General features: G+C 42.1%; 52 protein-coding genes (2 of these 52 running past the window's edge). 20 read left to right on the top strand and 32 right to left on the bottom strand.

Features of this window, described 5'->3' with window-relative positions; genetic code table 11:
• Nucleotides 1-654, top strand: partial view of an NADP-dependent oxidoreductase gene (locus tag NST09_RS03720; RefSeq protein WP_035391385.1) — the 3' portion only. The gene continues 351 nt to the left of window position 1, outside the view; the window shows 654 of its 1,005 coding nt (coding positions 352-1,005); its start codon lies off the left edge, out of view; its stop codon occupies nucleotides 652-654.
• Between the two features lie 37 nt (nucleotides 655-691).
• Here NST09_RS03720 and NST09_RS03715 read toward each other — a convergent pair whose 3' ends face one another.
• Entirely contained in the window at nucleotides 692-1,834 is a 1,143-nt protein-coding gene (locus tag NST09_RS03715; RefSeq protein WP_035391387.1) for a DEAD/DEAH box helicase, read from the bottom strand.
• Nucleotides 1,835-1,986: 152 nt separating this feature from the next.
• Here NST09_RS03715 and NST09_RS03710 point away from each other — a divergent pair, with 152 nt between their 5' ends.
• The gene (locus tag NST09_RS03710) at nucleotides 1,987-3,540 is read left to right on the top strand and encodes an ABC-F family ATP-binding cassette domain-containing protein (RefSeq protein ID WP_008343192.1); all 1,554 of its coding nucleotides are present in this window, start codon (nucleotides 1,987-1,989) and stop codon (nucleotides 3,538-3,540) included.
• 50 nt (nucleotides 3,541-3,590) lie between these two features.
• Here NST09_RS03710 and NST09_RS03705 read toward each other — a convergent pair whose 3' ends face one another.
• The gene (locus tag NST09_RS03705) at nucleotides 3,591-4,781 is read right to left on the bottom strand and encodes an MFS transporter (RefSeq protein ID WP_144610641.1); all 1,191 of its coding nucleotides are present in this window, start codon (nucleotides 4,779-4,781) and stop codon (nucleotides 3,591-3,593) included.
• Between the two features lie 57 nt (nucleotides 4,782-4,838).
• Entirely contained in the window at nucleotides 4,839-5,264 is a 426-nt protein-coding gene (locus NST09_RS03700) for a MerR family transcriptional regulator (protein ID WP_019743924.1), read from the bottom strand.
• A gap of 143 nt (nucleotides 5,265-5,407) precedes the next feature.
• On the opposite strand from NST09_RS03700, the gene folE2 reads away from it, so the two are divergent.
• On the top strand, nucleotides 5,408-6,304 hold the full coding sequence (gene folE2 / locus NST09_RS03695) for a GTP cyclohydrolase FolE2 (protein ID WP_331833185.1): 897 nt from the start codon (nucleotides 5,408-5,410) through the stop codon (nucleotides 6,302-6,304).
• Nucleotides 6,305-6,331: 27 nt separating this feature from the next.
• On the opposite strand, the gene NST09_RS03690 is transcribed toward folE2, so the two are convergent.
• Complete coding sequence (locus tag NST09_RS03690; RefSeq protein ID WP_041506629.1) at nucleotides 6,332-8,224, bottom strand: ABC-F family ATP-binding cassette domain-containing protein; 1,893 nt, start codon at nucleotides 8,222-8,224, stop codon at nucleotides 6,332-6,334.
• Between the two features lie 133 nt (nucleotides 8,225-8,357).
• On the opposite strand from NST09_RS03690, the gene NST09_RS03685 reads away from it, so the two are divergent.
• Both NST09_RS03685 and NST09_RS03680 read left to right on the top strand, forming a co-directional pair.
• A complete protein-coding gene (locus tag NST09_RS03685) occupies nucleotides 8,358-9,431 on the top strand; it encodes a glycosyltransferase family 2 protein (RefSeq protein ID WP_017366794.1) in 1,074 nt (357 codons plus the stop codon).
• Between the two features lie 178 nt (nucleotides 9,432-9,609).
• Nucleotides 9,610-11,001 (top strand): amino acid permease, encoded by a 1,392-nt coding sequence (locus tag NST09_RS03680; RefSeq protein ID WP_008344176.1) that lies wholly within the window; start codon nucleotides 9,610-9,612, stop codon nucleotides 10,999-11,001.
• Nucleotides 11,002-11,036: 35 nt separating this feature from the next.
• Here the strand turns inward: NST09_RS03680 and NST09_RS03675 are convergent, their stop codons facing one another.
• Both NST09_RS03675 and NST09_RS03670 read right to left on the bottom strand, forming a co-directional pair.
• Nucleotides 11,037-11,270: a hypothetical protein gene (locus NST09_RS03675; protein ID WP_008344178.1), complete on the bottom strand. Its 234-nt coding sequence runs from the start codon at nucleotides 11,268-11,270 to the stop codon at nucleotides 11,037-11,039.
• Between the two features lie 6 nt (nucleotides 11,271-11,276).
• Nucleotides 11,277-11,534, bottom strand: a complete 258-nt coding sequence (locus NST09_RS03670; RefSeq protein ID WP_008344180.1) for a hypothetical protein — start codon at nucleotides 11,532-11,534, stop codon at nucleotides 11,277-11,279.
• 65 nt (nucleotides 11,535-11,599) lie between these two features.
• Between NST09_RS03670 and NST09_RS03665 the strand changes: the two genes are divergently transcribed.
• A complete protein-coding gene (locus NST09_RS03665; protein ID WP_008344182.1) occupies nucleotides 11,600-12,079 on the top strand; it encodes an Hsp20/alpha crystallin family protein in 480 nt (159 codons plus the stop codon).
• Here the strand turns inward: NST09_RS03665 and NST09_RS03660 are convergent.
• Nucleotides 12,060-12,287: a hypothetical protein gene (locus tag NST09_RS03660; protein ID WP_017360415.1), complete on the bottom strand. Its 228-nt coding sequence runs from the start codon at nucleotides 12,285-12,287 to the stop codon at nucleotides 12,060-12,062. The genes NST09_RS03665 and NST09_RS03660 overlap by 20 nt on opposite strands.
• Before the next feature lie 91 nt (nucleotides 12,288-12,378).
• On the opposite strand from NST09_RS03660, the gene NST09_RS03655 reads away from it, so the two are divergent.
• A complete protein-coding gene (locus tag NST09_RS03655; protein WP_057078346.1) occupies nucleotides 12,379-12,783 on the top strand; it encodes a hypothetical protein in 405 nt (134 codons plus the stop codon).
• Here the strand turns inward: NST09_RS03655 and NST09_RS03650 are convergent.
• Nucleotides 12,715-14,145, bottom strand: coding sequence for a DASS family sodium-coupled anion symporter (locus NST09_RS03650; RefSeq protein ID WP_035391394.1), 1,431 nt, complete (start codon nucleotides 14,143-14,145; stop codon nucleotides 12,715-12,717). The genes NST09_RS03655 and NST09_RS03650 overlap by 69 nt on opposite strands.
• A 231-nt stretch (nucleotides 14,146-14,376) precedes the next feature.
• Here NST09_RS03650 and NST09_RS03645 point away from each other — a divergent pair, with 231 nt between their 5' ends.
• Both NST09_RS03645 and NST09_RS03640 read left to right on the top strand, forming a co-directional pair.
• Nucleotides 14,377-16,416, top strand: coding sequence for a penicillin-binding transpeptidase domain-containing protein (locus NST09_RS03645; protein WP_342493360.1), 2,040 nt, complete (start codon nucleotides 14,377-14,379; stop codon nucleotides 16,414-16,416).
• Nucleotides 16,417-16,560: 144 nt separating this feature from the next.
• Nucleotides 16,561-17,799, top strand: coding sequence for an MFS transporter (locus NST09_RS03640; protein ID WP_342493359.1), 1,239 nt, complete (start codon nucleotides 16,561-16,563; stop codon nucleotides 17,797-17,799).
• Between the two features lie 35 nt (nucleotides 17,800-17,834).
• On the opposite strand, the gene NST09_RS03635 is transcribed toward NST09_RS03640, so the two are convergent.
• The 5 genes from NST09_RS03635 to rfbF are packed head-to-tail and all read right to left on the bottom strand — an operon-like array spanning nucleotide 17,835 to nucleotide 22,616.
• Nucleotides 17,835-18,764 carry a putative nucleotide-diphospho-sugar transferase gene (locus NST09_RS03635; RefSeq protein WP_019743932.1) on the bottom strand — a complete coding sequence of 310 codons (930 nt, stop codon included), beginning with the start codon at nucleotides 18,762-18,764 and terminating at the stop codon, nucleotides 17,835-17,837.
• A complete protein-coding gene (locus NST09_RS03630) occupies nucleotides 18,765-19,955 on the bottom strand; it encodes a glycosyltransferase family 2 protein (RefSeq protein WP_236810277.1) in 1,191 nt (396 codons plus the stop codon).
• Complete coding sequence (locus tag NST09_RS03625; protein WP_076822813.1) at nucleotides 19,952-20,863, bottom strand: putative nucleotide-diphospho-sugar transferase; 912 nt, start codon at nucleotides 20,861-20,863, stop codon at nucleotides 19,952-19,954. The genes NST09_RS03630 and NST09_RS03625 overlap by 4 nt, the downstream gene beginning before the upstream one ends.
• Before the next feature lie 12 nt (nucleotides 20,864-20,875).
• Nucleotides 20,876-21,847: a GDP-mannose 4,6-dehydratase gene (locus tag NST09_RS03620; protein WP_025092661.1), complete on the bottom strand. Its 972-nt coding sequence runs from the start codon at nucleotides 21,845-21,847 to the stop codon at nucleotides 20,876-20,878.
• A 4-nt stretch (nucleotides 21,848-21,851) separates the two neighbouring features.
• Nucleotides 21,852-22,616, bottom strand: coding sequence for a glucose-1-phosphate cytidylyltransferase (gene rfbF, locus NST09_RS03615; RefSeq protein ID WP_017360424.1), 765 nt, complete (start codon nucleotides 22,614-22,616; stop codon nucleotides 21,852-21,854).
• 354 nt (nucleotides 22,617-22,970) lie between these two features.
• Between rfbF and NST09_RS03610 the strand changes: the two genes are divergently transcribed.
• Nucleotides 22,971-23,120: a DUF1540 domain-containing protein gene (locus NST09_RS03610; RefSeq protein WP_008344201.1), complete on the top strand. Its 150-nt coding sequence runs from the start codon at nucleotides 22,971-22,973 to the stop codon at nucleotides 23,118-23,120.
• Between the two features lie 200 nt (nucleotides 23,121-23,320).
• Nucleotides 23,321-24,400, top strand: coding sequence for a DUF3900 domain-containing protein (locus NST09_RS03605; protein WP_342493358.1), 1,080 nt, complete (start codon nucleotides 23,321-23,323; stop codon nucleotides 24,398-24,400).
• A 61-nt stretch (nucleotides 24,401-24,461) separates the two neighbouring features.
• On the opposite strand, the gene NST09_RS03600 is transcribed toward NST09_RS03605, so the two are convergent.
• Nucleotides 24,462-25,661 (bottom strand): MFS transporter, encoded by a 1,200-nt coding sequence (locus NST09_RS03600; RefSeq protein ID WP_268439770.1) that lies wholly within the window; start codon nucleotides 25,659-25,661, stop codon nucleotides 24,462-24,464.
• A 103-nt stretch (nucleotides 25,662-25,764) separates the two neighbouring features.
• Here NST09_RS03600 and NST09_RS03595 point away from each other — a divergent pair, with 103 nt between their 5' ends.
• Nucleotides 25,765-26,673, top strand: a complete 909-nt coding sequence (locus NST09_RS03595) for a LysR family transcriptional regulator (RefSeq protein WP_342493357.1) — start codon at nucleotides 25,765-25,767, stop codon at nucleotides 26,671-26,673.
• 32 nt (nucleotides 26,674-26,705) lie between these two features.
• On the opposite strand, the gene NST09_RS03590 is transcribed toward NST09_RS03595, so the two are convergent.
• A complete protein-coding gene (locus NST09_RS03590) occupies nucleotides 26,706-27,185 on the bottom strand; it encodes a YbaK/EbsC family protein (RefSeq protein WP_282917046.1) in 480 nt (159 codons plus the stop codon).
• Between the two features lie 146 nt (nucleotides 27,186-27,331).
• Between NST09_RS03590 and NST09_RS03585 the strand changes: the two genes are divergently transcribed.
• Complete coding sequence (locus NST09_RS03585; RefSeq protein ID WP_144626162.1) at nucleotides 27,332-28,534, top strand: MFS transporter; 1,203 nt, start codon at nucleotides 27,332-27,334, stop codon at nucleotides 28,532-28,534.
• Nucleotides 28,535-28,547: 13 nt separating this feature from the next.
• On the opposite strand, the gene NST09_RS03580 is transcribed toward NST09_RS03585, so the two are convergent.
• On the bottom strand, nucleotides 28,548-29,279 hold the full coding sequence (locus tag NST09_RS03580; RefSeq protein WP_017366780.1) for a MurR/RpiR family transcriptional regulator: 732 nt from the start codon (nucleotides 29,277-29,279) through the stop codon (nucleotides 28,548-28,550).
• 204 nt (nucleotides 29,280-29,483) lie between these two features.
• Here NST09_RS03580 and NST09_RS03575 point away from each other — a divergent pair, with 204 nt between their 5' ends.
• Nucleotides 29,484-30,812, top strand: a complete 1,329-nt coding sequence (locus tag NST09_RS03575; RefSeq protein WP_108611398.1) for a 6-phospho-beta-glucosidase — start codon at nucleotides 29,484-29,486, stop codon at nucleotides 30,810-30,812.
• A 34-nt stretch (nucleotides 30,813-30,846) separates the two neighbouring features.
• On the opposite strand, the gene NST09_RS03570 is transcribed toward NST09_RS03575, so the two are convergent.
• Nucleotides 30,847-31,494, bottom strand: coding sequence for a DUF3885 domain-containing protein (locus tag NST09_RS03570; protein WP_108611444.1), 648 nt, complete (start codon nucleotides 31,492-31,494; stop codon nucleotides 30,847-30,849).
• A 113-nt stretch (nucleotides 31,495-31,607) separates the two neighbouring features.
• Between NST09_RS03570 and NST09_RS03565 the strand changes: the two genes are divergently transcribed.
• Nucleotides 31,608-31,808, top strand: a complete 201-nt coding sequence (locus NST09_RS03565; RefSeq protein WP_025206887.1) for a hypothetical protein — start codon at nucleotides 31,608-31,610, stop codon at nucleotides 31,806-31,808.
• A 10-nt stretch (nucleotides 31,809-31,818) separates the two neighbouring features.
• Here NST09_RS03565 and NST09_RS03560 read toward each other — a convergent pair whose 3' ends face one another.
• On the bottom strand, nucleotides 31,819-32,733 hold the full coding sequence (locus NST09_RS03560; RefSeq protein WP_342493356.1) for an NAD(P)/FAD-dependent oxidoreductase: 915 nt from the start codon (nucleotides 32,731-32,733) through the stop codon (nucleotides 31,819-31,821).
• 64 nt (nucleotides 32,734-32,797) lie between these two features.
• Nucleotides 32,798-33,235 (bottom strand): Rrf2 family transcriptional regulator, encoded by a 438-nt coding sequence (locus NST09_RS03555; RefSeq protein ID WP_342493355.1) that lies wholly within the window; start codon nucleotides 33,233-33,235, stop codon nucleotides 32,798-32,800.
• A 180-nt stretch (nucleotides 33,236-33,415) separates the two neighbouring features.
• On the opposite strand from NST09_RS03555, the gene NST09_RS03550 reads away from it, so the two are divergent.
• Nucleotides 33,416-33,787 (top strand): hypothetical protein, encoded by a 372-nt coding sequence (locus NST09_RS03550; protein WP_024718616.1) that lies wholly within the window; start codon nucleotides 33,416-33,418, stop codon nucleotides 33,785-33,787.
• Nucleotides 33,788-33,863: 76 nt separating this feature from the next.
• Here the strand turns inward: NST09_RS03550 and NST09_RS03545 are convergent, their stop codons facing one another.
• From NST09_RS03545 to NST09_RS03530, 4 genes are all read right to left on the bottom strand, one after another.
• Nucleotides 33,864-34,721: an SMI1/KNR4 family protein gene (locus NST09_RS03545; RefSeq protein WP_046527051.1), complete on the bottom strand. Its 858-nt coding sequence runs from the start codon at nucleotides 34,719-34,721 to the stop codon at nucleotides 33,864-33,866.
• Between the two features lie 106 nt (nucleotides 34,722-34,827).
• Complete coding sequence (locus tag NST09_RS03540; RefSeq protein WP_017366774.1) at nucleotides 34,828-35,802, bottom strand: tRNA-dihydrouridine synthase; 975 nt, start codon at nucleotides 35,800-35,802, stop codon at nucleotides 34,828-34,830.
• A 252-nt stretch (nucleotides 35,803-36,054) separates the two neighbouring features.
• Nucleotides 36,055-37,437, bottom strand: a complete 1,383-nt coding sequence (gene rlmD, locus NST09_RS03535; protein ID WP_342493354.1) for a 23S rRNA (uracil(1939)-C(5))-methyltransferase RlmD — start codon at nucleotides 37,435-37,437, stop codon at nucleotides 36,055-36,057.
• Nucleotides 37,438-37,498: 61 nt separating this feature from the next.
• Entirely contained in the window at nucleotides 37,499-38,407 is a 909-nt protein-coding gene (locus NST09_RS03530; protein WP_007496845.1) for a diacylglycerol kinase, read from the bottom strand.
• Between the two features lie 181 nt (nucleotides 38,408-38,588).
• On the opposite strand from NST09_RS03530, the gene NST09_RS03525 reads away from it, so the two are divergent.
• Nucleotides 38,589-39,542, top strand: a complete 954-nt coding sequence (locus NST09_RS03525) for a nucleoside hydrolase (protein WP_108611396.1) — start codon at nucleotides 38,589-38,591, stop codon at nucleotides 39,540-39,542.
• A 227-nt stretch (nucleotides 39,543-39,769) separates the two neighbouring features.
• On the opposite strand, the gene NST09_RS03520 is transcribed toward NST09_RS03525, so the two are convergent.
• Nucleotides 39,770-42,982: an efflux RND transporter permease subunit gene (locus NST09_RS03520; protein WP_035703570.1), complete on the bottom strand. Its 3,213-nt coding sequence runs from the start codon at nucleotides 42,980-42,982 to the stop codon at nucleotides 39,770-39,772.
• Between the two features lie 131 nt (nucleotides 42,983-43,113).
• Here NST09_RS03520 and NST09_RS03515 point away from each other — a divergent pair, with 131 nt between their 5' ends.
• Entirely contained in the window at nucleotides 43,114-43,959 is an 846-nt protein-coding gene (locus NST09_RS03515; protein WP_017359798.1) for a TetR/AcrR family transcriptional regulator, read from the top strand.
• A gap of 183 nt (nucleotides 43,960-44,142) precedes the next feature.
• On the opposite strand, the gene gatB is transcribed toward NST09_RS03515, so the two are convergent.
• Genes gatB through gatC form a run of 3 tightly spaced genes read right to left on the bottom strand, consistent with a single transcriptional unit; the run spans nucleotide 44,143 to nucleotide 47,349 of the window.
• Nucleotides 44,143-45,573, bottom strand: coding sequence for an Asp-tRNA(Asn)/Glu-tRNA(Gln) amidotransferase subunit GatB (gene gatB / locus NST09_RS03510; RefSeq protein WP_007496855.1), 1,431 nt, complete (start codon nucleotides 45,571-45,573; stop codon nucleotides 44,143-44,145).
• A gap of 13 nt (nucleotides 45,574-45,586) precedes the next feature.
• The gene (gene gatA / locus NST09_RS03505) at nucleotides 45,587-47,044 is read right to left on the bottom strand and encodes an Asp-tRNA(Asn)/Glu-tRNA(Gln) amidotransferase subunit GatA (RefSeq protein ID WP_035703563.1); all 1,458 of its coding nucleotides are present in this window, start codon (nucleotides 47,042-47,044) and stop codon (nucleotides 45,587-45,589) included.
• A gap of 14 nt (nucleotides 47,045-47,058) precedes the next feature.
• On the bottom strand, nucleotides 47,059-47,349 hold the full coding sequence (gatC, locus tag NST09_RS03500; RefSeq protein ID WP_003213898.1) for an Asp-tRNA(Asn)/Glu-tRNA(Gln) amidotransferase subunit GatC: 291 nt from the start codon (nucleotides 47,347-47,349) through the stop codon (nucleotides 47,059-47,061).
• A 423-nt stretch (nucleotides 47,350-47,772) separates the two neighbouring features.
• Here gatC and putP point away from each other — a divergent pair, with 423 nt between their 5' ends.
• Nucleotides 47,773-49,254, top strand: coding sequence for a sodium/proline symporter PutP (putP, locus tag NST09_RS03495; RefSeq protein ID WP_017359800.1), 1,482 nt, complete (start codon nucleotides 47,773-47,775; stop codon nucleotides 49,252-49,254).
• A gap of 162 nt (nucleotides 49,255-49,416) precedes the next feature.
• A complete protein-coding gene (locus NST09_RS03490; protein ID WP_169476135.1) occupies nucleotides 49,417-50,115 on the top strand; it encodes an MgtC/SapB family protein in 699 nt (232 codons plus the stop codon).
• 44 nt (nucleotides 50,116-50,159) lie between these two features.
• Here the strand turns inward: NST09_RS03490 and NST09_RS03485 are convergent, their stop codons facing one another.
• From NST09_RS03485 to NST09_RS03465, 5 genes are all read right to left on the bottom strand, one after another.
• Nucleotides 50,160-51,167: a phosphotransferase gene (locus NST09_RS03485; protein ID WP_250026855.1), complete on the bottom strand. Its 1,008-nt coding sequence runs from the start codon at nucleotides 51,165-51,167 to the stop codon at nucleotides 50,160-50,162.
• 359 nt (nucleotides 51,168-51,526) lie between these two features.
• Complete coding sequence (locus NST09_RS03480) at nucleotides 51,527-52,687, bottom strand: CamS family sex pheromone protein (RefSeq protein WP_235184544.1); 1,161 nt, start codon at nucleotides 52,685-52,687, stop codon at nucleotides 51,527-51,529.
• Between the two features lie 42 nt (nucleotides 52,688-52,729).
• On the bottom strand, nucleotides 52,730-54,736 hold the full coding sequence (ligA, locus tag NST09_RS03475) for an NAD-dependent DNA ligase LigA (protein ID WP_146271553.1): 2,007 nt from the start codon (nucleotides 54,734-54,736) through the stop codon (nucleotides 52,730-52,732).
• A gap of 44 nt (nucleotides 54,737-54,780) precedes the next feature.
• Nucleotides 54,781-57,003, bottom strand: coding sequence for a DNA helicase PcrA (gene pcrA / locus NST09_RS03470; protein WP_056705666.1), 2,223 nt, complete (start codon nucleotides 57,001-57,003; stop codon nucleotides 54,781-54,783).
• Between the two features lie 57 nt (nucleotides 57,004-57,060).
• Nucleotides 57,061-57,671, bottom strand: the 3' portion of a protein-coding gene (locus NST09_RS03465; protein ID WP_008344257.1) for a heptaprenylglyceryl phosphate synthase. 82 nt of this gene lie beyond the right edge of the window; 611 of the gene's 693 nt are visible here — the last part of the coding sequence; its start codon lies off the right edge, out of view — the gene reads right to left on this strand; its stop codon occupies nucleotides 57,061-57,063.

Genomic DNA, 57,671 nt, shown 5'->3' with positions numbered 1-57,671 from the left:
CCGTTATCTTATTACTTAGGGATTTTGGGCATGCCAGGACAAACCGCCTATTTTGGACTTCTTGCGATTGGTCAGCCAAAAGAAGGCGAAACGGTTGTCATTTCTGGAGCCGCAGGTGCCGTTGGTTCTGTTGTCGGACAGATCGCTAAAATCAAAGGTGCCCACGTTGTTGGAATTGCCGGATCTGATGATAAGCTGGCTTATTTAAAAGAACTGGGCTTTGATGAAACCATTAATTATAAAACAACAAATGATTTAGATGACGCCATTGCAAAAGCCTGCCCAAACGGTGTCGATGTGTATTTTGACAATGTGGGCGGCGACATCTCTGATGCTGTAATGAATCATTTGAACCGTTTTGCACGTATTCCAGTCTGCGGCGCCATTTCTTCTTATAACATTAGTGCAAGCGAAGACATTGGCCCTCGTGTGCAAACAAAACTCATTAAAACAAGCGCATTGATGCAGGGCTTCATTGTTGCCAACTACTCTGATCGTTTTGAAGAGGCGGCAAAAGATCTCGCACAATGGGTAAAAGAAGAAAAACTCACATATAAAGAAACAATCATTGAAGGCTTTGACAACATTCCAGATGCATTCCTTGGACTATTCAAAGGGGAAAATGTCGGAAAACAACTTGTCAAAATTTCATAACAAAAAAGGACCCTGCCAATTATGGAGGGTCCTTTTCTTATGCCTGCTTGGGTGCAAGGTGCAGCTGGCCTTGCTTATACACGATTTCTTCAAGCGAAAGATTCAGCTTTTTCGCCATTTTTTTCAGCATTGATTGCTCTTGAGGTGTGACAAGACTGATGACTGCGCCTTCTTTTCCTGCGCGTCCGGTTCTGCCTGAACGGTGAATGTAGCCTTCTTCATTTGGCAGATCTGCATGAATCACATATGGCAGATCATCAATATCGATTCCTCTTGCTGCAATATCTGTTGCAAGGAGGAGCGGGAATTCACGCTGTTCAAAAGCCTTTAAGATGACAGCACGCTCTGCTTTTTTCGCTTCACTGTGAAGCACACCAAGGTCGACATGGTGATACGCTAATTTTTCTGCATAAATGCTCAAATTCGTAATATCTCGCACAAAGACAAGCGCCTGCATGTCCTCAAGCCGTGATAGCTTTTGCAGCAGTTTCACTTTGTCACGCTGATCACATAACAGATAATAGTGACCCACTTTCTGTGCTTCTTCCTCGCTTCTAGCAATTTTCAATACTTCTGGTTCAGATGTCATTTCTTTGATCAGCTGAACGGTTTCTTCTTTCAATGTTGCAGAAAAACAAAGGATTTGTCTTTCTTTTAATGTGGACTTAATGATCCCTTGGATCGTTTTCATATGCTCTGGCACAAGAAGCTGATCTGCTTCGTCTAATACAATCGTTTTGACTTCGTGCATTTTCAGTTTCTTGATTTTGATTAACTCTTGTACGCGACCCGGTGTCGCCACCACGATATTCGGGTGTTTTTTTAGCTTTTCCTGCTGCTTCTTGATATTTGCCCCGCCTATTAAGGAAATAGCTTTGATGTCTGAACCTTGTTTGAACTCTTGCACGACATCAAAAATTTGCATCACAAGCTCTCTTGAAGGTGCCAAGATTAAGACTTGCGGGTGTTTGATACTCACATCAATTTTATTTAAAAGCGGCAGAACATACGCAAGGGTCTTCCCTGTTCCAGTCGGTGATTCTGCGATCACATCGCGTTTTTCCGTAATCCACTCTGCTGTTTGTTCTTGTATCGCTGTTGGCTTCTCAAAGCCAGCCGCTTCAAAGTTCTTTTGAATAAATGGCTTTGCTTCTTTCAAAAATGCCCAATTTTCCGTCATGTTGATCTCCTTTATCCTCATTCAATCTATCCTTTAGTATCTCAAAATCAGCTTTGAAACGCAATTTTTCTTTTGATGCTTTTATCGAGCCGGACAGTTCGATATAATCATGAGAGGCACTAGCCGTTTTGAATCTATTTGAGGTGTAAAAAATGATATTATCTGTTAAAGATTTAAGTCATGGCTTTGGCGACAGAGCCATTTTCCACGAAGTCTCCTTCCGGTTATTAAAAGGCGAGCATGTCGGCTTGATTGGCGCCAACGGTGAAGGAAAGTCAACGTTTATGAATATTATTACTGGAAAGCTTGAGCCAGATGCAGGAAAAGTCGAATGGGCAAAAAATGTCCGTGTCGGCTACCTCGATCAGCATACCGTGCTTGAAAAAGGAAGAACTATTCGTGAAGTCCTTCAAGATGCATTCCATTATTTATTCTCAATGGAAGCCGCAATGAATGACATTTACGAAAAAATGGGTGAAGCAGATCCTGATGAGCTAGAAAAGCTTTTAGAAGAAGTAGGCGTCATTCAGGATGCCCTGACGAACAATGATTTTTATATCATTGATTCCAAGGTAGAGGAAATTGCAAGAGGTCTTGGGTTAACAGATCTCGGGCTCGATCGTGATGTGACAGAGCTGAGCGGCGGACAGCGGACAAAAGTACTGCTTGCGAAATTGCTGTTAGAGAAGCCTGAAATTCTTCTTCTTGACGAGCCGACCAACTATTTAGATGAACAGCATATTGAGTGGCTGAAGCGCTATTTGCAGGAATATGAAAATGCGTTTATCCTCATTTCACATGATATTCCGTTCCTAAACAGTGTCATTAACTTGATTTATCATGTCGAAAATCAAGAACTCACGCGCTACGTTGGTGATTATGATCAATTTAAACAAGTGTACGAAGTGAAAAAGCAGCAACTAGAGGCAGCGTATAAAAGGCAGCAGCAAGAAGTGGCTGAATTAAAGGATTTTGTCGCGAGAAATAAAGCACGTGTCAGCACTCGAAATATGGCGATGTCTCGTCAAAAGAAACTCGATAAAATGGACATGATTGAATTAGCAGCGGAAAAACCAAAACCAGAATTCCACTTTAAACCTGCACGTACATCAGGGAAATTGATTTTTGAAACGAAGGATTTAGTCATTGGGTATGACGAACCACTTTCTCGTCCATTGAATTTAAAAATGGAACGCGGGCAGAAAATTGCGTTATACGGTGCCAACGGTATCGGAAAAACGACACTGCTCCGAAGCCTGCTTGGAGAAATTTCCCCCATTTCTGGTGAGGTGGAACGCGGAGAATTCCTGCATATTGGCTACTTTGAGCAAGAAGTAAAAGAGCAAAACAGCAACACTTGTATCGAAGAGGTGTGGAGCACCTTCCCATCGTACACACAATATGAAGTCAGAGCTGCCCTTGCCAAATGCGGTTTAACGACAAAACATATTGAAAGCCGTGTGTCTGTTTTAAGTGGTGGTGAAAAAGCGAAGGTCCGCCTTTGCAAGCTCATTAACGAAGAAACCAATTTGCTTGTTCTCGATGAGCCGACAAACCACTTGGATGTCGATGCAAAAGAAGAATTAAAGCGCGCGTTAAAAGAATATAAAGGCAGCGTCCTATTGATTTCCCACGAACCTGAATTTTATCAAGATGTGGCTACTGAAACTTGGAATTGCGAATCCTGGACAACCAAAGTATTATAACGACAAAAAAAAGCCTCATATCTTTTCAAAAGATATGAGGCTTTTTTCTATTAATGACCTGGTTGGATATTCACCAGATGCTTACGGCCAAGAAGCAGGATGACCATTCCTAAGAGAACAACTGCCGCCCCTACATAATAAGGGGTGCTTGCTGTGTAAGTTTCAGCGAGAACTCCCGCAATCCAAGGCGCAATCGCACCACCAATAAATCGTACAGCACTGTATGAAGATGATGCAATTGAACGCTCAACAGGAGCTGATCCCATCACAGCCGTCGTAAGCACCGTATTGATCATGCCGAGGATTCCCCCAGCAATGACAATACCGCAAATGACCACGACCACATGTGATGTCCATATTCCAATGCCGAATAAAATCACAGCAAACGAAGCAAAGAGAACAACAAGAGCTGTTAATGTACCCAATTTGCGATGAATGACCGGCGCTGAGAAGACAGATGTCACAGCCAAAAATAATCCCCATCCAAAAAAGACGTAGCCAAGACCATGCTCATCAAGATGAAGCACAAATGGCGAATAAGCTAGAAGAACAAAGAATCCAAAGTTATATAAGAAAGCAGCAGATGCCATCGTTAAAAGCCCCTTATATTTCAAGGCTCCAACAGCTTCAAATAACTTCACCTTTTTCTGCGGCTTTTGCATAGGTGGAAGCATAAAGGTAATGGCTAAAAGAGCAACGAGCATTAACACTGCCACACCAAAGAATGGCCCGCGCCAAGAGATCGTTCCAAGCTCACCGCCAAGGAGCGGCCCAACAGAAATCCCAAGACCTAGTGCCGCCTCATATAAGATGATGGCTTTCGCACTTCCTCCAACAGACACACCGACAATTACTGATAATGCCGTTGAAATAAATAAGGCATTCCCAATGCCCCATCCGCCTCTAAAACCAATTAATTCATTAATGGTTGAAGAAGTACCGCCTAAAGCAGAAAAGACAATAATAAAGATGAGTCCTAATAATAACGTCCATTTGGCACCAATACGACTAGAAATAAAACCGGTAAAAAACATCACAAAGCCGGTGACAAGCAAATAGCTCGTAAATAAAAGAGACACCTGACTTGGAGATGCATGTAATTGCGATGCAATGGCTGGCAAAATCGGGTCTACAAGCCCTATTCCCATAAATGAAATCACACAAGCAAAGGCCACCGCCCAGACGGCTTTTGGCTGTCTAAGCAGACTCGTACGCTGTTTTAATACTTCTTCTTCCTGCATTCCATCAGAACCTTTCCTACAGTTGTTTAACAAAATAAAATAAACACGCTGAGGTGTTTATTTTTGTAATTGCTCAATGGCATGAGCCGCTCTTTCTTTCATCATTTCAAGATCCTTTTTAAAGGATTGAATCGTTTCTAGCTTTTTTGTAATCAATTGATGCTGCACAGTTAACTGCGTCTCAATATCTAACAGCTTTTCTAATCGTTCCTTCGGATCAAGCGACAGCAAGTAGCCTTCTTTATTCAGCTCAAGCTGTTTTCCTATTTCCATAAACGACTGAAGCTCTTGTAAAGAAAAGCCAAGTACTTCTTTGGCCTGCATCACTTTCTCCAGTTCTTCCATGTCGTCCTCTGAGTAAAGTCTGACACCGCCCTCTGTCCGCTTTGGTGCTGATAATAAACCAATCTCTTCATAGAAACGAATGGTCCGTTTCGTCAGACCGCTTCTTTTCGCCACTTGATCAATTTTCATCCATTCCATCACCAGTGCCTCCTGCTCATCAATTCATGTTTTATTATACACCTTTGTGACCTTAACGTAAACGTTAATTTTTGATCACTTGATTTCTATTGTGGTTTGATGCAGAATAAATAGGAATAATTACGTTTTAAAGGAGGTACCCTATGCGTTCATTTCCATCCAAAAAAGAACGACACGCACAATTCGGTTCTGTCCCGCCAAGCGCTAGAACAAAACCTTGTCAAAAAGAGGACATGATAGACATCCAACAAACCGAACAGGACTTTTATTTTAATCTGGAACAGGTCGGAATTTGCCGTGTGTCGTACCCTGTACATATTTTGTCTAAAACGGCTCCACAGCACCAAACCTCTTCCGCTGATTTTACGCTGAGTACATATTTGCCAGCTCATCAAAAAGGCATTCATATGAGCCGTCTCACCGAGCAGCTTCACTCATTTTATGAGAGCGGAAAGCCGGTTGATGTGGATTCCTTAAAAGAATTGACGGCACAGCTTGCCAAGCATATGAATCAGCCATCTGCCTCGATTCAAGTTTCCTTTCCGTGGTACATGGAAAAAAAGAGTCCCATCAGCGGAAAGTCCGGTTTGATGCATGCAGACGTGCAATATGACATCCACTTTCATGAAGAAAACGGATGGATTTGTCATATTGGTTGCACTGCTCAAGTGACAACGTTATGTCCTTGTTCAAAAGAAATCAGTGAATACGGCGCACATAATCAGCGTGGCACTGTATCGATTCAGGTAGAGCTGTTTGAACAAGGTCAACTCCCTGACGACATGAAAGCAGATCTACTGCAGATCATCGAGTCTAATGCGAGTGCGCCCCTTTACCCTGTACTCAAAAGACCAGATGAAAAACAAGTGACAGAAGAGGCCTATGAAAATCCACGTTTTGTAGAGGATGTTGCGAGATTAATTGCGGCAGAGTTGTACGAACAAAACTGGATCAAAGGCTTTCAAATTGAGTGCCGAAATGAAGAATCCATTCATCAGCACGATGCTTATGCCAAATGTTCTTATCAAAAAAAACTGTAGATCGTCTCTACAGTTTTTTGATAACCTTTATTTTTCATTACTTTCTAATTCTTCAATCATCATCGACAGTTCTGTCCAACGATCCATCGCTTGTTCTAATTCTTCAGCGACGGCTTTTTGCTTGTCCATCAGCTCTTGAATTTTCCCAAAATCACTGCCAGCCTCTGCAATGCTGGCTTCGAGCTGTTGGTGTTTGTCCTCTAAAGCTTGTATCCGATCTTCAATCCCATCCCATTCAAGCTGGTCCTTATAGGATAGTTTTTTCCTCTTTTTCGGTGCAGCTTCTACTTGTTTTTCAGCTGGTTTTGTCTCTGTCCGCTTCTGTTCTTTTTCTTGCTCCATGTAATCGCTGTAAGCACCTTGGAAGTGTGAAATACGTCCATTTCCTTCAAACACAAGCAGACGATGGACGACTCGGTCTAAGAAATAACGATCATGCGACACGGTGATGACTACGCCTGGGAACTGCTCCAAATAATCCTCTAAAATGCTCAGTGTCTCTGTATCCAAGTCGTTCGTCGGCTCATCTAAAAAGAGAACATTCGGCTCTTCCATCAAAACCTTCAATAAATACAATCTGCGGCGCTCTCCCCCTGACAGCTTGCGGATAAACGTGCGCTGCATGGATCTAGGGAATAAAAATCGCTCCAACATCTGCTCTGCTGTCACAATGACGCCATCTGCCGTTTTGACAATTTCAGCTGTTTCTTTAATGTAATCAATGATATTCAGCTCTTCATTCATTTCGTTATGGTCCTGCGTGTAATAGCCAATGCGGACTGTTTGTCCAATGGTCAATTGTCCGTTCGTCGGTTCTATTTTACCCGCTAGGCAATTGAGTAAAGTTGTTTTGCCCACTCCATTCGGTCCGATAAATCCGATGCGATCACCTGGCACGACTAAATCGCTGAACTGATCCACAAGGGTTTGACCAGCAAATGTGATGCTGATCTCTTCTGCCTCAATCACTTGTTTTCCAAGCCGGTGAGAACCGATCGCAAAATCAAGCTCTCCCTTTGCATCAGGTCCCTTTTGATCCTTCAGCTCTTCCACTCTGCCGATACGTGCTTTTTGCTTTGTCGTTCGAGCCTTTGCCCCTCTTCTCAACCATGCAAGCTCACGTCTAAGCAAATTTTGACGTTTCGTTTCTTTTACTTGAGCTTCTGCTTCTCGTTCCGCTCTTTTTTCTAAAAAGACTTCATAATTTCCTTTATATGTGTAAAGCTGCCCCTGATTTAATTCATAAATCCGATTGGCGACACGGTTTAAGAAATAACGATCATGGGTGACAAGAATGACAGCCCCACTGTATTGACTCAAATATCCTTCAAGCCATTCAATGGTTGCGTTGTCTAGATGGTTTGTCGGCTCATCTAAAATCAGCAAACCTGCAGGCTGAATTAAATTTTTGGCGATCGCCACACGCTTTTTCTGTCCGCCTGATAACGCATGAACAGATCGGCTCACATCTTTGACGCCAAGCTTTGTCAAAATCGTTTTCGCCGAAAGGTTCGCATCCCATGCGTCGTCCTGATCCATTTTATTTTGCATACGCATAAGCGCTTCTTGTTTTGCCTCGTTTTGTGGATCATGCTCTAAATCAGCCAGCGCCTTTTCATAGGCTTTCATTGTTTGAATCATTGGTGCTGTTCCTGAAAAAATATAGTCGAGAATCGTTTCATCCCCGCTCATTTCAGGATCTTGCTCGAGAAATTCGATATCAAGTGTCCCTGCCTTTGTGATGTCGCCTTCCTCAAATGATTCAAGTCCTGCAATGACTTTTAAAAGCGTTGACTTCCCTGTTCCATTCGGTCCAATTAACCCGATGCGTTCCTTTGGTTCTATATGAAAAGAGATATGATCAAACAGCGTTTTTTCGCCATAGGTTTTATATAATCCTTCTACATTCAATAAACTCATTTTATCAGCCCTTACATAGATTCTTCCTTTATTTTAAATCAGCCAGTAGCAGAAAACTAGTTTTAAAAAAAACCGCTGCTGAAAAGAATGTTTCCTTTTGATGCTCGATACACTATGAAGAGGTGATCTAAAGATGATAACCATTAGTTTATGTATGATTGTGAAAAATGAAGAGGAGGTTTTGGCTGACTGCCTGTCTTCTGTTCAAGACATTGTAGATGAGATGATCATTGTTGATACAGGATCAACGGATCAAACAAAGGACATTGCTCACTCCTTTTCAGCGAAGGTGCTCGACTTTGAATGGGTCCAGCATTTTGCAAAAGCACGCAATTTCGCTTTTTCCCATGCGACAAAAGAGTATATCTTATGGCTGGATGCCGACGATGTCCTACTTGAAGAGGACCGGCAAAAACTGCTTCAGCTCAAACAGACGCTAGATCCCGCAGTAGATGCCGTCTCGATGTTTTACCACGTTGGATTTAGTGAGGACGGTCAGGTGAATTTTAAATATAGAAGAAATCGGCTCGTCAAGCGTGCCTTGAACTTTCAGTGGTATGGGGCCGTTCATGAATTCCTTCAAGTGTATGGCAACATTTTTCCCGCTGATATCGCCGTCACCCATCAAAAGCGTAAGAAAACAACCGCCGGAGAGCCCGGACGCAATCTGCGCATTTATGAAAACATGCTTGCAAAAGGCGAAGAGATGACACCTCGTGATCTCTTTTACTTCGCCAATGAATTACGAGATAACAAGCAGCATGTGAAGGCGATTCGCTTTTATCACAAATTTTTAGCCACAAAACAATGCTGGATTGAGGATGAAATTCGCACATGCCAAAATTTAGCTGACTGCTATTATGCAGTCGGATTTGAGGAAGCCGCCTTATCCTCCTTACTGCGATCCTTCTTATATGATCAGCCCCGTCCAGAATTTTGCTGCCGGATTGGGGATCATTTCAAAGCACAAAATAAACACAAAGCAGCGATCTATTGGTATGAGCAGGCACTGAAAGCGCCTGAAATCGAAACAGCCTTTACACTGACACAATATAAAACATGGTATCCTCACCTTCAGCTTTGCTATTGTTATTATCAGCTCGGTGATTTGGCTCAAGCGAAAACCCATCATCTTGCATCCTCAGCCCATTACCCAACACATCCGAGTGTGCTGTACAATGAAAAAATATTTGCTGAAGAAACGTAAATCTCCTGTTATCACATCCGCCTGTCAATGACGGCGGATGTCTTTTAATACACATTAGACTTTTGTGACATTTAATACTTTAGTGATTTAAAGCGTTTTTCAACCAATTGACTAAATTGTCATTTACGCATATACTAACATTCGTCTTACGAAAAGATTTATCCATTAGGAGGTCAACATGAGTTCTTTATTTAGAAAAAAGTCTCTCGATCAGCTCATGCTTGAAAGTCAAACGAAGCGGCTGAGCCGTTCTTTGAATACATTTGATTTAATCTTGCTTGGCATTGGCTGTGTGGTCGGGACTGGAATTTTTGTGATAACGGGGGTTGCGGCTGCGAAAGATGCGGGACCTGCGATTATTATATCTTTTATTTTGGCTGCGATCGCATGCGCCCTTGCTGCTTTTTGCTACGCTGAATTTTCCTCGTCCATTCCAGTGTCAGGAAGTGTCTATACGTATTCTTACGCAACACTTGGAGAATTCCTCGCCTTTTTAATGGGCTGGGATTTAATGCTTGAATATGTTGTTGCGCTCTCTGCTGTGGCAAGCGGATGGTCATCCTATTTTCAATCACTGCTCAGTGGATTTGGTCTGCACATACCGAAGGCTTTATCGGCTGCACCCGGAGCCGCTGATGGGGCCATCTTTAACCTGCCAGGCGCACTCATTATTTTACTCATTACCTTTATTGTCTCAAGAGGCGTAAAAGAGAGCACGAAGCTGAATAACATCATTGTGCTCATCAAAATTGCCATTGTCCTCCTCTTTATCATTTCAGGCTTTGCTTACGTTAAACCTGAAAATTGGACACCTTTTATGCCAATGGGCTTCCATGGCGTGATTGCAGGAGCGGCAACTGTCTTTTTTGCTTACCTTGGATTTGATGCAATCGCTAATGCATCAGAAGAAGTCAAAAACCCGCAAAAAGCGATGCCAATCGGAATTATTGGCGCGCTCGGTGTTTGTACAATTTTATACATCGGGGTGTCCTTTGTCTTAACCGGCATGGTTCACTATACGAAACTGAATGTCAGTGACCCTGTCGCTTTTGCTTTACAAGTGGTTGGACTGAATAGTGTCGCTGGTATTATATCGGCAGGTGCTATTATTGGGATTACGACCGTGTTAATTGCACTTGTCTACGCTCAGGTTCGTTTAACCTTTGCCATGAGCCGAGATGGACTCATGCCAAAAATCTTTTCAAACGTTCATCCAAAATCGAAGACACCGGTTGCCAACACTTGGCTGACAGGCGCTGTTGCGGCATGTATCGTTGGTTTCGTCAACTTATCAACACTTGCTAATTTAGTCAGCATCGGTACACTTGCGGCCTTTACGGTGATCTCGATCGCTGTGATCATACTCCGGAAAAAACATCCGAATATGAAAACAGCGTTTAAAGTACCCTTTGTTCCTGTTCTTCCCATCATTAGTGCGGTCATTTGTATGATCTTGGCTGCCACACTGAAATGGGAGACATGGCGAGCCTTCCTCATCTGGGTAGCCATTGGTGTCGTTGTGTATTTTACCTACGCAAGACGCAAAAGCCATCTGAATCAAACACAATAGAAAAGAGACACGGGGAATCCCGGTCTCTTTTTTGTTTAAATCACACTGTTTTTCACTGAATTCGAGTCCACCATATCTGGATCGAGTACGCTTGAAATCGGAATGACAAGCGGTGAACAATCTCCATTGTCCTCACCAAAACCTTGGTTCAATTTCATCGAGAGAAAATAATCGATCTGCTGATAAGGTCCTAGCGTCAGTGATGCCCCCCGATCCATTGCATTGATTTTAAAAGCACCGACATTGACGACTGAGGGTGAGAATAACATCACACATCACTTCCTTGGAATAGGTTTAGCTGCTGGCGAAAAAGAGGCAGGTGAGTCCACTTGATCTCGATCATCTACATGGCTCTTTGTTCCGACAAAACCGCTAGCATCTCCAAAATTCTGTCCGTACCCCTGATTTTTTTTATCTGAGTTTTGCCACTCTGCTAACAAATTTTGTCCGACATTCACCGCCGACGCATTTTCAAAGGAATTAATTTTTAACATGAAAATATTAATATTGATATACGGAGTTGGTTGAACCACAGATAAACCTCCTTTTTATAGGTATATGCGAGCACCCATCAAGTATGTTAACAGGAGGTCTTCACATGGACTTCGAAAAAATGAAGCAGTGGATGGACATTGCCCAGCAAATGCATGGAGATGATTTTTGGAAAATGATATTCGATGATGAGCAAAGATCTCCCTTTATGGCAAATGGTCCGTCTCCATTTACATTCTCGCAGCAAGATCAGCGAGGAACAGATGCATCGTTTCCACCAGTCGACATTGTGGAAACCCCTACTGAATTTCAGTACTTAATTTATCTGCCTGGCTACCGGAAGGAAGATGTTCAGGTGCTGTCATATGGTGAATATTTAGTTGTAAAAGGACAGCGTTTTTCCTTTTTTAACGAACAGGATTTTCGCCAAAAACAAGGAAAGTATGGTCCGTTTGAAAGAAAAATTCGGCTCCCAGATATGATTCTTGGTCAAATGAATGCGGCCTTTAAAGACGGCGTACTATACATTCGCTTGCAAAAGGATGAAGGAAAAGCAACTGCGATAATCATAGATGACGAATATTGATACTGACTGCGTCTATTAGATCACGATCATCAATCGTTTCAATCGGCAAGATCGTGATCACGCCATCGGCATTTTGTTCACCAAAACCATTGTTTCTTTTGATCGTCGAGCAGTGATTTCGTACGATCGTCGAACCGAATGTCATCGAGGACCCTGTACCAATCGTATTCGTCTTCATATGGGTAATCTGAATGCGTGTAGGCAGCATGCACTTCTCCCCTTTCATGTATCTCTATAAGTATATACTTGGTAGCTTTTCCATAGACTAGAGCAAGGCGAAAGAAAAGGTTGTGGTCCACTTGAAACATTTCATTCAATCACTCTTTAAAAAAACTGAATCCAGTCCATCCCCATCTGTCGTCGAGCTGGAAAAAAGACTCACCGCTCTTGAGCAGAAAATGTCTGCACCTGCTCCGCCTGTCTCGGAGGATACGCACATTCACATTGAATCACTGCATGTGGACAAAATTGACTACCATTTAGAGTTTGGTGAGCTTTCCATTGATCAGCTTAAAGGCAGACTCAACATTGGAGCCACCTATTACACGCCAAAGGACCCGCACCTCAAAAAGGCAGCTTCAGTACCGAAGCCAAAAGAAACAAAAACACCAAAAGTCTCCATTCGATCAAAGTCTTCATCTCAGCACGACCGGCAGCCAGAAATAAACCGCAAGCACAATCGCTACAATACTGATCACATTTAGCCAAAAACCAGCCTTGACCATATCAGATATTTTCAGCACATCTGCACTAAAGACAGCCGCATTTGGCGGTGTGGAAATTGGCAACATAAACGCACATGAGGAAGCTAACGCAGCCGCAGCCATTAAGCCGTACGGCTCCATGCCAATTGCAAGTCCAAGCCCTACTGTAATTGGAATGATCATGTTCGCAACTGCTGTATTAGACATAATTTCGGTCATAAATAAAATTGAAGCCGTTAAAATAATCAGCAGCATGAGGTAAGACAGCCCATTTAAATGCTGTAAATTTTCCCCGATCCATCCTGTTAGATTCGTTTCCGCAAATCCTGTAGCGAGCGAAAGCCCGCCTCCAAACAAAAGCAAAAGCCCCCATGGCAACTGCTTCATATCCTGCCATTCTAGTATTCTCTCTCCATTTGTCGCTGGAATGAGAAATAACAGCATCGCCCCAAAAATTGCGATCGACGTATCCGAGACAGGAAGCCCGCCAAACAAAAAGATCTTAAAGATCCATAAAAAAGCCGTCATAAGAAAAATAGCAAAAACCCATTTTTCTTCTTGTTTCATTTTGCCTAAATCCTCTAAACCCTTCCGTATAAACGCTGCTCCCATTTCCCCTGTGTGCTCTACCTTGAACTGTATCTTGGTCAAATACAGAAATAAGAGAATAAGCAGAACAGCCGCCACCGGAAAACCAAACAAAAACCATTCAAAAAACATAATTTCTCGATCTAACAGCTTTTTTGACATCGCCGCAAAAACAGCATTTGGTACAGACCCAACGAGTGTCGCCAGTCCGCCAATAGAGGCTGAATAAGCGACCGATAATAGGATGCTTTTACTGAATCGGTCAAGAGATGCACCTGACAAAATATCGTTCGCCTTCACCTCTTTAATCACAGCCAGTGCCACAGGCAGCATCATCAGTGCTGTGGCTGCATTTGAAATCCACATAGATAAAAAGGCCGTTGCTATCATAACCCCTAATACAATGCGGTCACTTCTTGTGCCAATGATGTTTAAAATATGTAAAGCCATTCTTCTATGTAAATTCCATTTTTCAATAGCAATGGCAATCATAAATCCGCCCATGTACATAAAAACAATCGGGTCTCCATAAGCTCTTGATGTTTGCTCCATCGATAGCCCGCCAAGTGTTGGCAAAAGGATGATGGGCAATAAAGAGGTCGCCGGTATAGGCAAAGCTTCTGTGACCCACCATGTCGCAGTCCATGCTGTAATGCCAAGTACCACTCTCGCTGCATAGGTCAATTCACTTTCTGGAATGAGCAAAAAAATAAGCAAAAAGAAGATTGGTCCAAGAACAAGTCCAGTTAGATTCACTTTTTTATAAACGATCACAATTCCTCCTTCATGAAAACGCTTTTAATTTTTTCTAATTTTTCACATTCGATGATCACATAAAAAATCCTTTAAATCATAAGAAAAAATGAAGATATCCTTAAACAGCAGTTGTGTCTTAATTCATATTTCCACTTCATGTCTTGGTCTATTTTCATAGGAGAAACTATACAAATCCTACACAGTAACTGTAAACTATAGAGGATCTAATCAAAAATTGAGGTGTTTTCATTGTATACAGATCAACGAAAATCATTTTGGAAACAGAAAAAAGTCATCATTCCCTTTCTTAGCATCATCGCGATTGCTGCTGCTCTCTTTTTCTTAAAAGATTCGCTTTTCTCAAAAGAAAAAGAGGCGCTGAAAGCCGCTGAATCCTTTACGAAATATCTGGAGAAAAAAGAATTCACGAAACTGGCAGATGAGGTCACAAGTGGCTCTCTGAAAGCCAATGACTTTTCTAAAAAACAACTTGCCGAAAAATACGATAAGATCTTTAGCGGCATTGGTGCAAGTGATCTAAACGTCTCAAACGTCAACGTAGAAAAACAGGACAAAGGAAATGGGTATCAATTCACCTATGAAGTCACGATGAAAACGTCACTTGGAAAGCTGAACAAACTCTCTTACAAGGGCGTTCTCTCCGAAGAGGATAACGAGTGGAAAGTAGACTGGAAACCAAATCTCATCTTCCCGCAAATGGAAAAGGGTGACACCATCAAAGTGACGACGGATCCTGCGGTACGCGGAAATATTGTAGATCGAAAAGGGCGCACGTTAGCCGAAACAACTGGTGGACACGCACTTGGCATCATCCCTGGAAAGCTCGGGACAGGTACGGAAAAAGAAAGCAACATCAAAAAAATCAGTAGCGCTTTTGATATAGATGAAGAGCTGATTCAAAATCAGCTGAAACAAGCATGGGTCACAGATGACACATTTGTCCCGCTAAAGTCTATGTTAGAGCAAAAGCCGATTCCAAAAGACATAAATGGCGTCACCTATCAAACGAAGGAAATGCGCTACTATCCATATAACGAAGCCGCTGCTCATCTGACAGGCTATGTGGGAAAAGCAAATGCGGATGATATCAAAAGAAATCCAGCTTTAAAGGCGGATCAAATCATCGGCAAAACCGGCCTTGAATTCACATTTGATAAGAACTTAAGAGGACAAGATGGCGGAAGCATCCTCATTATCCATGATGAAACAGGTATTGAAGAAACATTACAAAAAACAGACCGAAAAGACGGAAAAACAGTCAAGCTGACCATTGATGCATCTTTACAGAAAAAAGCCTATCAACAGCTGAAAGGTGAAAAAGGGGCTGTCACCATTATGAACCCATCATCAGGTGATTTATTAGCGCTTGTTAGCACCCCTTCTTACGATGTCAATTTAATGACCAACGGGATCACGCCTAAACAATATCAAGCATACAGTGAAAATCCTGATCTCCCATTCCAAGCTCGATATGCGAGCAGATATGCACCAGGATCTACATTCAAAACCATTACAGCAGCGATTGGACTGGAAACAGGTGTCACAAAACCTAATAAAGTGCGCACCATTCATGGACTGAAATGGCAGAAGGATCAATCTTGGGGAAATTATCGCATTACACGGGTACATGACAAAGAACAAGTCAATATGGTCGATGCCCTCGTGTACTCAGATAATATTTATTTTGGACAGGAAGCCCTTGAAATCGGCAAAGATACTTACGAGAAAAAAGTGAAAACATTTGGATTTGGTGATGATTTAAACATGCCGTTTACAATGAAACCGGCACAAGTGTCTAACGACGGAATCAAATCAGACATCTTACTTGCCGACTCAGCATATGGCCAAGGAGAATTACTCATGTCACCAATTGAACAAGTACATGCCTATTCTCCATTTGCAACAGGAGGAAAGCTTGTGTACCCTCGAGTCATTCAGGATGAAAAAACAGCATCACCAAAACAGATCATCAAAGAAGATACAGCAAATACGGTGAAGGACGCACTCACTCAAGTCGTCACTAATTCAAACGGAACCGCTCACTCGTTGCAAATAAAAGGGGCTGATATAGCCGCTAAAACGGGAACAGCGGAACTAAAGAGCAAACAAGGTGCGACAGACGGTACTGAAAATGGATTTTTACTTGCGTTTAATCCTAAAAAAGAAGATTACGTCCTCGTCGGCATGATTGAAGGTGTGAAAAACCGTGGAGGCAGTGGACTTGTCATTCAAAAAATGAAGCCTGTCATCGCTTCTTTCTATAAATAACCCTTTAGAGACACACGCTCCATCAAGCGCATGTGTCTCTTTTTTTCTAAATCATGACAATTTGCTATTGTTTTATAGTTCACCTTATGAATAAAATGAGGAGAATGAAAAAAGAAACAAGTTGAATGAAAGGAGGAAGTCTCATTGGCTCTTGCTGCTCAAACAAAGAATAAACCTCAAAAAGCGGTCACCGGTTCAACGGTTTATCCTATTTTATTGATTATTGGTATTTGCCATATGCTCAACGACACATTGCAAGCCGTGATTCCTGCCATGTTCCCTATTTTAGAACGCTCAATGGGGCTGACCTTTACTCAATTAGGGCTGATCGCCTTTACATTAAATATGGTCTCCTCTGTCATGCAGCCTGCGATCGGGTGGTACACAGATAAACGGCCGATGCCCTATGCACTGCCTATCGCATTATTTTCAAGTGCTGTCGGCATTCTCGGCCTTGCGTTTGCGCCGTCATTTGCGACCATCCTACTGTGCGTCGTCTTTATTGGACTCGGCTCTGCGATTTTCCATCCAGAGGGCTCACGGGTTGCCAACATGGCAGCTGGTCCTAGACGCGGTCTTGCTCAATCCATCTATCAAGTCGGTGGAAATACAGGTCAAGCCTTTGCACCATTAATTGCTGCATTCATGCTCGTCCCGCTCGGTCAGCCTGGAGTCGCTTGGTTTACGATCGTTGGAATGGTGGCTGTCGGTTTCCTTCTCTATATTTCGAGATGGTACGCAAGAAAGCTTCAAACCATTCGAGCACAAGCGAAAAAAGCGCCTGCAAAAGCGGCAAGATCTGAACTTCACCGCAAGTCAGCGCTCACAGCACTTGGCATTATCGTCTTTCTTATTTTCGCGCGTTCTTGGTATGGAAATGCGATCTCGAATTTCTATGCGTTTTATGCGATTGAACAATATGGTCTGACGATTAAAGAATCACAAACTTATATTTTCTTATTTCTTATATTAGGTGCGATTGGGACATTTTTAGGCGGACCGCTTGCAGACCGCTTTGGCAAGAAAACCGTGATTTTAATTTCCTTATTGGCATCCTTTCCGCTTGCCCTACTTCTCCCATTTGCCGGACCGGTTGTTGCTTATGTTTTACTTGGACTTATTGGGATCATTCTGACTTCAAGCTTCTCTGTCACAGTAGTCTATGCCCAAGAACTATTTCCCGGGAAAATTGGCACAATGTCTGGTTTAACTGTTGGGCTTGCGTTTGGTATGGGAGCGATCGGCTCCGTTGCCCTCGGCTCATTAATTGATGCAGTCGGTTTAACGTCTACCATGATCGGTGTCGCCTTTTTACCGATATTAGGTATCCTAGCCTTCTTACTGCCAAGCGATCAGACCATAGCGAAATGGAATGAATCATAAAAGGTAAAAACCGCTCATTTACTGAGCGGTTTTTTTCATATCTCATAAAAATGTGTGTCGGGAACATGTTTCTTCGCAATAAATCCTTGCTGAAAATCAGGAAAGATTTCCTGCACCTGTTTGATTTTTTTGTGAACCAAATCCGCATACGGAATATACAAGTGATTCACCAGCTTTTGTTCTGTCATATAGTAATACCAATTCAGATTAAAGTTCTTTTCATCAATGATCGTAAAGGCAGAAAAATGATAGAACAGCAGTGGACATTCGTCGAGATACATATCTCCTTTCACAACGGAGAGCTTATAGTTTTCAATATTCCAAATCGCTGCATTGGCACCTTTAGATGCCACCACATGGACACCCTCAAAATCATCGACCCATCTTTCAACATACCGCTGATCACCATATGTCTTTTTTTCCGTATCCATTTCTACTGTACAGTGCGCAATGCAGTTCTCTTTCCACTGCGTCACAGCCCGTTTGGCCACATCTGTGTTTCGACAGCCTACAAAGCCAGTATTAAAACGTCCGGATAATTCATAAAAGTGATAGAATCGCTTGGAATTCATATGATCTGTCAAAAATACATGAGCGAGTGGATTTTCTGCAAATATCGCCTCTGGATCATGATAAAAATACAAATCCGTATCCAAATGAGCGAGATAATCTGCATCAGAGGACTCAAGAATTTTGAGTAGAAACGCAGGCTTAAGCGTCCAGCAATACTCGTGGAACGTACGATCCGCCTTTGCTTTTCGCAGCGAATCATCTTCCACATCTTCAAGCTGTTCATATTGGACATGTGGATGAGGAAACTGACTTAACACCTTGTAAGCCAAAGGATCAGCACATAAGACAGAAAGTTTGTATGATTGAGCCGTCTGCTCAAGTGAATGAATCAGCGCCAGTAGCTTAAATACATGGGTATTGGACACAATGGTTGTGAAATGATAGGATGCCATCTACAACACATCCACTTGGAACAAGTCAACATGCAGCAGCTCTTTTGTGAGCCCTTGAATAGCTTCTGCCAGCACCGTGCATCCATGTTCCTGCTTGGCACGTTGGACCGCCTCTGACAGCTTTTTCAAAGGGAAATGCTTTGCCGTCAGCACGTCCTTTTGATCACGTTTAATGCCCACATTCCGCTCTGTGATCATATGAAGCAGCTCCAAAAAATAAGCGAGCAGATCATCATATGCTTCATTCTTACGCAGCTGGCGAATGTCTTTCACGATATCATTTGTCACGGTATGAGAAAATGGTCCAGAGAAAGCCAGATGAACATCAATCGAATCAATATTGTTGTACTTCTCGCACATATACAAAATGTTATATTTGATGTCATCGAATGACGTTAAATTACTTGGATGTTCCTGATGCACACTTAAAATATCCTCACGCAGCTCAAATGAGAGGCCAAGCTGATGCAGACGAATGCCTAAATCATAATCCTCAAACCCGTATCGAACGATTTTTTCATCAAACATCCCTAGTTCCATGACATGCTTTCGCTTGACGGAAGAGTTATTTGTGATAAAAAATCGCCACGGCAATTGATAAGAACTTAAATCATAGTCGTACGTGTTTAAAATGTCTTTCAGAATATCAATAAATTCGGACTGCAAGTCGAAGCTTCTCTCTAGAAATGCTCCGTTTTTTATTTCCTCCATCGACACAAGAGACGTTTTGTCTTTCATTTTCCGCTGATACAGCCCTTGTTTTTTTAATCGCTTCACATGATCTTTATCAAAACCGGTGTAAAAATAACGGTAGATTCGCTTCCAGCATACACCGCAAATGACACGGTCCTCATGATCAGCATGTGCCTCTGCGTGCTTTTGAATAAATTGGGGCTCTGCCAGCATATCGCTGTCATGGAATATTAAGAGGTCTCCCTCTGCCTCACGAATGGCATGATTGCGCCCCTTGGCAATTCCTTGATTGACAGGAATACGCACCTTTTTGAATGGAAAGTTCACCTCAATGTTTTCGAGCATTTCCATCGTGCCGTCCGTTGACCCATTATCAGCAACAATGACCTCAAATGGAATATCGGTTTCCTGAAGCGTTAAGGAAAAGAGGCTCCCTTCTAAACGCTCTTTCGCATTATAACTCGGAATAATGACGCTGACCTTCGGCTTTTCATTCATGCGCCATCCTCCTCCAGTTTGGCATAGCCGTTAAACATCGGATTGACTTGTTCTACCGATTCAATCACATGACGCAGCACTTCCCGATAGGCCTCTTGGAAAAATGGCAAATCATCTCTTCCTTTTTCATGGATTTGCTGCATGTCATCTTTGCTTAAGATCCGAAAACCACTGAAATGATAGCAAATGAGTGGGCTTCCATCCTCAAGCAAAATACGTCCATTCTCTTCCTGATAAGAATGCTGGCCATAATTCCAGTGACCAATATTCACACCCTTTGTTTGAATATCTTCTACTTTTTCAAACAGCACCGGCATATGATCCAAATACCCTTGATCCCCAAATTTCCCTTCTCCAGGCGCATTTTTGCATTCTTTTAGACATTCTTCTTTCCACCAGCTCAGGCACTTCCGGCCGGCTTCATCTCCTTTAAAATGCAGGAATCCTGAATTATAGCGCCCTAAAAGTTTCTGAAGCATCTTCACTTCCTCTGGATCAAAGCTTGGAATGACAATATCCCCTCTTGATAGAAGCACAGAGGCATCAGGCTGGTTTTGAAAAATCACTTGTGGACGCTCATAAAAGAACAAATCCGCATCTAGATACGTCACTTCCTCCGCCTGGTCCTGCTTAAATAGCCACTCAATCCAAATCGGTTTTAATGTCCAGCAATATTCCGAATCATTTCGTTCCTTTTTGATCTCTAGAAGCTCAGGCGTTTCAAGCTCACGCACATGAACAAGATCGACATGTGGGAAATTCATTTGATGAAGCAAATCAAATGCAGCATCATCCATACATAACGTCTTGATGACAGCATCATCTTCTACTTGCTTCAACGATAAGAAAAACGCAATGGCTTGATAAAGTCTTCCACTTGATAGAACCGTACAATATATGCTGTTCATCTGTATACACCTCTATTTTTGAAAGAATTCGCGATACCATTCAATTGTCTTTTCTAACCCTTCATCAATGGAGTAATCAGGCTTCCAATCAAGCAGCTTTCTCGCCTTTTCTGCTGATAAATATTGATGCTTAATCTCATGCGTTCCTTGATTCAAAATACGAGGTTTTAGTTCACTGCCCATCGCCTTTAAGATTTTATCAACGAGCTCAAGCACGGTCAGCTGAATTTCATTACTAAAGTTAAATGCTTCTCCTGCAAGCCCTTTTTCCTCCATTTTTTCAGCTAGCAGTAAATAAGCCTTGACCGCATCTTCAATATAGAAATAATCACGGATAAAGGTTCCGTCACTTCTAATTTCTGGCGCCTTTCCCTCTAACACAAGCTGGATGGTTTGCGGAATGATTCGGTTAAAATTCAAATCCCCGCCTCCATATAAATTACCGCAGCGCGTAATACAAACCGGAAGACCATATGTGTTGTAGTACGTGTGAGAAATTAAATCTGCACAGCTTTTTGACACATCATATGGATGCTTGCCGTTAAGCGGCATGTCTTCATCATAAGGAAGCTGCTCTTGATCCCCGTATGCTTTATCACTCGATGCCACAATCACTCGTTTGATAAGCGGCTGCCTTCTGCATGCCTCCAGCACATTCCATGTTCCTAAAATATTGGCTTCAAATGTAGAGACCGGGTGACGATTTGCGACCCCAACAATCGCTTGGGCGGCCAAATGAAAGACCGTATCAATCTCATATTCTCCTAACGCACGTTCTATCGTTTGCATGTCCTCAAGTGCGCCTTGGACGACATTCATCTTTTCAAATTGACTGCCTTGATATAAGTTCGATCTTGGCACCTGATCACGTACAAGCCCTGTTACGTTTGCTCCTTGATCTATCAATTCCTTGACGAGGTAACTCCCTAACAATCCCGTACACCCAGTCACAAATACGTTTTTCCCATTCCAAAATCCGCTCATGCTGTCACCAAACCTTCCATGGTTGTTTTCCTTCAGTCCACATGCCGTTGATTTCTTTCAAGTTTTTATACGTATCAATTGCTGTCCAAAATCCGTGGTGCTCATAAACTGCTAGCTCTCCATCATTCGCCAAGTTCTGAAGAGGCTCTGCTTCAAAGACGCACTGATCATCATCTGTTAAATAATCAAAAACCTTTGGAGACAACACAAAAAATCCTCCATTGATCATCCCGATACTGTCTGTCTTCTCAGAGAAGGATTGTGCCATCCCGTTATACACCTTCAGCGTGCCGTACTGTGATGTCTTTTCAATTCCTGTGACAGTGGCAGCTGCTCCAAGCTCTTGATGGCGCTTGAGCAAATGAAACATATTGATATTGGCAAGTCCGTCACCGTACGTCATCATAAATGTCTCATCACCAATATAATCCTGTACCTGCTTTAGCCGCCCGCCTGTCATCGTATTCTCACCTGTATCTAAAAAGGTGATTTTCCAATTCTCCGAATTCCCTAAAAGCTTCATTTCCCCTGTCGACATATCCAGCTGCATGCTGTGATGCCGCCAGTCGTAGTTGAGAAAATACTCTTTGATTTTCTCTCCTTTATATCCAAGCAATAAGATAAACTCGTCTACACCGTAATACTGATAGATTTTCATAATATGCCATAGAATAGGCCGGTCTCCGATCATAGCAAGTGGTTTAGGAAGCGCTTGTGTGACCTCACTCATTCTCGTTCCCTTTCCTCCGCAGAGAATGACTGCTTTCATCTTCTCCCCTCATCTCTCTATGAAAATTTTTGATTGAAAACCCTATCTTCATGCGGAAAATCAGTACATGTACCCTTATACTTTGTCCGACATCAGGTTTTGAATCTACTCTATTCATATGTCGGAATAAGAGAGGGTGCCACCTAGCATTTAACTATTTTTACAAACAAAAAAGAGCGAGATTTGCATTCTCGCTCTTTCAAAGTTTAAATTGTATATTTTCAGGGTAGATGGTATGATAAACATGTGCATATACAGCACAAACAGCCTCTTTCGATAAAGAGACTACTAGATTGAATGAACTCAAGTGGCAGCTTGCTTCATTCTTAATATGAATCACGGAGGTGAATTCCCATGGCACAAAATGTACTTTGTGAAGTGAACTCTTGCCGTTTTTGGGCTGACAACAGCTGTACAGCCTCTACAATTAAAATTGGTAAAAGCACAATGACTGACGTGACTCGCAATGCTGAAACGGATTGCGAAACATTTGAAACAAAATAATACATGATTTTCTGAGATGAAGGAACTGGCAGGTTCCTTCTTTTCTTTTATCATTCTATCAAGAATGATAATTATTATCAAGCGTTTTTCACGAAACATTTCTCGGGAAATAATGACACGATATTTCTCCATTCGTTGACGATTTTCACTCCTTTTTCTATACTCAACATATCCGAAGAAGAAAAAGTGGTGACCAATCAGTGGATTTTACGATACGATTTCTATCATTCTATGTGGTTGAAATAGAAGGCAAAGAGGAACAAGCAAATAAACGGTTTAAACATTACCAAACATTAAACCAAGAGGAATTTGATCAAAGTGAGCTGAAGGACTTTCTAGACGGTGAGCTGAAAAAAATCGTCAAACGAAAAGTGGACAGACACCCTAAGTCTGAGCAAGTACCGACTAAAATCGGCCGATTTATTGTCGAACCCGGCCATGAACTCGATTCAAATCCAAACTACAATTTATTTCATCAGACGAGATTTGCAGATACAAAAGAAGTATTTAACGAATGCAGTGAACAATTTGTTCGCACCTATTTAGATACAAGTGCTGTAAGAGGCGGCGTGTTTTTGGTTGCATCTGCGGTTCCTAAAAAATATTTCGATGACTCTTTTGTCTTTATCATGAAATGCGATTTTGAACAGAAAGTTGCTTCTATTGCTGATACATCTACCTTGATCAAAAAAGTAGAAATGGCGATTACAACAAAAAACATGAAATCGATTCAATACCCGTTTATGCCAGAAGAGGGCATGACTGAGGAAGCTGAAGTGAAAATTCATCAATCCTCACACGCTCGTTATTTTGAAGACTTTCTGAAATTCGTCGAATACGGGGAATCGATGCCTGAAATCATGAAATCACAGGTCATGAATATGGTGCAGGAACATGTATTTGAAACATTTCAGGATGAAAGTGAAGAATTAAAACAATTTGAAGAGGACCTTGAAATATGGGAAGCAAGTGAAAAACGGGAGATTCGGGAAACACTCGATACAGAACAGGTCACGCTAGCGGCTTCTCATATTGTTGAACAAACCCCTGATATCACGATGAAGATGCGTCTAGGCGAAACAGAAATTAAAGGACTTTTAGCCGACTTCGGCCACTCGATTCATATCGCAAAGGTCAACAATCGATATGTCGTGCTCGTTGAAGCAGATCAAATTGTATTTGAAAAAGGAAGCACACCTGTTGAATTCCATAAACCCAATGGCTTGAAAGAGGTCGTCAGCCAACTCACGCAAAAAGCCTATGATTCAGACTTAGAATAAGGAATATGACTGCCTCCTGCGATCAGCTGCATGAGGCAGTTTTTTATATAACGTTTTATTTTTACACTGCACTAGAAGAAACATGCTGCCCGCTTCTTATCCACATGCTGACGAGCATTAAACTTATGATAAGCATCAGCCAAAAGACGCTGTTTGTTCCGAAAAACTGGATCAACGTATACCCACACAAAGGTCCTAAAGCAGCCCCCATATCTTGAACAAAAGAATAGCTGGCGAGAAAGCGGTTCTTATCTGTTTGAGCAGAAGCTTTTTGAAAGGCAAGTGTATCGGTGAATGTTGTGACAATTGTTGCCATTAGTTGAATCAAAAGCAGCATCAATAGGAACCAGCCGCTTACCTTCAGCATGATCACAAGAAAACTGAGCCCTCCAAATGAAAGAAACATCCAGCATAACATTCGTTCCTTCATCACAAGACGATCAAACCATTTGCCCGTTCTCGGTGCGAGAAATGGTTCCCATCCCCACCTGAGCGCTTGAATAACACCGCTTAAAGCCGAAGCTCCGATAACAAAGCCAAACAGAGTCAATTCATCTTGGTCAATCTTTGCTTCAATGACATGACTCAGCGTGGATGCGAATAAACCTTGGATGATCAGTGCGATCAGCATGCCTGTTATCAGTACTTTTACCACATCTCGTGTCAACCACTTCTGTTTGATGCCATGATACACCTGCGTGCCTTCTCTCTTTTCAATTTCATCCAACGATACATAAAAAATGCAGCCCATTAATGTGAGTAAGCCAAAGACAAGCGTCATGGACTGAAAACCGATCAAGCTGGCAAGGATTCCACCAAATAACATGCCAAATAAACTGCCAAGCCGGTAAAGCCCATTATAAAGACCCGTCAAATGTCCTTGTGAGCCTTCGTCCATTTCAGCCAAGACCCTCATCCCACTCATACGGAGTAACGTCCAAGCGAGACCCCATGCACAGCGGCAAATCAATAGCAGCCAAAACCCACTCATACCATATAATATCGTGGTCACTGACGCGATCAAAATTGCGATCAGTACACCGGTCTTCATTGGAATATATCGATAAAGCCACCATACGACAGGTGCTAGCGGGATACGAATGAATCGGTTGATAGACAGCAGTAACCCCACCTCCCAAATGGATGATAAACCAATCTCTTTCCAATAGACCGGGAGAACAATATAAAGCATTGAATCCCCAATAAGGGCAAATGCTGTGATGAGCGCAATTGACACCACTTGCTTTTGACGACGATCCATTTTTTCTTCCCCCTTCGCTACCTTTACGATAAGGGATACCTTATAATAAATCTAATGAATGTTTTTGATTGAATCATCAAAATAATTGATAGGCGGTGCAAAGATGAATTTACATGCCCTCCGTATTTTTGCAAAGGTAGCCGAAACAAAAAGTGTCACACAAACGGCAGACGTGCTGTCTTTGACGCAGCCGGCTGTGACGGCACAATTACGAAGCATTGAACGAGAGATCGGCTTTCGTCTTTTCAAACGAAACGGCCGGGGAATTACCCTGACGGAGATGGGAAAGATCCTGTATCCATATGCCCGGCAAGTATTCGAAGCGGAAAAAGAAGTAGAATATCAGATCACCCTTCTGCAAAACGGAAAAAAAGGAAGACTCAGAATTGCTTCTACCTATGTACCACTTAACTTTTTGCTGCCTGATTGGCTTGCCTCTTTTAAAACAGCATCGCCACAGACAGACATTGAATTAAAAAGCGGAAACTCCGCTCAAGTGATCGAAAGCCTGCTTCAATATCAATCAGATGTGGCGATCGCCGTAATTGAAGATCTGCACCACGAAGATCTTCACACCTCTCACTTAACTGATTTAAGTTATGACTTTATCGTGCCTGTGGATCACCCGTTAAATGGACTAACCGTCCCCCTAGAACGCCTAAGCCATGAACCCTTTTTAATGCGAGAAGAAGGCAGTTCGACGAGAGACAAGCTTTTTTCCCTTTTTACCGCTAAAGGAATTAAAAAACCGACCGTTGATTTACAATTCAGTGGTGTCCACGAAGCCATTCAAATGATCAAAGCTGGCTATGGCATCACCCTTGTTCCTCGTGACGCTGTTCAGCGCAGCTTAGAACGTGGAGAGATTGGGCGCGTGTATATCGAAGGAATTGACATTATCAGACCTGTTGTGGTCTGCAAACGGGCGAATGACCTTGAGGAAAATAGGACGGTGAATGCTTTTCTGCAAATGAAAGACATCGGACCCTTTATAGCACCTGACTCCAATTAAAAAAGTGCCTGCTTCAGCAACAGGCACTTTTTCTATTCGGATGGCTGAACAAGATCAAATGGGACCGCTTTTGAGGCTTTTACTAGTTGTTCTGGGATGATGAGTATTTCATTTCCCCATTCTCCCGCTCCAACGCCTAATATCTCTTCTTCTAATAGCGATGCTTCGATAATCGTGCGGAACCCTTCAGGCTGCCAGCAAAATGGCGGAATCGAGCCAATCCGATAGCCCGTCACTTCAAGCACTGTGTCTGGTGAAGCCATTTTGATATTACGAGAGCCAGCGGCTTTCTTTAGTTTCCCTGATTTGATGTGCTGGTCAGCACCCACCATTACAAGCAGCTGCTCGCCTTCCCCTGTTTCAAAGATCAATGTTTTGATCATTTGTCTTTCTCTAAAACCAAGAGCAGCCGCTACATTCGCTGCGCCCTTCTCTGTGTCGGCAGAAAATGTTTTGATGTCATACGGGATGCCATGCTTGTCCAAAAAGTCATGAGCTGGTAATTTTTTCAATGGATTGAACCCCTTTCCTTACGATGTTCTTTCATTTAGCTTATCACAATCCTCTCATCCTTAAGATGTATTTTTCAATGGAAAACCTCTGAACACTTCGCCAACATGCTATACTGAACTTGTTTTTGAAAAGGAGTCGGTTGGATATGGGAAATAAGTTTTGGTGTTATACAGGCAGTAAAAGCCTTCTCATGCTAAGTGATATTCTATTTTTGATGACAGTCACATTGGTTATTTATCAAGATACACAATCTGTCGCTTATGCGGCTGTATTTCCGCTCATAAGAACACTATGTCAGCTATTGGCTGGGCTCCTCTCTCCTGTTTTGACAGAACTCTTTCAAGCCAAGCGTCTATTGAAATGGGTCCCTCTTTTACGTATTGGAATGCTCGTCGTATTCACGACCCAATTTGATTTCTTTCAGCAGCACCTGATCTGGCTGTTTAGTGCATTCGTTTTGATTTCCATCACAGGCGGGTTCATCAGCCCTTTATTACAGGCCATCATGCCGATGCTTGTATCAGCAAATCAGCTTGTGAAAGCGAACAGTACAGCCTCCGTTTTTTATCAATCTGTTCAAATCGCCGGCTATTCGTTTACTGGAATGCTCGTCCTGTTGATTGGTCCATCTTATTTAATGTGGGCCTCTTGTTTCATGATTGTGTTGTCCTATCTATTGATCATCCCTGTTTTTTCTCTACTCAAGCAAGAAGACACGGTTCAAAAAGAAAATAAGATGAACGGGTTCAAAGATGGCTGGAAGATCATTTGGACAAACAAAACGGTTCGCATCCTGACTTTCATGGATGTTAGTGAAAATATTGCAGGTGCTTTGTGGGTCGGACCAGTTACGCTTGCCTTTGTCACACTTGTTTTAAATGAAGGTGCGGAATGGTGGGGATATATCAATGCCGCATATTATATAGGTGCCATTATAGGCGGACTCATGGCCGCATGGCTAAGTCAGTTTATTCAAAAACAACTTCTCCTCTTTATGGCAGCGGGCTCTTTTATTTATGCAGTGCTGACGATCCTATTTTCGCTAAACAGCCTGCCATGGCTTGCATTGCTGCTTTGTATTTTAATGGGGCCTGCCTATCAAATCCGAGATGTCTCTCAGCAAACCATTCTTCAAACGGAAACGCCAGTCCATGAGTTATCAAAGGTATATTCGGCTCAATACGTTCTCTCTTCTATGTCTGTCAGTTTATCTATTTTCTTTGTTGGATTAATTGCGGATACATTCGGAGCGAGATTTGTGTATTTGTTAGGCGGACTGTTTGTACTCATCTGTTCCGGGATTGCCATCACCACTTTCATGATGCAGAAAAAAAGAGCCACTGTTTAAGGCAGCGACTCTTTTACTTTTCTTTTAACATCGCAAACATGTCACGCGCCATTGCTTCTAGGATATACACAACGGGTGTCTGTGTGGTGATGTTGGCTCTATGGACTCGTTCGTCTGTGACGTAATAAGCAATATTTAAGTCAGAAATACGAGAAATTGTACAGTGCTGATTGTTTGTAATACTAATGATCGTGCTGCCTTCTCTTTTTAGTTTCGAAATATGATCAATCGTAATACTGTTCTCTCCCGATACCGACAGCACAATGGTGACACTATTGTCTAAATACTGCATATTCATCGGGAAAAACGGATCATTGATGTAAAATGAAAATTTCTCAAGACTTGAAAAGTACCTCGCCCCATACTGCGCCAAAATACCAGAACTGCCCGTCCCGATAAATAGCACATTTTTTGCATCCGCAATGAGTTTGGCGGCCTCTTTGATCTTCTCCTCAAAATCTCCTTTAAGTGTCCGTTCGATAAATTCATACAAGAAATGCTGCGTGCTTTTCAAAGAAGGTGTTTGTTCTGCTTCTAAATACATTTTGAGCTTCACCTTAAATTCTGAAAATCCTTCACAATTCACTTTTCGACAAAAGCGAAGGACAGATGAGGTCGATATATGTGCGGCATCTGCCAAATCACGAATTCTCATATAGACGACTTTTTCACTGTTTTCCATAATGTATCGGTATAGAGCGCTTTCTAGTTCATTAAAGCTGGAAATGACCTCACTTGAAAACATCTGACTTCCCCTTTCTCCAACAACATGACACAACACGTTTCTTTTATGTAACAAATCTCTAAATAGGGCACCCTTGCCTAAAGACGCTGAAACCGTTTACGCACAAGGTACTCTCACGATAAGCTATAAATGTACAAACAAATGATAAAAGATTGATTCACTCTATTATAACATTGTGCGTTACATTATTCGGAGGTGCAGAACATGGCAAAAGGATTAAAGGTTGTCACAATCGGCGGAGGATCAAGCTATACACCGGAGCTAGTCGAAGGATTCATTAAACGGTACGATGAATTTCCAATTAGCGAACTTTGGCTCGTCGATATCGAAGCAGGTAAAGAAAAGCTTGAGATCGTCGGAAATCTTGCAAAACGTATGGTGAAAAAAGCGGGACTTCCAATCGAGGTTCATTTAACTTTAGATCGCCGGAAAGCACTGGTAGACGCTGATTTCGTCACAACACAATTCCGCGTCGGATTACTGGAAGCACGTATGAAGGATGAACGCATTCCTTTAAAATATGATGTCATTGGTCAAGAAACCAACGGTCCAGGTGGTCTATTCAAAGGCCTGCGTACCATCCCTGTCATTCTTGAGATTGTGAAAGATATTGAAGAATTATGCCCGGATGCTTGGCTTGTGAATTTCACCAATCCAGCTGGTATGGTCACAGAAGCCGTACTTCGCTATTCAAACCACCGCAAAGTCGTTGGCTTATGTAACGTACCAATCGGCATTCGCATGGGCATCGCCAAAGGACTTGATGTCGACGCAAGCAGAGTCGAAGTCAGCTTTGCTGGATTAAACCATATGGTCTTTGGACTGAACGTGTTCTTAGATGGCAAAAGCATCATGGATCAAGTGATCGAAGACATGGCAGATCCAAACTCCACCATGTCCATGAACAACATTCAAGCGATTCCGTGGGATGCAGATTTCTTAAAAGGGCTTGGTGTGATTCCTTGCCCGTACCACCGCTACTATTACAAAACAAGTGATATGCTGGCTGAAGAGAAAAAAGCAGCAGCGAATGAGGGAACTCGTGCAGAAGTCGTCCGTGCACTAGAAAATGACCTGTTCGAGCTTTACAAAGATCCTGATCTTGATATTAAGCCGCCACAGCTTGAAAAACGAGGCGGTGCTTACTACAGTGATGCAGCATGTAACTTGATCGCATCTATTTATAACGACAAGCACGACATTCAGCCTGTAAATACCATCAACAATGGCGCCATCAGTGACATTCCAAATGATTCTGCCGTTGAACTGAACTGTGTCATTACAAAAGACGGCCCAAAACCAATCGCTGTTGGTGAAATGCCGGTTGCTGTCAAAGGACTTATTTCTCAAATTAAATCCTTTGAACGTGTAGCCGCTGAAGCAGCCGTGACAGGCGACTACAACACAGCACTTGTCGCCATGACCATCAATCCGCTCGTCCCATCAGATGCCATTGCAAAAAGCATCCTAGATGAAATGCTAGAAGCACACAAAGACTACTTACCACAGTTTTTCAATAAAGTAGAAGCATAAAAAGAAGCCGCACTTGTGAAAAGTGCGGTTTTTCTTATTTCCCGGCAAACAACCGATCCATCTGAGCACGGTCATAGTCTAAGAGCCAGTGCTTTAAACCTTCATAAACTGGACGCAGATGTTCTGGATCTGTCGCAATAAGATCACAGCCTCGATCATCATATAAGTGGAAAATCATCTGTTTTGAGAGATTGATGAGATAAATGTCATAACCAAGCTTTCCTTTCATGATTTGATTCGGTTTGTAGAAATCCTCTTGGCATATGGCTTGTAATAGCGGGCGCAATCGAATATCTTGCAACTGACACTTGAGTGTAAATCTCTCTATTTTCATTGTTTCTTCTTGTTTTGGTTGTACATAGGTCAAACGCTCGTGACGCAATCGGTGACGCACTTGTCGGTCGGCATATTTTTGATAAACAAGGAGCTTTTGCCTCGTTAGTTCATGTTCATGCTGCGTGTAAACATCCGTGACAAGTAGAATATCGTCTTCTGGATCAAAAGCATATCTGACAATTTTTAAAGCCCGATCGCCTGCTTTTTCTAATACAACCGATTCTTCTCCTAATGACCAATCTGCCACTTCAAAGCGAAGACCAAAAGGCCACTTATAAAAAAGAGGCGGCGCGAGGACAAGTTCAGGAAAATGACTTTTTAAAAAACGATTGGTTTGATCGCTCATCTCATGTCCTTCCATTGGTTTTATTTCTTATTTTACCGTTGAAACTGATGGGAATTCAATTGGAAATAAACTGTCATTTCTTATATGATAGAAAGAGATGGAGGTGTGACCAATTGAAAAAATGGTTTTTACAGGTATTCCTCACCGCATTGATCACGATGTGGATACAGACTGGACTTGATCAGGCGAACATCATTCATATCACCAATGTATGGGTCGATGTCAGCAGCTGGATCCTAATCTTCTTTGTCATCTACGCACTTTTTGAATGGACTGCTCACGTCTTAGCAAAACGGAAAATCGCTCATCGCTGAACATCTCTTTTTACAGAGATGTTTTTTGTTGAAACTCTTCCTGCACAAGTTCATGAATCACACCCATTCCTGCCTGACTTCCGGCTGCTGCTGCAAGAACAAGCTGAGCAAGTCCGCCTAAATTATCACCACATGCAAAAATACCGCTGACGGTTGTACGCCCAAGAATATCTGTTTCAATGCCCCCATTTTTCGTCATTTGACAGCCTAGTTTTTCAGCAAAAGGGGTTGACTGCTTGAAATCACTTGCGACAAATCCGCCTTCTCTTTTCACAGTTTCCCCATTCGCAAGGTGAAGAGAGTGAAGCTGCCCATTGTCATGATGGATCGCTACAATTGGTACATCAATGACTTGAATAGAATGCGCTGATAGCAGTGCTTTCTCCTCTTCAGCTAACACTTGCTGTCCATTTGTAAACACAATCAAATCCTTTGTCCAATTGGAAAGAAGTTTCGCCATATGCAAAGCACGCTGGTTCTCTGCAATCAGGGCAAGTGGCTTGTCCTTCAGCTCCCAGCCATCGCAGAAAGGACAGCTAAACAACGTCTTTCCATACACATCATGAATCCCGTTGATCTTTGGCAATATATCCTGAAGTCCAGTTGCCAAAATGATTTTTTTCGCTTCGAATCTTTCTCCTTCTTGTGTCAGTAACGCGAAGTTGTCCTCATAATTTTGTATCTCCACCATTCTGCTTCGTTTGATTTGGATATTGGGGTAGTTTTGGAGATCCGCTTCTCCTGCTTGTCTGATCTCAAACGGTGTCATTCCATCGTTTGTAATAAATCCATGTGATTCCTGAATCACTCGATTTCTTGGCATCTCATCATCGAATACCATGACCTGTTTTCTGCCCCGCCCCACAACAAGAGCTGCATTTAATCCGGCTGGCCCGCCTCCAATAATGGCACAATCTAATATCATATAAACCGCTCCTTTTTATAAAAGACTTTAAAGACTCTTAATATCTATAATTAGTTCAAAAAAATCACATGTTGAAAAATGGATTTTTTTCTGTCTGCTCTATTTGGCTTGCAATATCAACTAACCGCTTTTGACTTAACGTCTCCTGCATTTTCATTTCAACATCCTGCATGACTTTTTCAATCAAACAGCCATCGTGAGGCATGAAAGAATCATGTGCTAAAGAACAACGAAATAAATTGGTTTGTCCTTCTACCGCCTGAATGACGTCTAGAAACGAAATGTCCTCCTTCTTTTTCAGAATGGTGTAACCACCTTTTGCGCCAGGTGTTGATTCAATCAATCCCGCCTTCACAAGCTTTGTTAAAATTTTAGATAAATAGGTAGGTGAAAGATCTTGCATCTTGGCGAGAGGTTCAACGCCTATTGCTTTCCCCTTTGGTGCAAGGGTTAAAAATACCATCGTATGAAGCGCATAGTTGGTCGCTTTAGAATATTTCATAGAAACACTCCTTTCTATCTATTGTAGACCTTTTATATCTGTAATTGATCATAAAAGATTCAAGAAGAAAAAGCAAGTATTGTGGATCTGCTTCTTTTTTCATTCCACATTTCGCATTTCCTTCCGATAATAGAAGTAAGCACGAATAAAGCTTGATGAAGACTAGAAGGAGTGAAAAAAATGTCAGATCAACAGCACAATGCAGCACACGAAGAAGAAGAGGAATTTAACGTATACGACATGCTTCCACCCGCAGGAACAATCATTGGCGAAGCAACAGAAGAAGAAATGGAAGCTGCGGCAGCATTAGAAGTGAGACATTACGCCTTTATGCGTCTGCAAGACTCGTACATTCAATTTGATGGATCTTCTTATAAAGAATTGCTTAAAGACTTTCAAGAACTAGAATTTGATTCTGCAAAATTTTGGAGAGCCATCGCACGACGCCTGCAAGTCCCATACGAATGGCCCATCCGAATCGACCATGCAAACGGTCCTATTTATATTGGTGAAACAGAAGATAGCCGTGAGGTTGAGGAGAGTGCGGAGTAAGGACATGGTGACCCCCTTTTTAGTAAGGGGGGCTTTTTAAGAAATTTAAAAGATTTTTCACATGAAATAGATATTCTTATTGCTCTTCTAAATCAAATTCCAACCACAATGATATATTAAAAGCGATTTCATGCATTTCATCTATTTTTGATTGATTCAATTCCTCCGCAAAACGACGTGCATTTTGAAAAATATCGTCATTCTGCTTAATCACCACAGCATTCAGTGTAAGGATTGTACTGAGCGCCCAGCCAGCAGTTACTAACAAATTTTCGTCTTGAATGGCGTTCATAAAAGTTTCTACTTCTGAAAAAAACCACTTGATATCATCAATTTGTTCTACATGAAAAAATACAATATTCTGAAGTGCCTCAGGATCTCTGGTCTTCAATATTTCTTTCACTTCTTCTTGTGATAGTGGTGGGTTTTGCTTTTCATATTCAGCCTGCCACTCTTCATCTGACATCCCATCTTCTTCGCTATCTTCTGCGGTATAATGCCCCGCAATCAATTCATCAAACGAATCCGCTAATTTAAAATTCGTCTCATATTCTAGATCAAAGTAATGAACTGGCGGATGTTCCTTTGTTTCTCTATAATCCAATGCGATCCACGTATGACCATCCCCACAAATCAGCACAAGCCTCTCAGGCAATTTCCATTCTTCTATTAAATAATCACTATCCATGATACCTTCGCCTTTGGCAATTCCTCTTAAATGATCAAATGACACATGATCTTCTGCCCATCCATTCGGCTGGTCTGTTGGAAAAGCATTATGCAAGGTATAACCGCCATTTTGTTCGAGAATCAGTTTCTTATATGTATCAGGCAAGATGACGCCTAGTTTCTTTTCCGCTTTTGCAATGCCTTTTTCATTGATTTTCTTAAATGTCTCTTCACTTTCTCTGTCTGTGTCCCAAAATGGTTTCAAATAATATACCTCCAATTGTTATTTCTATCTCATTTTACCATTTAAGAAAACTAGTTTAATAGTCCTATTCATAAAAAAAGAGAAGGGTTCTCCCTCCTCTTGTTGATCATGATTGTTCTTGATTTCTCGCTTCAAATTCATCTAGCATTGCACGCACTTCATCTGTTGATGATGTGTTCATTAATTGGTTTCTTAGGAAGCTCGCTCCTCTGAACCCTTTCACATAAATCTTAAAGAAACGATGAAGTGCCTTAAATGGACGCAAACCTAATGAGGAATATTGATCATGAAGATCAAGATGCAACCTTAAAAGACCTAGCAGCTCATCACTCGTATGCTCTTTCGGCTCTTTTTCAAAAGCAAATGGGTTATGGAAAATCCCACGCCCAATCATCACTCCGTCCACTCCATACTGCTCAGCTAGCTTTAAGCCAGTTTGACGGTCAGGAATATCACCATTGATCGTCAAAAGCGTATCAGGAGCTACTTCATCACGCAATTTCTTAATCTCAGGAATGAGCTCCCAATGCGCATCTACCTGGCTCATTTCCTTTCTAGTACGAAGATGAATCGATAAATTCACAATGTCTTGCTCCAAAATGTGTCTGAGCCAACCACGCCATTCATCGACCTCTGTAAACCCTAGTCTTGTTTTCACACTAACAGGTAATCCCCCTGCTTTTGCCGCTTGAATCAGCTCTGCCGCAACGTCTGGACGAAGAATCAATCCACTACCCTTCCCGTTTTGCGTGACATTTGGGACAGGACAACCCATATTAATATCAAGCCCCTGAAATCCTAACTCCGCCATTCCAATACTCATTTGTCTAAAGTTCTCAGGCTTGTCTCCCCATATATGAGCAACAATCGGCTGCTCATCCTCTGTAAATGTTAAACGGCCTTTCACACTTTGAATGCCATCAGGGTGGCAGTAGCTCTCACTGTTCGTAAACTCTGTAAAAAACACATCCGGTCTCGCCGCCTCACTCACAACATGACGAAACACAACATCTGTCACTTCTTCCATTGGTGCTAATATAAAAAATGGCCGCGGTAAATCACGCCAGAAATTTTTACTCATCTTTCATCCAATTCCTCTCACGACATAGCGCCTAAAGGGCATGTCCTTCTGTAAATTCTTTCAGCAATTTTTATCATTATATACTTTAATATGAACTAGGCAAAATTGCAAAAAAGGACATTTCAAAACCAAATAAGGGGTAAAGATTAATTTTCGACCTATAATTACCGCTTTGTATTCAAGTGAAAGGCAGCCAAAATAAAAATATCCCGATATCGGTGTTATATCACGAAATCGGGATGCTTCAATACATTATGACTGTTGAATCACAAGACTAGCAACGCATTCAACATGACTCGTATGCGGAAACATATCCACAGGCTGCACTTCCTCCGTCACATACCCACCATCTTCAAGAATATGCAAATCACGAGCAAGCGTCCCTGGATTACAGGACACATACACAACACGGTTCGGTTTCATCTTTAAAATCGTATCAAGCAGTGCTTCGTCACAGCCTTTTCTTGGTGGATCAACGACAAGAGTGTCTGCTTTAATGCCTTCTTTGTACCAGTTTGGGATAACGGTTTCTGCTTCGCCGACTGCGAATTCAACGTTGTTGATTCCGTTTAAGGCAGCGTTGCGTTTTGCATCTTCAATCGCTTCTGGCACAATTTCCACGCCATATACTCTGCCTGCTTTTTGTGCGAGAAATAAGGAAATTGTACCGATTCCGCAATACGCATCGATCACGGTTTCTTCTCCTTGCAGCTCGGCATATTCAAGGGCTTTATCGTAAAGAACCTTTGTTTGAGCTGGATTCACTTGATAAAACGAGCGGGCTGAAATGGCAAATTTGATGTCGCCAATCGTGTCATAAATGTATTCTTCTCCCCATAAAACGGTCGTTTCGTCTCCGAAAATGACATTTGTCTTCTTTGAATTTACGTTTTGTACAATTGACCGAACGTGTGGGAAGCGTGCTATAATCTGTTCAATCACCTGCTGCTTTTGCGGAAAATCAGCCGTTCTTGTGACAAACACAACCATCATTTCACCTGTTGCAATACCGTAACGAACCATGACATGGCGAAGCCAGCCTTTATGACGTTCTTCGTTATATGCTTTGATGCCAAACGCATTGCAGATGTCTTTTACTGCCTGTACCACTTCGTCATTTTCTGATTGCTGGATCAAGCATTTTTCCATATCAATGATTTCATGGGTACGCTGCTGATAAAATCCAGCAACAAGTCCGCCTTCCCGTTCGCCAACTGGTACTTGTGCTTTGTTTCGGTAGTTCCAAGGGTCTTCCATGCCGAGTACAGGATGAACTTTTACACGGCTCATATCAAGCTTGCCGATCCGCTCCAATACGTCCTTTACTTGTTTCTGTTTAAAAAGCAGCTGGCCTTCATAGCTCATGTGCTGAATTTGACAGCCTCCGCACTGCTTATAGATAGGACATGGCGCATCTTGCCTGTGCTGACTTTCCTTTGTCAGCTCCATGAGTCGTCCAAAAGCAAATCCTTTTTTGACACGTGTGACTTTGATTTTCCCTTGTTCGTCAGGAAGGGCATTCGGTACAAATACAGGGAAACCCTCAACTTTCGCTACACCTGCACCTTCGTGCGTTAAATCTTCGAAGGTTACATTGTAGTATTCATTTTTTTGAACAGGCGGTTTCATTTTCACCAATTTTATCACCTCATTTGCAAAGAAAAACTTGGTCGCCATAAGGAACCAAGTTCAGTCTTCACCCTATTTTTTCAGCTGTTGCTTTTGGCACAATAAATTCAATATGGCGATACAGGTTTTCAAATTCACCTGGCAGCATGCCGCCGTATTCACCATCTAAATTCAATTGCATTTTATCTTTTACATCTACCTTCACGCGATTCGCTTTTGCGTAGATGACATTGTTATCATGAATATGCTCGCCTCTGAGTGCAAGGCTGACCACTCGAATGGCTTCTGCTAGATTGACCTTCTTTAGAATGATCAGGTCAAACATCCCATCATCTAGAATGGAATCTGGTGCCAGCTTTTCAAAGCCGCCTACTGAGTTTGTTAGTGAAACAAGAAACAGCATGATTTCTCCATGAAACAATTTGCCGTCATATTCAATTTCGACTTCTGTCGGGCGAATGGAAGGAAGCATCTCCATACCTTTCAAATAATACGCAAGTTGTCCTAGCATGGTTTTCAGCTTACTAGGCACTTCATAGGTCAGCTCTGTTAATCGGCCGCCTCCCGCAATATTAATGAAATACTGTCCATTCACTTTACCAATATCAAGCGGCTTTGCTACACCATCAATGATCGCATCTGTCGCTTTTAAAATATCTTCTCTTGGAATGCCAAGTGCTCTTGCGAAGTCATTGGTCGTTCCAACTGGAATGATTCCTAATTTTGGTCTTTTTTCAAGCGGTGCTAATCCGTTGACGACTTCATTAATCGTGCCGTCTCCACCAGCTGCTACAATTAAATCAAAGTCTCTCTGTGCGGCTTTTTCGGCTGCTTGTGTTGCATCTCCTGCACATGTCGTCGCATGACAAGATGTTTCATAGCCAGCCTGTTCAAATTTTTGCAAAACCTGCGGTAAATTCTTCTTAAAGAGTTCACGTCCAGATGTCGGATTGTATATAATTCGAGCACGTTTCATTCATCATCATCCTATTATCATTATGCAATCTATTTTCACCACTAACAACCTTTAATTATACTATGAGATTTGAAAATGGCAACAGAACACCCCCCTAATATTTGAAATCTCATGGTACGTTTCCCTCAGCAGATCAGCATTCTGATAAGATAAAAGAAAACGATGAAAAGGATGGTATGCCATGAAAAAGCCTGTCTATTTCAATCATGACGGCGGTGTTGATGATCTCGTGTCCTTATTTCTGCTCCTTCAAATGGAACACCTGAAAGTGATCGGGACGTCTGTGATTCCTGCTGATTGTTATTTAGAGCCTGCGCTGAGCGCCTCTCAGAAAATTATTGATCGATTTAGCCCATATGAGATTGAAGTCGCCGCTTCCAATTCTAGAGGTGTGAATCCATTTCCAAAGGAATGGCGTATGCATGCCTTTTATGTAGATGCCCTGCCGATTTTAAACGAAAAAGGTGCTGTTGATACAAAAGTATCTAAGCTTCCTGCACATCTTCACCTGATTGAAACGGTGAAAAAGTCAACCGAACCTGTTACCCTGCTCTTTACAGGACCGCTCACAGACCTTGCACGCGCCTTAGAAGAAGATCCTTCCATATCAAATAAAATTGAGAAACTGGTGTGGATGGGCGGCACATTCCTTGAAAAAGGCAATGTCGAAGAACCCGAGCATGATGGAACAGCAGAATGGAATGCTTTTTGGGACCCTTATGCTGTGAGCACCGTATTTCAAGAGCGTTTTCCAATTGAAATGGTCGCACTTGAAAGTACAAATCAGGTTCCGCTCACACTCGATGTCCGTCAACGATGGGCTTCCCTGCGCTCCCACATCGGGATTGACTTTATCGGACAATGTTATGCCTTTTGTCCACCTCTCATTCATCACGAAACAAACTCGACTTACTACTTATGGGATGTGCTGACAACAATCACTCTTGCATCCACCTCATTTACCCGTTCAAAAGAAATGAATGCAATTGTTTATACCGAAACACCAAGACAAGGACGTACCGAAGAACATCCAGATGGAAAATTGATTCAAGTCATTGACCACGTCGATCGGGATGCCTTTTTCGAGGCCTTTGAAGAGCTGATGAGAAAAGCGGTTTGTCAGATTTCATCATAAAAAAGCCCCGCTTATTAGCGAGGCTCAGATTGTTGACAAAGGACTAAATTATACTTTTTTAGCACTGTGTCTTCTTTTCAACGTGATAGAAAACCTTTGCAGCCCTAGGAAGGACGAGTACCGGCGCGGAGCGAATTTGACATTCGTGAGCACCGGAACGCAGGATTGACAAAGAATGCGAGTGTTTGTCTACACGCTGAAGCCCCGCTCATTAGCGGGGCTTCCTCTTACTCTTCTTCAGCGTACTTTTTCTTACGTCTAAACTTGCTTAAGATTTCATACACGATTGGCACGATCACCAATGTGAGAAGTGTAGAACTTGTTAAACCGCCAATAACGGTGACGCCAAGTCCTTTTGATACGATCTGACTTCCGCCTTCAAAACCTAATGCGAGTGGCAGCAATGCACCAATTGTCGCAAGTGCCGTCATTAAGATTGGGCGTAATCTTGTTGTACCTGCTTCAAGTAAGGCTTCTCTTGTTGAAAGACCTTCTTTTTCTTTATGAATCACTCGGTCAATCAAGACAATGGCATTTGTTACAACGATTCCGATTAGCATCAGCAATCCAATCATGGCATTTAAACTGATGGTTTCTTTCGCTACAAACAATCCAACGAGTGCCCCAATAACCGTAAATGGAAGTGAGAACAGAATCGCAAATGGTGCAAGACCTCCGCCAAATGTAATGACGAGAACGAGGTATACAATCGCAATCGCTGCAAGCATTGCGAGTCCTAGCTGTGTAAAGGATTCCTCAATATCCGCACTTACACCGCCTGTATCAATCGTAACGCCAGATTTCAAATCAAGCTTGTCAACTTTCTTCTGGACATCTTGTGTCACACTTGATACGTCGTCTGTTGTCATGTCACCAGATACTTCAGCATAAATCTTCCCATCACGCTTTGTCACAGTGTTTGCTGTTGTGCCATCTTTCACTTTCACCACATCGCCAATTCGGACTTGTTGTCCTGTTGGTGTTGTGATCTTTTTATTCTCTAGATCTTTTTTACTCTTGTATTCATCTTTTTCCGTTTGAAGCTTCACATCTAGTTCTTTGCCGTCCTCTGTTACTTTCGTCAACGTTGTTTCATTACTTTGAGGAGCGATCGCCTGTGCGATTTGTGAAGCGGTTAAGCCTAGTTTCGCCAGTTTTTCTTGATCTGCATTAAACGTATATTCGTCATATTTCTCAGATAAGCTTGTGCTGACGTTTTTCAAGTTCTTTTCATCTTTTAAAATGTTCTCGACATCTTTGACTGTGCCTTCAATATCACTTGCTTTGTCACCGTACACATAGTACGTCACTGTATTGCTTGCGCCAGCAGATGAGAAGTCTTGTGATTTCCATTCCCCTTTAGACGTTTTGTCTTGAAGGGCTTTAACCATACGATCTTTTTCTTTATCAAAGTTCGGTGTGTCCTCGTCGTATTGTACGAAGAATAATGCACCGTTAGAGTTTCCGCCAACACTTGCTGTCATTGCATTTGAAGAGCCTAATGAATATTGAACCGTATTGACATGATCACGTTTCATTAAGTAATCTTCTGCCTTTTTCGTTTCAGCAATGGCTTGTTCTCTTGTTTGTCCAGGCTCTGGCGTGTATGTCACCATTGCCGTTTTTTCTGCTTCCTGTGGTAAGAAGCTGACACCGACAAGTGGTGCGAGGAATAAGCTTCCGACCAGCATCAGAATCGCAATTCCTGACGTGATCCATTTATGGTTCAATGTCCAATTGAGTACACGTCTATAACCACCAGCAAGTTTGCTTGGTTTGTGTTCTTTCACCTTTTTCGCTTTGCCATACAGGTTCTTTTTAAATAGGCTGTGAGCCATCATTGGAACGATTGTAATGGCAACAAGTAGTGAAGCCATTAGAGCAAACACAATGGTTAATGCAAATGGGATGAATAGTTCACCAATCATTCCACCCACTAGCGCTAATGGCAAGAATACCGCAATTGTGACAATCGTCGAAGACATAATCGGAATAAACATTTCTTTTGTGGCTTCTCTAACGAGTGCTTTGCCTTTTAACGGTTCATCTTTTAACGCCATTCGTCGATAGATGTTTTCTATGACAACAATCGAGTCATCGACAACGCGCCCAATGGCGACTGTCATGGCACCAAGTGTCATGATATTTAATGTGATATCGAGCTGATTTAATAATAAAACAGCAATCAACAGGGATAACGGAATGGAGATGACCGAAATTAATGTTGATTTGATATCTCGAAGGAACAACATGATGATAATGATCGCAAAGATTGCTCCGATGATCGCCTTGTTCAGCATTGTGCTGACAGATTCTTTAATCGGCTCTGCTTGATCATATGTCGTGCTGACTTTGATTCCTTTATTGTCTTTTTTGAATGTTTCAAGTTCTTTTGTGACTGCTTCTGCTACACTCACTGTGTTGGCATCAGAGCCTTTGACAATTTGCAAACCGATACTGTCTTTTCCGTTCGTTCTAGAAATCGATTCTGCATCTTTCACGACTTTAATATCTGCTATCTCAGAAAGTTTGATCGTCGGCAGTTCTACAGATTGACCGCTTGCTGCACCTGCACCTGTTTGTTGCTGAGCTGCTGCTGCTTGCTGCTGACTTGCACTTCCAGCCTGCTGATCGGTACCTTGAGCACCTGCATTTTCTGAGCCGCTAGCAGATGCACCAGCTCCTGCGCTTGCACTTGGTGTGACAGGAATTCGCATGTTTTTCAAATCTTTAACACTTAAAATATTGCCATCCACTACGACTGATTTTTGCTTGTTGCCAAATGTGTATAACCCTAAAGGTACATTGACATCAGAGCCTTTGATCATGTTTTGGACAGTTTCTTCATCTAAACCATATTCCTTCAATTTCTTTTGTTTAAAAGAAAATTCTACTTCTTTGATTTGTTGTCCAGAAGCTTCGACAGACGAGACACCCTCTAAGCTTTGAAGAGAAGGAATAAGATCATTTTCCACTTTTTGTGTCAGGTCTTGTAATGATTCTTTATCACCGGAGACACTTAGAGCTAAGATTGGAATCGCATTGATGCTAAAACGTGTGATTTTTGGTTTTTCTGCATTTTCTGGAAAATTGATATTGCTAATGGCATCTTCAATTTCCTTCTTTGCTTCATCCATATCTTTATTGTAATCGTACTCGATTTGAATCGATGAGGCATTTTCAAAAGAATTAGAAGTGACCACATTCACCCCATTGAGATTTTGTATCGACTTCTCAATTGGATCTGTCACCTTATCTGATACTTCGTCCGGCGTTGCGCCAGGATACGTTGTAGAAACCGTAATGACTGGAGTGTTGATATTCGGGATTGATTCTTGTTTCATATTCAATCCGGCATATAGACCAGCAACTGTTACGATAATCGTCATGAGCCATACAGCGAACTTGTTCTTTAATACAAAATTGATGATCGAATTCATTATGTCCTCCATTTTCCTTTATGTATTGACTGACTGGTCATTCTATATCATAATAAACGGTGATATACAATGCCGTCAACCATTTCACTTGCGTTTGACGTAACATTCTAAAGCTGAAGGGGCCTTATTTCATGAACGAAAAAAAAGAAAAAATCATTAAAGCAAGCATTCAGTTGTTTGCGAAAAAAGGTTTTTCTTCTACGACCATTCAGGAAATTGCAGATGAATGCGGAATTTCTAAAGGTGCATTTTATTTGCATTTCAAATCAAAAGAACAGCTTTTCAACAGAGCGTTTGAATATTATATCGACACGTCTATGCAAAGTATTGAAAAGATTCGAAAAGAAAATCAGCATCTTGCGCCTAGAGATATCTTTCAGAAACAAATCGCTGAACAGTTCCAGCACTTTGCTGAGAACAAGGATTTTATCATTTTGATCCTCAGCGAGAACATTATTCCGGAAAACCAGCAAATTAAAAAGTATTCCAAAACGGTTAAAAAGCAGATGAATGATGAAATCCAAATTTCTATTTTGACCACGTATGGACAGGAGATCGAACCATACATAACTGACCTGTCAGTCATGATTCAAGGAATCATCCAATCTTATGTGCAAGTACTGCTTTTGCAAGATCAGATGCAATTATCATGTGATGAGCTCTCATCCTTTATTCTCGACCGATTTGATGATTTGGTGCATGGGCTTCTCCGTTCTCATGCGAAGCCGATTCTAAAGCAAAACATTTGGGATGATGAAGCGCCAAATGCCGCTACTCTTCAAGAAGAGCTTCGATTGTTAAAATCTGAGCATCTGCTTTCGGATGATACCCTTGTATCCATTGAAGTTATTGAAGAAGAATTGGCCAAAGATGAGCCGCGCAAGCCGGTCATTCAAGGGATGCTGACAAATTTAGAAACGTGTGAGGACTCCGCTGTCCAAAGAGCTGTGGAACAATTGAAGCTATTCCTCCAATGACAATACGTGGCGATGTTCACTTTAGTTCACCTTTATCCCCTTCGAATATGTGCTAAAGCTTATGCTTCATTATAAAAAAAGAACCAATGAATTGATATACGGCGGTGGTCTGAATCTGTGATAAGACCCTGTCATTATCCATCAACAAAAAAACCGCCTCTTCCATGAGGCGGTTTTTGCGATTTATCGTTTTTTGATTTCTTCGAGAAGAATCTTGTTGACCATCGGTGGGTTTGCTTGTCCCTTCGATGCTTTCATGATTTGTCCGACTAAGAAACCAATTGCGCGGTCTTTTCCATTTTTGAAGTCTTCAATGGATTGCGGATTGTTATCAAGAGCTTCTGTGACAAGTTTGAGCAGTGCACCTTCGTCAGAAATTTGGACAAGTCCTTTTTCTTTGACGATTGTTTCTGCGTCGCCCCCATTTTCGATAAGTTCTTTGAATACCTTTTTGGCAATCTTAGAAGAAATCGTTCCTTTTTCGATAAGCTTGATCATGCCAGCCAGTCCTTGAGGCGTTAGCTTCGTATCTTCCAGCTCTTTTTGAGCCGAGTTCAAGTAGGCAGATACTTCACCCATGAGCCAGTTTGATGCTTGCTTCGCTTCAGCACCTTCTGAAATGGTCGCTTCAAAGAAATCAGACATTTCTTTTGTCAGCGTCAGTACCATTGCGTCATATGCAGGAAGTCCAAGTTCATCAATGTAGCGTTTGCGGCGCTCGTCTGGAAGCTCTGGAATCGATGCTCTTACACGTTCTTTCCACTCGTCATCAATATACAGCTCCACCAAATCTGGTTCTGGGAAGTAACGGTAATCATCAGAACCTTCTTTGACACGCATGAGGATCGTCTTTTTAGACGCTTCGTCATAGCGGCGAGTTTCTTGTTCGATCAAGCCGCCAGAAAGCAATACTTGCTCTTGACGTTTTTCTTCGAACTCAAGACCTTTTTGGACGAAAGCAAATGAGTTTAAGTTCTTGAGCTCTGTTTTCGTTCCAAACTCTTCACGGCCGATCGGACGAAGAGAAATGTTGGCATCACAACGTAGTGAGCCTTCTTCCATCTTACAGTCAGAAACGCCTGTATATTGAATAATGGATTTTAATTTTTCTAAGTAAGCATACGCTTCTTCTGGCGTACGAATGTCAGGCTCAGATACGATTTCAACAAGTGGTGTACCTTGACGGTTGAAATCGACGAGTGAATAACCGTCGCCTGTGTGCGTCAGTTTTCCTGCATCCTCTTCCAAATGAAGACGTGTAATACCAATTCGTTTTGTTTTGCCGTCTACTTCAATTTCAATCCAGCCGTTTTCACCGATCGGTTTATCAAATTGAGAAATTTGATACGCCTTTGGGTTATCAGGATAGAAATAGTTTTTACGGTCAAATTTTGTATCAGTTGCAATCTCACAGTTCAGTGCCATTGCTGCTTTCATCGCAAAGTTCACCGCTTCTTTGTTCAGCACAGGTAGTACGCCTGGATAACCAAGATCGATGACACTTGTTTGCGTATTGGCAGCCGCACCAAAAGGCGTCGGTGAGCTTGAGAAAATTTTTGATTGTGTTTTGAGCTCTACGTGGACTTCAAGTCCAATTACCGTTTCAAAGTTCATTCTGATTCACCCCTTACAGTTCAGGTTTTGCTTTATGATGATCTGTTGCTTGTTCGAAAGCGTGAGCCACGCGGTAAACGGTTCCTTCATCAAAGTGTTTACCGATGATTTGCAGTCCTAACGGAAGACCATTTGCAAATCCACAAGGCACACTGATTCCTGGGACGCCTGCAAGGTTAACAGGGATCGTTAAAATGTCGTTTGCATACATCGTGAGTGGATCGCTTGTCTTTTCACCAATGTTAAATGCCGGAGTTGGTGTTGTTGGTCCTACAATGACATCATACTTTTCAAAAACATCTTCAAAGTCTTTTTTGATCAGCGTACGGACTTTTTGTGCCTTTTTATAGTATGCATCGTAATATCCTGAGCTTAGAGCGAATGTGCCCAGCATGATGCGGCGTTTGACTTCGTCTCCAAAGCCTTCAGAACGGGTATTTTTATATAAATCAATCAGGTTGTCTGCATTGTCTGTACGGTAGCCATAGCGAATACCGTCAAAACGAGCAAGGTTTGCAGATGCTTCTGAAGATGAAAGCAAGTAGTAAGTCGCAAGCGCATATTTAGAATGCGGAAGAGACACTTCTTCCCATGTGGCACCAAGTCCTTCTAATACTTTCAACGCTTGAAGAACAGACTCTTTTGCTTCTTCGCCAACACCTTCGCCAAGATATTCTTTTGGCACAGCGATTTTCAAGCCTTTGATGTCGCCAGTTAATGAAGAAAGAAAATCTGGGACATCGACATTTGCACTCGTTGCGTCCATTTGATCAACACCAGAAATCGCTTGAAGAACATATGCGTTGTCCTCAACATTACGCGTAATCGGCCCAATTTGATCTAATGATGAAGCAAATGCGATTAAACCGTATCTGGATACACGGCCATATGTTGGTTTAAGACCAACAACACCACAGAATGACGCCGGCTGGCGAATGGAGCCGCCTGTATCTGATCCAAGAGAGAATGGTACTTCTCCAGCTGCAACAGATGCTGCTGATCCACCACTTGACCCACCTGGAACGGTGTTTAAATTCCACGGGTTTTTCGTTGGTTTGAAGCCCGAGTTCTCCGTAGAAGATCCCATCGCAAATTCGTCCATGTTTAATTTGCCGATTGTGACAGCTTCCGCTTCTCTTAAGCGGTTCACAACGGTTGCATCGTAAATAGGATCGAAGTTTTGCAAGATTTTACTTGACGCCGTTGTACGTAAATCTTTCGTCACGATGTTATCTTTGACACCGATCGGCATACCGAACAATAGACCAAGCTCGTCCTTTTCACCAACGGCCTCGTCCAATTCCTTTGCGTACGCACGTGCTTTCTCTTCGTCCAGCGCTAGGAATGCTTGTACTTTCCCGTCTACTTCATGGATTCGTTTATAAGACTCGTCCACTAAATCAGAAACAGACAGTTCCTTTTTATGTAAAAGCTCTTTTAATTCAGAAATTTTGTGGTCAAACAGTGACATGCCTCAGGCCTCCTTTAGTCCAAAATTGATGGCACACGAATATAGCCGTCTTTATGATCAGGCGCGTTTTTGATGACTGCCTCAATGGAAAGACCTTTATTCGGAACATCTTCTCTCATGACGTTTTTCATTTTTAATACGTGTGTTGTTGGTTCAACGTTTTCCGTATCTACCTCGTTTAACTGCTCTGCAAATGAAATGATGCTATCAAGCTGTTCTGTAAACATCTCAGCTTCTTCTTCTGTAATTGCAAGCCGTGCCAAATGCGCAACATGCTTTACTTCTTCTATTGAAATTCTTGACATGCAGGTTCACCTCCAAAAATGATACGTGTTCGTGGTCATGATCATAAGTCATATACACTTTATCATATCAAATTTTACTGTTCTAAAGCAACTTTACGAGGACGCCTAGAAAGGCTTTGTCCACTAATATGTCATTGTGGTGTAGCCAGTGTCTAAAATATTCATCAAGGTGACTTTTTATTTTTCAGAAAATTTTTACTTTAGTTTATTTTTGTAAACGCATACATATAGAAGCTTATCACCGATCCGTGCATTTTTTCTTAAAGATAAAGATGTTTAAGAAGGTTGATCACTTGGGAATACTCTGATAGGTTAAGTAACCATAGCAGTGAGCAGGGCAGTGAAATGTCATTTCTGTCTAGCACTTCTGTATATTTTGATTGAGGTGATGTCAAATTAATACGAAAAAGGTGAGAAAACAAAATGAGTATTGAAGTTACAATTTCCTTATCTATCTATTTTATCGGGATGCTTGCCATTGGTTGGTATGCGTTTAGGAAAACACATGATTTAAATGATTATATGCTTGGTGGACGGGGTCTTGGTCCATTCGTTACAGCTCTATCAGCAGGTGCTGCGGATATGAGTGGTTGGATGCTGATGGGTGTACCAGGTGAAATGTATAAAACAGGTTTATCGACAACCTGGCTTGCAATTGGTTTAATTGTCGGTGCTTATTTGAACTATTTAATTCTTGCACCTCGTTTACGTTCTTATACAGAAATTGCTGATGATGCCATTACGATTCCTGATTTCTTTGACAAACGATTCAAAGGATCATCTGCTTTATTAAAAGCAGTTTCAGCCGTCATCATTTTAATCTTCTTTACGTTGTATACATCATCTGGGATGGTATCAGGCGGACGTTTATTTGAGTCAGCATTCGGTGCTCACTACATGTTTGGTCTGATATTGACATCAAGTATCGTGATTTTGTATACACTGTTCGGTGGATTTCTAGCAGTGAGCTTAACGGACTTTGTCCAAGGAGCTATTATGTTTTTAGCATTAGTGCTCGTGCCGATCGTTGCCTTTACTCAATTAGGTGGACCTGTTGCCACATTCAATGATATTCAACAGATTGACCCTAAATTGCTTGATATTTTTAGAGGAACGAGCGTCATTGGCATTATTTCCTTCCTCGCTTGGGGATTAGGTTACTTTGGACAGCCTCATATTATCGTACGTTTTATGGCGATTACGTCCGTAAAAGATTTAAAACCAGCACGCCGAATCGGAATGAGCTGGATGATTATCTCTGTCATTGGTTCACTATCTGTTGGTTTAGTTGGTGTCGCATACGTACATGAAACGGGTATGAACCTTGCTGATCCTGAAACGATCTTTATCGTCTTTTCTAAAGTATTGTTCCATCCTTACATTACTGGATTCTTACTTTCTGCCATTTTAGCAGCCATTATGAGTTCAATTTCTTCTCAGCTGCTTGTGACAGCAAGTGCCATGACAGAGGATTTATACAGAACGTTTTTTAGAAAGAAAGCCTCAGATAAAGAGCTTGTGATGATTGGTCGTATGTCTGTACTCGTTGTTGCGATTATTGCTCTTTGTCTATCTCTAAACCCAAGCGACACCATTCTTGACCTCGTCGGTTATGCTTGGGCAGGATTTGGTTCTTCATTCGGTCCAGTCATCTTGCTTTGCCTATACTGGAAACGAATGAATCATCACGGTGCACTTGTCGGAATGATTGTGGGTGCCGTTGTGGTTCTTACATGGATCACGACAGGTCTCAACCATTCAACAGGTATCTATGAAATGATTCCTGGCTTTACGTTAAGTGGCTTAGCCGCAATTGTTGTGAGCTTAATGACAAGTAAACCGACAAAAGCATCAAAGCAGCTATTTAACAAAATGGAAGACCATCTCGAAGAAGAAACAAAATAACCAGACATGAGGAGTCATCTGCATTATGCGGATGACTCTCTTTATTTTTAAATAAAATGCTTTTCTTTCTCCCGTTTCTGAATAAAATAGAAGTTGTGCAGCCATATGGGCTGTGAGAAGATCATATACATGATGTGAAACGTACATGAAGTGAAAGGAGCGATACGCATGTTTTGGACAATTGAATGGGATACGGTCTTAAAATTAGCCGTTGCCACCTTAATCGGTTTGATCATCGGTCTTGAACGCGAACTTAAGAAAAAGCCGCTTGGGCTGAAAACGTGTATTGTCATTGCTGTCAGCTCCTGCGTATTAACCATCATCAGCATTGATGCAGCCTACAATTTCCCTCGAGTCTCTAAGCTTCAAATGGACCCACTCAGGTTACCGGCGCAAATTATATCTGGTGTTGGTTTTATTGGAGCAGGTGTGATTCTTCGCAAAAGCAATGACGTCATCTCAGGTCTTACGACATCTGCGATGATTTGGGGAGCAGCAGGACTTGGGGTTGCAACAGGTGCAGGTTTTTATAAAGAAGCCTTCCTCAGTCTTTTCTTTATTCTTGTCAGTGTGGAATTTTTACCTTGGCTCTTCCAGCGGATTGGACCCATTCGCTTACAGGAAAAAGAAATCCGCATCAGAATGTCACTTTCTGACCGAAACCGCATGACAGAAATTTTAAAAGAAATGAAAGCACTCAATATTCGGATTCATTCTGTACGTATTGATGATTTAAAGGAAAAAGACTATCCGATCATGGAAGTACGTGTTCGCGTACATAAAGACCGCTATACAACCGATGTGTACTTTGATATTAAAGATTTAGAAGGCGTTGTTGGTGTGAAGTGTGATACGGTGTAGGATAAAAAGCCCCTTGCTATGTCAAACAGCAAGGGGCTTTTGATTTATGTTGTTAGCTGATGAAAGTCAAAAGGCGTAATTGGGGTTTTGTCCTCAATCTCCTTTCGAAAACGCGCCAGCATGGCACTTTCGTCAGCGCTTAGTGTTCGGAGATCAAATGCTTGATGTAAAAGCCCATAAATAAGCATATGACGCAGCATAAGGAAATCTGGTATTGTCGCCAGCCATGCGTCATCAAGCTCATTCTCCTGTCGATAGCCTTTGAGAAAATGGCTCATAAATTCACCCGTAAATTCAGCTTTATCCTCATACGGAAACACCGGATACCAAAGAACGTTGTATAGCAAAATGCTCATATCGTTGATAAACCAGTGATACCCACAATCATCAAAATCAAATGCAATGATTTCTCCATGATGATAGTGGAAGTTCCCGTGATGTAAATCCGCATGCACCAGTCCATAGACATCCTTGGATATTCGGAGCTGGTGAAGCTTTTGCATCAGTTCATCTTTTCGCTGCAACACAACCGTTTGATCAGAAGGAATATACGTTTCAAGCTTTAATTGCTCCTCCTCATACCACTCTTGACGCTTATAGCGAGGATCTTTCACTTGATATTGTTTAGTCGTTTGATGCATACGCCCAGTATAGGCTCCTAACGCTTGAAACAACTGTCCATTCCAATCTGCTTCGGTCACTTTTCTGCCGGGCGCCTTTTCGTACACTCTCAGCAAAAAAGCCCCTCCTGCTTGATCGGGAATCGCTTCAACATCTTTTCCTCTTGCGGATAAAACCGGTTTAGCTACTGAGATTCCATGTTGAGATAAATACCGAATCCAGTCCATTTCTCCTAGAATATATGTGCGGGAGCGGCGAATGGTATGGGTAATTTTCAATATATAACTCGACCCTTTTTCATCCGTATATTCATACACATAATTTTCTGCATCGGCTAGAAATGTGACCTGTTCTGGCTGAAAATGATAGAGTAGAGCCGCTTTCTTTAAGACCATTTGTTCATCGTATCGTGCTTTTACTTCTTTATGCATGCTGATTCTCCTTTTATCGTCTTTTTACTTATACATGACGGTAATCAGCATTTATACGAGCATCAACATACCTGCCTTTCCTTTTGATTTCCTCACATACTTTGACAAAAGTTGAAAGATTCCTCTAATTAGAAATAAAAAACCGCCAAAAGGCGGTTTTCAGATTGTTGACAAAGGGCGAAAATGAACTTGATTTTAGCCCTTTGTCTTCTTTTCAGCGTGATGAAAACCTTTGCAGCCCTAGGAAGGACGAGTACTGGCGCGGAGCGAATTTCACATTCGTGAGCACCAGCACGCAGGACTGACAAAGAATGCGAGGTTTGTCTACACGCTAAAAACCGCCAAAAGGCGGTTTTTATTTAGTCATATATATGGACCGTTGGTTCTTTATCTTCAGCATTTTTTGTGATGAGGGCTTCTTGCTGATCAGAAGAGGTGATGTTGATTTCTATATTGGTGCTCTTATAGTAATCCATGACTTCACCTGTTAAGTATTGCGTGAATGCCACGACTTCTGTTTTGCCGTAGAATTGCATTGGAATTTCTACTTTCATTTTTTGCAAGTTCCCGTTTTTATAGAAACCTTTGCCTACCACACCTGTGTAATTCGGGAAGTAGTCTTCTACCTTTGTCTTGAAGCGGTCAAATCGCTCTGAATCATCTTTGTAGCTGCTCTTGGCATTATCTGAAGGGAAGAAGACATTCTCTTCTTTAATCGTATCCCAACTGCCAATATCAGCTGATCCTGCTTTTACATCAGTTTTAGCGATAAAGTTTCCTGGAACAATAGATGATTTTGGTGCTTGTTTATAAAGAGCAATCATGATTGGGACTTTTTGCAGTCCGTCCATTTGACGAAGGCGTTTAATGACTTGTTCCGCAATTTTTTCGCCCTCTGCTAAAAGTTTCTTTGAATTTTTCGATGAATCGATGGTCACCTCTTGCTGAGGATCTCCGATATTTTCGCGATAATAATAGACAGAGTTAAGCGCAAGACCGATGACAACCCCGCCAAGCTGTAAGCTATTTTTATCTTTTCTGATTAAGTAATTATGCTCTAGCATGGAAGCTAAGTAGATTGGACTATTCTCATTTTTTGACTTTGTTGAACCTGAGTTTGGAAGAGCAGGGTTTAAGCCTAAGTTCTTAAAGTCTTTGTCTTCTTTTTCAGCTTTTTTCAGATCACTGCCTGTTTTTTTGCGGGCAAGCCAGCTGAGAACAGTATCTTCATCTAAATGCTGTCCTTCTTGGAACAGATAGTCGTTTGTATTGAATGATTCTGTTGCCAGGCGCATGAGTCCTGTTTCAAATTCATCAATGTCTAAGCGTGTATTGAGACGCTCTGCAGTTAGTCCTCTTGCCGCTCCTTGTTTAAACGGCAGCACCATTTTGTAATAGGAATCAGAGATGTTGTACATTGGGATGATCGCTGTTTCTTTCGTTTCATCCGTTTTTTGTGTGACCTCTTCCTCATCCTTTCCCCCAAAAGGTGCACACGCTGACAATACCAGTGTGAGCATTGTCAGCAGCAATAGCAACTTTTTCAATAGAAAACACTCCTCTTATTTCTTTAGCTCCTCGAGCATTTTGGCTTCGTCCCAAATTTCAATATTGAGTTCTTCTGCCTTTGTCAGCTTACTTCCAGCTGCTTCGCCGGCAATGACTAAGTCTGTTTTTTTACTCACGCTACCTGCTAACTTGCCGCCTAATGCTTCGATCGCTGCCTTTGCATCATTACGAGACATTTCTTCTAATTTCCCCGTCAGCACAATCGTTTTTCCTGCAAAGTAGGAATCACTTTCTTCTACTTTCACGGGTTTTGGCCCTGTGTAGGTCATATTGACCCCAAGTTCTTTTAGTTCATTTAGCAGATCTAGAATTTCTTCTTTCTCAAAGTACGTGACAACTGCATCGGCCATTTTTTCACCAATTTCATCTACTTCAAGTAATTGCTCTTTCGTCGCTTGTTTTAACTGATCGATATCCTCAAAGTGCATGGCCAATGTCTTCGCAGCTTTAGAACCAATAAATCGAATACCGAGTCCAAATAATAACCGTTCAAGAGAGTTTTCTTTCGATTGCTCGATCGAACGCAGTAAATTATCGACTGACTTTTCGCCCATTCGTTCTAGCTGAATCAACTCTTCTTTTGTTAAACGGTAAAGGTCTGATACACGAGAGACAAGCTGTTCTTTGAAAAGTTGTGTAATGACTCGCTCGCCTAGCCCATCAATATTCATCGCATTACGAGACACAAAGTGAATGAGTCCTTCACGTATTTGGGCGGGGCATTGTGGATTGATGCACCGAAGCGCCACTTCTCCTTCTATTCTGACCAGCTCACTATGACACTCTGGACATTCAGTCGGCATGTGAAACGGCTTTTCTTCTCCTGTTCGCTGATCAACAAGAACCCCTGCAACCTCTGGGATAATATCGCCCGCTTTTTTGACAATCACTTGATCAAAAAGGCGGATATCCTTCTCTTTGATCAAATCTTCATTATGAAGAGAAGCACGTTGCACTGTCGTTCCTGCCACTTTTACAGGCTCAAGAATCGCTGTTGGGGTGATGACGCCAGTACGCCCCACACTTAGTTCAATATCAATCAGCTTCGTCACGACTTCTTCGGCCGGAAATTTGTACGCAACAGCCCAGCGTGGACTTTTTGCTGTGAAGCCTAGTTCTTCTTGCTGTGCCAATGAATTGACTTTAATGACAATGCCATCGATTTCGTATGAGAAATCAGCACGCTTTGTTTTCAGTGTTTCAATGAGGTCGATCACTTCTTCAATGGTTTGGCACATCCGTCTTTCTTTGTTCGTTTTAAAGCCAAGCTCATCGAGAAGATCAAGTCCTGCGCTTTGCGTATTAACACCAATTTCATCAAGCTCCGCTATACTGTAGACGAAGATATCAAGGTTTCGTTTCGCTGCAATTTTCGTATCGAGCTGACGAAGTGAGCCAGCAGCCGCATTACGCGGGTTCGCAAACGGCTCTTCTTCGTTTTGTAATCTTTTTTCGTTAAGGGCTTCAAAAGAAGGTTTTGGCATAAATGCCTCGCCTCTCACTTCAATCGACAGAGGCCGATTGATTTTGAGCGGGATGGAACGAATGGTTTTGAGGTTCTCGGTAATATCCTCACCTGTTGTCCCATCACCCCGCGTGGCACCCCGTACAAACACGCCATTTTCATAACGGAGAGAAACAGCGAGTCCGTCAATTTTCAGCTCGACATTGTAAGCGACGTCGTCACCGACTGCTTGACGAACCCGGCGGTCAAAATCAAGAAGGTCCTGTTCATGAAACGCATTGCCGAGACTGAGCATCGGTGTGCCGTGACGTACTTTTTGGAAGGCGTCTAAAACAGCACCTCCTACTCTTTGCGAGGGTGAATCCGCAGCTTTTAAATCAGGGTATTCTTCCTCCAGAGAGATCAGCTCACGCATCCGCGCATCATATTCAGCGTCAGGAACACTTGGACGATCCAGTGTGTGATATTCGTAGTTGTATTGATTCAAAATCTGGTGTAGTTCCTCGATCCGGCGTTTCGCTGCTTCTTTATCCATCTGCTTCTTCCTTTCACTTCATCCGTTTTGTCAGTCCTATCAGTTTATTGCTTTTCGATTGGCGCAAATGCGGCAAGGAGACGCTTAATGCCTGTAGGGCTTGGGAAGGCAATATCAAGCTCTGTACTATCTCCACTACCTTTTACACTCACAACCGTGCCAACGCCCCATTTTTTATGAGCGGCTTTATCACCGACAGCCCAGCCAATGCTGCCGCCGCCTGTGTTTTGAATGGTTTGCGTTTGTGGACGTGAGACAGGCCCTCGTCTTTGCGGTCTTTCTCTCGTTTGGCCAAACGGTGTTTTCGTTTCTTTTTTCTCATTTAGGTTGTCCAATAAATCAGCTGGTATTTCTCTGATAAATCGTGATTCCAGATTCATGTTCGTCCGGCCGAATAACGTTCTCATTTTTGCACTTGATAAATAAAGCTCTTCTTCGGCCCGTGTGATCCCTACATAAGCAAGACGGCGCTCTTCTTCCATCTCGGCATCTTCCATTAATGAACGACTGTGCGGGAAGACGCCTTCCTCCATTCCCATTAAGAACACAACGGGGAATTCAAGTCCTTTTGCTGCGTGGAGGGTCATTAAAATGACCGCATCCTGATCTTCTTCCTCAGCCTCATCCAGCTTATCAATGTCTGCGACAAGGGCGAGGTCTGTCAGGAAGGTGACAAGTGATTTATCTTCATTTTGTTCTTCAAAGTTTTTAGTGACCGATAGAAACTCGTCAATATTTTCTAAACGGCTTTGTGCTTCAATCGTTTTTTCGATCTTCAGTGCTTCACGATAGCCTGTTTTCTCTAGGATCTCTTCCGTTAATTCTGTGACAGATAAATAATCCTGCATATTTGTCATTTGATCAATGAGCTGTTTGAACTCATCAAGTGCATTGGCTGCTCTTGCACTGAGTCCAATGAAATCCACCTGACCAAGTGCTTCAAACATAGAGAGATCATTCATTTCTGCGTATGCGGCAATTTTATCAACAGAAGTCGCCCCAATTCCACGCTTTGGTACGTTGACAATGCGTGCAAAACTAATATCGTCATCTGGATTTGCCACAAGGCGTAAGTATGCCAAAATGTCCTTGATCTCTTTTCTGTCATAGAACTTCGTGCCGCCGACGATATTGTATTGAATGTTCGCCTTCATTAACGTTTCCTCTATGACACGTGACTGAGCGTTCGTTCGATAGAGGATCGCAAAATCAGATAATTTACGCTTGCCGCTCTGATGAAGCTGACGAATCTTTCCAGCGACAAATTGACCTTCACCGAATTCATTATCCGCACGGTAATAGGCAATCTTCGCTCCTTCATCATTTTCTGTCCAAAGATTTTTCGGCTTACGGTTTGAGTTGTTTTGAATCACCGTGTTTGCGGCATTCAGAATACGTTTGGTCGATCTGTAATTTTGCTCAAGCAAAATCACTTCACTGGACGGATAATCTTTTTCAAAGGAAAGAATGTTTGTAATATCCGCTCCACGCCAGCGGTAGATAGACTGATCCGAGTCACCGACCACACATATATTTTGAAAACGCTGCGCGAGCAATTTCACAAGCATGTACTGCGCTCTGTTTGTATCCTGATACTCATCGACATGAATGTATTGAAATTTTCGCTGATAGTGTTCTAATACTTCTGGTATCCGCTCAAACAGACGAATCGTCATCATAATAAGATCATCAAAATCGAGTGATTGGTTTTTGAGTAATCGTTTTTGATAATCTGTGTAGACGTCGCTGACCACTTGATCGTAAAAGTCACCGGCTGTTTTTGCGTATTCCTCTGCGTCAATGAGTTCGTTTTTTGCACTGCTGATTGAACCTAAAATGCTACGTGGATCAAACTTTTTAGGATCGATATTTCGTTCTTTTAAAATGTTTTTAATGACTGAAAGCTGATCAGATGTGTCTAATATAGAAAAGTTGCGGTTCACACCAATACGGTCAATATCGCGTCGTAAAATGCGCACACACATGCTGTGGAACGTAGAGATCCAAATGTCATCCGCACCAGGCCCTAAAATGGCTTGTACACGCTCACGCATTTCTCTTGCTGCTTTATTTGTAAAGGTAATCGCTAAAATATTCCACGGTGCCACATGCTTTTCTGCCATTAAATACGCAATTCGATGCGTGAGCACTCGTGTTTTTCCACTACCTGCTCCTGCCATCAGTAGCAGCGGTCCGTCTGTTGCTTTGACCGCTTCTTTCTGCGCGTCATTCAGCCCTTTTAATAGATGATTCGATATTTCATTCATTTCATTCACCGCCAATTCGAACTTATGTTCTATTTTAACCCGTTTCGTCTTGTTTGACTATGATGACTTTTTCACTGCGTCGACTGTCTTTAACGCTTCTTTAAAATTGTCATAAATGACGTTTCCCACGACGACAACGTCTGCATGCTGTGCAAAGTCTTTCGCCTGCTCTTCGCTTTCAATACCGCCGCCATAAAATAGAACCGTTTCATGTAGCACTGCTTTGGTTTCTTTCACAAGCTCTATATCTCCAAGCGTTCCGCTGTATTCTAAGTAAAAGATGGGCAGTTTCATCAAGTGCTCTGCCACTCTCGCATATGCCCTTACGTCATCTATATCCAGTGCCGTATTTGCCTCTGTCAGCTTAGCCGCTTTACACTCTTCGTTTAAGATGACATATCCTTCCGGCACAATCTCTTCCATTGACATCAAATCACCGTATTCCTTCATCGCATCCTTATGCAGACCAACAATCCAATCAGGATGAGCGCTGTTTAACACAGTGGGGATAAAATACAGGTCAAAGCCAGGCACAATCATCTCATGTGTCGAGATTTCAAGGACACATGGCACAAGAAAGCGGCGCACCTTTGACATCAGTTGCAGCACGTTGTCTTCTGTCACGTTGTCACTGCCACCAATTAAAATGGCATCCGTACCAGATTCAC

The sequence above is a fragment of the Bacillus sp. FSL W7-1346 genome, assembly GCF_038593335.1.
Taxonomy (GTDB): Bacteria; Bacillota; Bacilli; order Bacillales; family Bacillaceae; genus Bacillus; species Bacillus altitudinis.
The sequence above is the reverse complement of the archived record's forward strand: the minus strand, read 5'-3'. Positions and strand labels throughout refer to the sequence as shown.

Bases quoted from the DNA above. Each gene is read 5' to 3' on its own strand.
- NST09_RS03480 (WP_235184544.1), bottom strand. From the start codon at position 52,687: ATGCTCACACTGGTATTGTCAGCGTGTGCACCTTTTGGGGGAAAGGAT.
- folE2 (WP_331833185.1), top strand. From the start codon at position 5,408: ATGCGTTCATTTCCATCCAAAAAAGAACGACACGCACAATTCGGTTCT.
- NST09_RS03680 (WP_008344176.1), top strand. From the start codon at position 9,610: ATGAGTTCTTTATTTAGAAAAAAGTCTCTCGATCAGCTCATGCTTGAA.
- NST09_RS03575 (WP_108611398.1), top strand. From the start codon at position 29,484: ATGGCAAAAGGATTAAAGGTTGTCACAATCGGCGGAGGATCAAGCTAT.
- NST09_RS03660 (WP_017360415.1), bottom strand. From the start codon at position 12,287: ATGCTGCCTACACGCATTCAGATTACCCATATGAAGACGAATACGATT.
- NST09_RS03705 (WP_144610641.1), bottom strand. From the start codon at position 4,781: ATGCAGGAAGAAGAAGTATTAAAACAGCGTACGAGTCTGCTTAGACAG.
- NST09_RS03665 (WP_008344182.1), top strand. From the start codon at position 11,600: ATGGACTTCGAAAAAATGAAGCAGTGGATGGACATTGCCCAGCAAATG.
- NST09_RS03610 (WP_008344201.1), top strand. From the start codon at position 22,971: ATGGCACAAAATGTACTTTGTGAAGTGAACTCTTGCCGTTTTTGGGCT.
- NST09_RS03635 (WP_019743932.1), bottom strand. From the start codon at position 18,764: ATGGCATCCTATCATTTCACAACCATTGTGTCCAATACCCATGTATTT.
- pcrA (WP_056705666.1), bottom strand. From the start codon at position 57,003: ATGAATGAAATATCGAATCATCTATTAAAAGGGCTGAATGACGCGCAG.
- NST09_RS03520 (WP_035703570.1), bottom strand. From the start codon at position 42,982: ATGAATTCGATCATCAATTTTGTATTAAAGAACAAGTTCGCTGTATGG.
- gatA (WP_035703563.1), bottom strand. From the start codon at position 47,044: ATGTCACTGTTTGACCACAAAATTTCTGAATTAAAAGAGCTTTTACAT.
- NST09_RS03540 (WP_017366774.1), bottom strand. From the start codon at position 35,802: ATGAGTAAAAATTTCTGGCGTGATTTACCGCGGCCATTTTTTATATTA.
- NST09_RS03560 (WP_342493356.1), bottom strand. From the start codon at position 32,733: ATGATATTAGATTGTGCCATTATTGGAGGCGGGCCAGCCGGATTAAAT.
- NST09_RS03550 (WP_024718616.1), top strand. From the start codon at position 33,416: ATGTCAGATCAACAGCACAATGCAGCACACGAAGAAGAAGAGGAATTT.
- putP (WP_017359800.1), top strand. From the start codon at position 47,773: ATGAGTATTGAAGTTACAATTTCCTTATCTATCTATTTTATCGGGATG.
- NST09_RS03700 (WP_019743924.1), bottom strand. From the start codon at position 5,264: ATGGAATGGATGAAAATTGATCAAGTGGCGAAAAGAAGCGGTCTGACG.
- NST09_RS03630 (WP_236810277.1), bottom strand. From the start codon at position 19,955: ATGAATGAAAAGCCGAAGGTCAGCGTCATTATTCCGAGTTATAATGCG.
- NST09_RS03715 (WP_035391387.1), bottom strand. From the start codon at position 1,834: ATGACGGAAAATTGGGCATTTTTGAAAGAAGCAAAGCCATTTATTCAA.
- NST09_RS03685 (WP_017366794.1), top strand. From the start codon at position 8,358: ATGATAACCATTAGTTTATGTATGATTGTGAAAAATGAAGAGGAGGTT.
- NST09_RS03690 (WP_041506629.1), bottom strand. From the start codon at position 8,224: ATGAGTTTATTGAATGTAGAAGGATTATATAAAACCTATGGCGAAAAA.
- NST09_RS03675 (WP_008344178.1), bottom strand. From the start codon at position 11,270: ATGTTATTCTCACCCTCAGTCGTCAATGTCGGTGCTTTTAAAATCAAT.
- NST09_RS03525 (WP_108611396.1), top strand. From the start codon at position 38,589: ATGAAAAAGCCTGTCTATTTCAATCATGACGGCGGTGTTGATGATCTC.
- NST09_RS03570 (WP_108611444.1), bottom strand. From the start codon at position 31,494: ATGAGCGATCAAACCAATCGTTTTTTAAAAAGTCATTTTCCTGAACTT.
- NST09_RS03595 (WP_342493357.1), top strand. From the start codon at position 25,765: ATGAATTTACATGCCCTCCGTATTTTTGCAAAGGTAGCCGAAACAAAA.
- gatC (WP_003213898.1), bottom strand. From the start codon at position 47,349: ATGTCAAGAATTTCAATAGAAGAAGTAAAGCATGTTGCGCATTTGGCA.
- NST09_RS03585 (WP_144626162.1), top strand. From the start codon at position 27,332: ATGGGAAATAAGTTTTGGTGTTATACAGGCAGTAAAAGCCTTCTCATG.
- NST09_RS03555 (WP_342493355.1), bottom strand. From the start codon at position 33,235: ATGAAATATTCTAAAGCGACCAACTATGCGCTTCATACGATGGTATTT.
- gatB (WP_007496855.1), bottom strand. From the start codon at position 45,573: ATGAACTTTGAAACGGTAATTGGACTTGAAGTCCACGTAGAGCTCAAA.
- NST09_RS03530 (WP_007496845.1), bottom strand. From the start codon at position 38,407: ATGAAACGTGCTCGAATTATATACAATCCGACATCTGGACGTGAACTC.
- ligA (WP_146271553.1), bottom strand. From the start codon at position 54,736: ATGGATAAAGAAGCAGCGAAACGCCGGATCGAGGAACTACACCAGATT.
- NST09_RS03625 (WP_076822813.1), bottom strand. From the start codon at position 20,863: ATGAACAGCATATATTGTACGGTTCTATCAAGTGGAAGACTTTATCAA.
- NST09_RS03620 (WP_025092661.1), bottom strand. From the start codon at position 21,847: ATGAGCGGATTTTGGAATGGGAAAAACGTATTTGTGACTGGGTGTACG.
- rfbF (WP_017360424.1), bottom strand. From the start codon at position 22,616: ATGAAAGCAGTCATTCTCTGCGGAGGAAAGGGAACGAGAATGAGTGAG.
- NST09_RS03515 (WP_017359798.1), top strand. From the start codon at position 43,114: ATGAACGAAAAAAAAGAAAAAATCATTAAAGCAAGCATTCAGTTGTTT.
- NST09_RS03710 (WP_008343192.1), top strand. From the start codon at position 1,987: ATGATATTATCTGTTAAAGATTTAAGTCATGGCTTTGGCGACAGAGCC.
- NST09_RS03485 (WP_250026855.1), bottom strand. From the start codon at position 51,167: ATGCATAAAGAAGTAAAAGCACGATACGATGAACAAATGGTCTTAAAG.
- NST09_RS03580 (WP_017366780.1), bottom strand. From the start codon at position 29,279: ATGTTTTCAAGTGAGGTCATTTCCAGCTTTAATGAACTAGAAAGCGCT.
- NST09_RS03600 (WP_268439770.1), bottom strand. From the start codon at position 25,661: ATGGATCGTCGTCAAAAGCAAGTGGTGTCAATTGCGCTCATCACAGCA.